Origin of the sequence: Paenibacillus sp. FSL k6-2145, from assembly GCF_037976585.1 — a bacterium.
Lineage (GTDB): Bacteria > Bacillota > Bacilli > Paenibacillales > Paenibacillaceae > Paenibacillus.
This window is the reverse complement of record NZ_CP150267.1, coordinates 3,921,435-3,979,105: the sequence shown is the minus strand read 5'-3', so window position 1 is coordinate 3,979,105 and position 57,671 is coordinate 3,921,435. Positions and strand designations below refer to the sequence as shown.

59 protein-coding genes and 1 riboswitch (2 of these 60 cut by a window edge) are annotated in these 57,671 nt (G+C 46.1%); of the genes, 4 read left to right on the top strand and 55 right to left on the bottom strand.

Features of this window, described 5'->3' with window-relative positions:
- From NZ043_RS17745 to NZ043_RS17730, 4 genes are all read right to left on the bottom strand, one after another.
- A protein-coding gene (locus NZ043_RS17745) for an AraC family transcriptional regulator (protein WP_339309003.1) crosses the window boundary here: on the bottom strand, positions 1-2,001 show its 5' portion. 417 nt of this gene lie to the left of the window's left edge; 2,001 of the gene's 2,418 nt are visible here — the first part of the coding sequence; the start codon lies at positions 1,999-2,001; its stop codon lies beyond the left edge, outside the window.
- Positions 2,002-2,043: 42 nt separating this feature from the next.
- A complete protein-coding gene (locus NZ043_RS17740; protein ID WP_091035055.1) occupies positions 2,044-2,907 on the bottom strand; it encodes a carbohydrate ABC transporter permease in 864 nt (287 codons plus the stop codon).
- A 68-nt stretch (positions 2,908-2,975) separates the two neighbouring features.
- Entirely contained in the window at positions 2,976-3,923 is a 948-nt protein-coding gene (locus NZ043_RS17735; RefSeq protein ID WP_091035058.1) for an ABC transporter permease subunit, read from the bottom strand.
- 44 nt (positions 3,924-3,967) lie between these two features.
- A complete protein-coding gene (locus tag NZ043_RS17730) occupies positions 3,968-5,545 on the bottom strand; it encodes an extracellular solute-binding protein (protein WP_339309002.1) in 1,578 nt (525 codons plus the stop codon).
- 464 nt (positions 5,546-6,009) lie between these two features.
- Here NZ043_RS17730 and NZ043_RS17725 point away from each other — a divergent pair, with 464 nt between their 5' ends.
- Positions 6,010-6,276 (top strand): hypothetical protein, encoded by a 267-nt coding sequence (locus NZ043_RS17725; protein ID WP_339309001.1) that lies wholly within the window; start codon positions 6,010-6,012, stop codon positions 6,274-6,276.
- A 147-nt stretch (positions 6,277-6,423) separates the two neighbouring features.
- Here NZ043_RS17725 and NZ043_RS17720 read toward each other — a convergent pair whose 3' ends face one another.
- From NZ043_RS17720 to NZ043_RS17675, 10 genes are all read right to left on the bottom strand, one after another.
- Positions 6,424-7,386, bottom strand: a complete 963-nt coding sequence (locus NZ043_RS17720) for a glycosyl hydrolase (RefSeq protein ID WP_339309000.1) — start codon at positions 7,384-7,386, stop codon at positions 6,424-6,426.
- Between the two features lie 95 nt (positions 7,387-7,481).
- Complete coding sequence (locus tag NZ043_RS17715; protein ID WP_339308999.1) at positions 7,482-8,492, bottom strand: carbohydrate ABC transporter permease; 1,011 nt, start codon at positions 8,490-8,492, stop codon at positions 7,482-7,484.
- A 28-nt stretch (positions 8,493-8,520) separates the two neighbouring features.
- Positions 8,521-9,420, bottom strand: coding sequence for a sugar ABC transporter permease (locus tag NZ043_RS17710; protein WP_339308998.1), 900 nt, complete (start codon positions 9,418-9,420; stop codon positions 8,521-8,523).
- A complete protein-coding gene (locus NZ043_RS17705; RefSeq protein WP_339308997.1) occupies positions 9,417-12,002 on the bottom strand; it encodes a DUF5696 domain-containing protein in 2,586 nt (861 codons plus the stop codon). Before NZ043_RS17705 ends, NZ043_RS17710 begins: the two co-directional genes overlap by 4 nt.
- Before the next feature lie 14 nt (positions 12,003-12,016).
- A complete protein-coding gene (locus NZ043_RS17700) occupies positions 12,017-12,637 on the bottom strand; it encodes a YIP1 family protein (protein ID WP_133384080.1) in 621 nt (206 codons plus the stop codon).
- Complete coding sequence (locus NZ043_RS17695) at positions 12,618-14,084, bottom strand: NHL repeat-containing protein (RefSeq protein ID WP_339308996.1); 1,467 nt, start codon at positions 14,082-14,084, stop codon at positions 12,618-12,620. The genes NZ043_RS17700 and NZ043_RS17695 overlap by 20 nt, the downstream gene beginning before the upstream one ends.
- An 11-nt stretch (positions 14,085-14,095) precedes the next feature.
- Complete coding sequence (locus tag NZ043_RS17690; protein WP_017689719.1) at positions 14,096-14,959, bottom strand: carbohydrate ABC transporter permease; 864 nt, start codon at positions 14,957-14,959, stop codon at positions 14,096-14,098.
- A gap of 2 nt (positions 14,960-14,961) precedes the next feature.
- Complete coding sequence (locus NZ043_RS17685; protein ID WP_133385912.1) at positions 14,962-15,873, bottom strand: sugar ABC transporter permease; 912 nt, start codon at positions 15,871-15,873, stop codon at positions 14,962-14,964.
- A gap of 75 nt (positions 15,874-15,948) precedes the next feature.
- Complete coding sequence (locus tag NZ043_RS17680; RefSeq protein ID WP_339308995.1) at positions 15,949-18,876, bottom strand: extracellular solute-binding protein; 2,928 nt, start codon at positions 18,874-18,876, stop codon at positions 15,949-15,951.
- A gap of 127 nt (positions 18,877-19,003) precedes the next feature.
- Positions 19,004-20,380, bottom strand: coding sequence for an extracellular solute-binding protein (locus NZ043_RS17675; RefSeq protein WP_339312791.1), 1,377 nt, complete (start codon positions 20,378-20,380; stop codon positions 19,004-19,006).
- 529 nt (positions 20,381-20,909) lie between these two features.
- Here NZ043_RS17675 and NZ043_RS17670 point away from each other — a divergent pair.
- Positions 20,910-21,950: a LacI family DNA-binding transcriptional regulator gene (locus tag NZ043_RS17670; RefSeq protein ID WP_339308994.1), complete on the top strand. Its 1,041-nt coding sequence runs from the start codon at positions 20,910-20,912 to the stop codon at positions 21,948-21,950.
- A 149-nt stretch (positions 21,951-22,099) separates the two neighbouring features.
- Here NZ043_RS17670 and NZ043_RS17665 read toward each other — a convergent pair whose 3' ends face one another.
- The 23 genes from NZ043_RS17665 to NZ043_RS17555 form a co-directional block, all read right to left on the bottom strand.
- Complete coding sequence (locus NZ043_RS17665) at positions 22,100-23,278, bottom strand: DUF4272 domain-containing protein (RefSeq protein WP_339308993.1); 1,179 nt, start codon at positions 23,276-23,278, stop codon at positions 22,100-22,102.
- Between the two features lie 251 nt (positions 23,279-23,529).
- On the bottom strand, positions 23,530-24,750 hold the full coding sequence (locus NZ043_RS17660; protein ID WP_127544562.1) for an RtcB family protein: 1,221 nt from the start codon (positions 24,748-24,750) through the stop codon (positions 23,530-23,532).
- Between the two features lie 177 nt (positions 24,751-24,927).
- Complete coding sequence (locus NZ043_RS17655) at positions 24,928-25,350, bottom strand: hypothetical protein (RefSeq protein WP_243391476.1); 423 nt, start codon at positions 25,348-25,350, stop codon at positions 24,928-24,930.
- 108 nt (positions 25,351-25,458) lie between these two features.
- The gene (locus NZ043_RS17650; RefSeq protein WP_249911320.1) at positions 25,459-25,893 is read right to left on the bottom strand and encodes a GNAT family N-acetyltransferase; all 435 of its coding nucleotides are present in this window, start codon (positions 25,891-25,893) and stop codon (positions 25,459-25,461) included.
- A 40-nt stretch (positions 25,894-25,933) separates the two neighbouring features.
- Positions 25,934-26,359, bottom strand: coding sequence for a GNAT family N-acetyltransferase (locus NZ043_RS17645; RefSeq protein WP_339308992.1), 426 nt, complete (start codon positions 26,357-26,359; stop codon positions 25,934-25,936).
- Between the two features lie 157 nt (positions 26,360-26,516).
- Complete coding sequence (locus tag NZ043_RS17640; RefSeq protein ID WP_339308991.1) at positions 26,517-28,589, bottom strand: S-layer homology domain-containing protein; 2,073 nt, start codon at positions 28,587-28,589, stop codon at positions 26,517-26,519.
- Between the two features lie 136 nt (positions 28,590-28,725).
- Positions 28,726-31,395, bottom strand: coding sequence for a LuxR C-terminal-related transcriptional regulator (locus NZ043_RS17635; protein ID WP_339308990.1), 2,670 nt, complete (start codon positions 31,393-31,395; stop codon positions 28,726-28,728).
- A 192-nt stretch (positions 31,396-31,587) separates the two neighbouring features.
- Positions 31,588-32,127 (bottom strand): CDP-diacylglycerol--glycerol-3-phosphate 3-phosphatidyltransferase, encoded by a 540-nt coding sequence (gene pgsA, locus NZ043_RS17630; protein WP_249911324.1) that lies wholly within the window; start codon positions 32,125-32,127, stop codon positions 31,588-31,590.
- Positions 32,127-32,672, bottom strand: a complete 546-nt coding sequence (locus NZ043_RS17625) for a ClbS/DfsB family four-helix bundle protein (protein WP_339308989.1) — start codon at positions 32,670-32,672, stop codon at positions 32,127-32,129. The genes pgsA and NZ043_RS17625 overlap by 1 nt, the downstream gene beginning before the upstream one ends.
- Before the next feature lie 198 nt (positions 32,673-32,870).
- Positions 32,871-34,796 carry an ABC transporter permease gene (locus NZ043_RS17620; protein ID WP_339308988.1) on the bottom strand — a complete coding sequence of 642 codons (1,926 nt, stop codon included), beginning with the start codon at positions 34,794-34,796 and terminating at the stop codon, positions 32,871-32,873.
- Positions 34,793-35,548: an ABC transporter ATP-binding protein gene (locus NZ043_RS17615; protein ID WP_338592716.1), complete on the bottom strand. Its 756-nt coding sequence runs from the start codon at positions 35,546-35,548 to the stop codon at positions 34,793-34,795. The genes NZ043_RS17620 and NZ043_RS17615 overlap by 4 nt, the downstream gene beginning before the upstream one ends.
- Positions 35,549-35,664: 116 nt before the next feature.
- On the bottom strand, positions 35,665-36,669 hold the full coding sequence (locus tag NZ043_RS17610; protein ID WP_133384070.1) for a sensor histidine kinase: 1,005 nt from the start codon (positions 36,667-36,669) through the stop codon (positions 35,665-35,667).
- Positions 36,666-37,355 (bottom strand): response regulator transcription factor, encoded by a 690-nt coding sequence (locus tag NZ043_RS17605; RefSeq protein ID WP_091033021.1) that lies wholly within the window; start codon positions 37,353-37,355, stop codon positions 36,666-36,668. Before NZ043_RS17605 ends, NZ043_RS17610 begins: the two co-directional genes overlap by 4 nt.
- Positions 37,356-37,540: 185 nt before the next feature.
- Positions 37,541-38,305 (bottom strand): SDR family NAD(P)-dependent oxidoreductase, encoded by a 765-nt coding sequence (locus NZ043_RS17600; protein ID WP_339308987.1) that lies wholly within the window; start codon positions 38,303-38,305, stop codon positions 37,541-37,543.
- A gap of 50 nt (positions 38,306-38,355) precedes the next feature.
- Positions 38,356-39,036 (bottom strand): class I SAM-dependent methyltransferase, encoded by a 681-nt coding sequence (locus tag NZ043_RS17595; RefSeq protein WP_339312789.1) that lies wholly within the window; start codon positions 39,034-39,036, stop codon positions 38,356-38,358.
- 259 nt (positions 39,037-39,295) lie between these two features.
- Positions 39,296-39,679: a VOC family protein gene (locus NZ043_RS17590; protein ID WP_091033028.1), complete on the bottom strand. Its 384-nt coding sequence runs from the start codon at positions 39,677-39,679 to the stop codon at positions 39,296-39,298.
- A 175-nt stretch (positions 39,680-39,854) separates the two neighbouring features.
- Positions 39,855-40,328 carry a GNAT family N-acetyltransferase gene (locus NZ043_RS17585; protein WP_339308986.1) on the bottom strand — a complete coding sequence of 158 codons (474 nt, stop codon included), beginning with the start codon at positions 40,326-40,328 and terminating at the stop codon, positions 39,855-39,857.
- A gap of 11 nt (positions 40,329-40,339) precedes the next feature.
- Complete coding sequence (locus NZ043_RS17580) at positions 40,340-40,618, bottom strand: DJ-1/PfpI family protein (RefSeq protein ID WP_240767958.1); 279 nt, start codon at positions 40,616-40,618, stop codon at positions 40,340-40,342.
- Between the two features lie 51 nt (positions 40,619-40,669).
- Positions 40,670-40,751: riboswitch (ZMP/ZTP riboswitch) on the bottom strand.
- A gap of 55 nt (positions 40,752-40,806) precedes the next feature.
- Entirely contained in the window at positions 40,807-41,322 is a 516-nt protein-coding gene (locus tag NZ043_RS17575) for a GNAT family N-acetyltransferase (RefSeq protein ID WP_339308985.1), read from the bottom strand.
- Positions 41,323-41,356: 34 nt separating this feature from the next.
- On the bottom strand, positions 41,357-41,881 hold the full coding sequence (locus NZ043_RS17570; RefSeq protein WP_133384066.1) for a YfiT family bacillithiol transferase: 525 nt from the start codon (positions 41,879-41,881) through the stop codon (positions 41,357-41,359).
- Positions 41,882-41,928: 47 nt separating this feature from the next.
- On the bottom strand, positions 41,929-42,468 hold the full coding sequence (locus NZ043_RS17565; protein WP_133385909.1) for a GNAT family N-acetyltransferase: 540 nt from the start codon (positions 42,466-42,468) through the stop codon (positions 41,929-41,931).
- Positions 42,469-42,476: 8 nt separating this feature from the next.
- On the bottom strand, positions 42,477-43,016 hold the full coding sequence (locus NZ043_RS17560; protein ID WP_091033043.1) for a hypothetical protein: 540 nt from the start codon (positions 43,014-43,016) through the stop codon (positions 42,477-42,479).
- Between the two features lie 21 nt (positions 43,017-43,037).
- Complete coding sequence (locus NZ043_RS17555) at positions 43,038-43,478, bottom strand: cupin domain-containing protein (RefSeq protein ID WP_339308984.1); 441 nt, start codon at positions 43,476-43,478, stop codon at positions 43,038-43,040.
- Positions 43,479-43,662: 184 nt separating this feature from the next.
- On the opposite strand from NZ043_RS17555, the gene NZ043_RS17550 reads away from it, so the two are divergent.
- On the top strand, positions 43,663-44,436 hold the full coding sequence (locus NZ043_RS17550; protein ID WP_091033048.1) for a sporulation protein: 774 nt from the start codon (positions 43,663-43,665) through the stop codon (positions 44,434-44,436).
- A gap of 95 nt (positions 44,437-44,531) precedes the next feature.
- Here the strand turns inward: NZ043_RS17550 and NZ043_RS17545 are convergent, their stop codons facing one another.
- Complete coding sequence (locus tag NZ043_RS17545; protein WP_339308983.1) at positions 44,532-44,816, bottom strand: hypothetical protein; 285 nt, start codon at positions 44,814-44,816, stop codon at positions 44,532-44,534.
- A gap of 65 nt (positions 44,817-44,881) precedes the next feature.
- Entirely contained in the window at positions 44,882-45,451 is a 570-nt protein-coding gene (locus tag NZ043_RS17540; RefSeq protein WP_249911339.1) for a hypothetical protein, read from the bottom strand.
- Positions 45,452-45,874: 423 nt separating this feature from the next.
- On the opposite strand from NZ043_RS17540, the gene NZ043_RS17535 reads away from it, so the two are divergent.
- Positions 45,875-47,035, top strand: a complete 1,161-nt coding sequence (locus tag NZ043_RS17535; protein ID WP_339308982.1) for a glycosyltransferase family 1 protein — start codon at positions 45,875-45,877, stop codon at positions 47,033-47,035.
- A 297-nt stretch (positions 47,036-47,332) separates the two neighbouring features.
- Here NZ043_RS17535 and NZ043_RS17530 read toward each other — a convergent pair whose 3' ends face one another.
- The 16 genes from NZ043_RS17530 to NZ043_RS17455 all read right to left on the bottom strand — a co-directional run.
- Positions 47,333-48,004 carry a DUF3298 domain-containing protein gene (locus NZ043_RS17530; protein ID WP_339308981.1) on the bottom strand — a complete coding sequence of 224 codons (672 nt, stop codon included), beginning with the start codon at positions 48,002-48,004 and terminating at the stop codon, positions 47,333-47,335.
- Positions 47,991-48,515 (bottom strand): NUDIX domain-containing protein, encoded by a 525-nt coding sequence (locus NZ043_RS17525; protein ID WP_339308980.1) that lies wholly within the window; start codon positions 48,513-48,515, stop codon positions 47,991-47,993. Before NZ043_RS17525 ends, NZ043_RS17530 begins: the two co-directional genes overlap by 14 nt.
- Positions 48,516-48,810: 295 nt before the next feature.
- Entirely contained in the window at positions 48,811-49,473 is a 663-nt protein-coding gene (locus NZ043_RS17520; protein ID WP_339308979.1) for an HAD family hydrolase, read from the bottom strand.
- Entirely contained in the window at positions 49,460-49,921 is a 462-nt protein-coding gene (locus NZ043_RS17515; protein ID WP_339308978.1) for a GNAT family N-acetyltransferase, read from the bottom strand. Before NZ043_RS17515 ends, NZ043_RS17520 begins: the two co-directional genes overlap by 14 nt.
- A gap of 95 nt (positions 49,922-50,016) precedes the next feature.
- Positions 50,017-50,187, bottom strand: coding sequence for a YHYH domain-containing protein (locus NZ043_RS17510; RefSeq protein WP_094030640.1), 171 nt, complete (start codon positions 50,185-50,187; stop codon positions 50,017-50,019).
- Between the two features lie 109 nt (positions 50,188-50,296).
- Positions 50,297-51,073 carry a Cof-type HAD-IIB family hydrolase gene (locus NZ043_RS17505; RefSeq protein WP_091033082.1) on the bottom strand — a complete coding sequence of 259 codons (777 nt, stop codon included), beginning with the start codon at positions 51,071-51,073 and terminating at the stop codon, positions 50,297-50,299.
- 94 nt (positions 51,074-51,167) lie between these two features.
- The gene (locus tag NZ043_RS17500; protein WP_339308977.1) at positions 51,168-52,730 is read right to left on the bottom strand and encodes a PH domain-containing protein; all 1,563 of its coding nucleotides are present in this window, start codon (positions 52,728-52,730) and stop codon (positions 51,168-51,170) included.
- Positions 52,727-53,224 carry a PH domain-containing protein gene (locus NZ043_RS17495; RefSeq protein WP_047842183.1) on the bottom strand — a complete coding sequence of 166 codons (498 nt, stop codon included), beginning with the start codon at positions 53,222-53,224 and terminating at the stop codon, positions 52,727-52,729. Before NZ043_RS17495 ends, NZ043_RS17500 begins: the two co-directional genes overlap by 4 nt.
- Before the next feature lie 352 nt (positions 53,225-53,576).
- Positions 53,577-54,146, bottom strand: a complete 570-nt coding sequence (locus NZ043_RS17490) for a GNAT family N-acetyltransferase (protein ID WP_339308976.1) — start codon at positions 54,144-54,146, stop codon at positions 53,577-53,579.
- Positions 54,147-54,173: 27 nt separating this feature from the next.
- A complete protein-coding gene (locus NZ043_RS17485) occupies positions 54,174-54,596 on the bottom strand; it encodes a hypothetical protein (RefSeq protein WP_339308975.1) in 423 nt (140 codons plus the stop codon).
- Between the two features lie 98 nt (positions 54,597-54,694).
- A complete protein-coding gene (locus tag NZ043_RS17480) occupies positions 54,695-55,375 on the bottom strand; it encodes a zinc dependent phospholipase C family protein (RefSeq protein WP_133384054.1) in 681 nt (226 codons plus the stop codon).
- Positions 55,376-55,512: 137 nt separating this feature from the next.
- A complete protein-coding gene (locus tag NZ043_RS17475) occupies positions 55,513-56,292 on the bottom strand; it encodes a hypothetical protein (protein WP_339308974.1) in 780 nt (259 codons plus the stop codon).
- Positions 56,293-56,400: 108 nt separating this feature from the next.
- Positions 56,401-56,544 (bottom strand): hypothetical protein, encoded by a 144-nt coding sequence (locus NZ043_RS17470; RefSeq protein WP_165790066.1) that lies wholly within the window; start codon positions 56,542-56,544, stop codon positions 56,401-56,403.
- A gap of 178 nt (positions 56,545-56,722) precedes the next feature.
- The gene (locus NZ043_RS17465; protein WP_339308973.1) at positions 56,723-57,052 is read right to left on the bottom strand and encodes an HIT domain-containing protein; all 330 of its coding nucleotides are present in this window, start codon (positions 57,050-57,052) and stop codon (positions 56,723-56,725) included.
- A gap of 19 nt (positions 57,053-57,071) precedes the next feature.
- A complete protein-coding gene (locus tag NZ043_RS17460; RefSeq protein ID WP_133384052.1) occupies positions 57,072-57,524 on the bottom strand; it encodes an NUDIX hydrolase in 453 nt (150 codons plus the stop codon).
- A 46-nt stretch (positions 57,525-57,570) separates the two neighbouring features.
- Positions 57,571-57,671 carry the 3' end of an HD domain-containing protein gene (locus NZ043_RS17455; protein WP_339308972.1) on the bottom strand. 490 nt of this gene lie beyond the right edge of the window, so the window shows 101 of its 591 coding nt (coding positions 491-591); its start codon lies off the right edge, out of view; its stop codon occupies positions 57,571-57,573.

Sequence of the window (57,671 nt, the reverse complement as noted above, 5' to 3'; positions counted from 1 at the left end):
CAGGAACAGTTCATCCAGATCATGCAGTTGCAGCACCTCTTCATACATCCCTACACCAAACAGTTCAACGGGATCTTCCCCTAATTGCAAAAGGGTATGTTGTATGCGTGCCAGCAGTTGGAATAAAGCCTGACGAACATGCTTCTCTGGCGCTTCAGATCGGGCATACGTGCCTATAAATATGCTGAACTGTTCCAGAGCAGTGTCCTGTTCACCACTCCGTAATGCCGAGATGATGGCCTGCTCCAGCTCAAGCGGATATACTCCATGTTCATTCACATCCTGCTCTGCCTCCTCATTCATATCAATGATGGTCATATTGGGAGAGAACTGTCTTTTCCTCAACAAAGACCTTGATTCTCTAACCAGCTGTGGGATATGGGAGGCATCTGATGTAAGTTTGCTGATCGAAACTGTCATGCGAACGTTCCATTCCGACTGCACGGATTCCAGCCAATGCTGGGCCATACGAGATAATTCTTGCCTGAATCCAGGTGTCTCTGGCTGGACCTCTGGAGGGACAGCGAGCAACAGCGCAATGGACATGTCATGGTAATTGATTGTTTCGGCACGGTAAGGAAGTTCCTCCAACTGCCTGTTCAGAATATCGGTTGCGGCAAAACTGATCCACTCCTGAGACTCGCTCCGATTTCGCTCCTTAGCCCCATATAGAAGAACTGCACTCGGACGAATGTTTGCAAAAAGGATGATGAACTGTTCATCCCGAAGAACCCATCCTAGCTGTGCAAGGCGTTCCTTCCATTCATGGTCGGATGACAGTGACAGATGACCTAGAGTAAGCTGAACCAGCAAGCTTTCCCGAGCGAGTGGAAGTTGCTCTTCCAACCGTTGCTGCAACGATTCTCTCTCCTGATTAACGCCAATCCAGCGCTGTTCAATATGCTTGATTTCATCCAGTTGTACAGACTCATTCGAGCGGGTAGCAGCCGCAGACAACACTTTAGGAGTGGATGACACTTCTGGCGCTATAGCGTCGACCGATGCTCCAGCCAGGGTAAACATTTGCAGTAATCTCGTAAACGGTTTATAGAGCTGGAGCGAACCGACCCACGACAGGATCAGAGCTAGTATTAATCCTGATCCGTTGACGAGAAGGACGATTCGGGGTACAGACACAATCGGAGCTACAATTTCATTGAGGGGAACCGCAGACACATAAGTCCAATCGGTACCCAATCTGCGGAAGGTGCCCGATTGAACCGAGTAGGTCAATCCCTCATATTCCATCAGGAATGAAGACAGATTCCCTTTCAGGTTCAACATATGTTCACGGACAGCATGCTGTAATCCACCAAGTTCTTGCGCTTGTGGAAGCATGGGCTTGCCCTGCTCATCCAGCAAAAAAGTCGTCCCTCCATTATACGGAGACAAGGTCTGAAGCATGTTGCTCAATTGTTTGTTATCCAGCGTGACTGTTAGTGCCCCCAGACCATCGTCGCTTCCACCCGGAAGTCGATTCACCATCATCATGGATGTGCCCTCCATGGAGCGTGACCAATATGTTGTCTGGGGCTGATGAGTCAACCGTTCATACTTCTCGATCTCCCCAGCGTCTTTGATAAAATCATACCGTTCAGAATCCATCTTCACGGCCCGGGGTTCCCCCAGATACAATTGAACTTTACCGATCAATGTATTGGAATTCTGAATCATCAGCAGCAATCGGTACAGTTCATGCACCTGTTTATACTTGAATACAAAATCGAGCTCTTTCAGACGATTATCGAAAACCGGATCGAAGGCCCACTGCGAGAAGGTCAATTCAAGCGCATCCAATTGATCGCCAACCCACACGGTACGTTGTTCAAACTGATGCAGATGCGTTTGCTGCAAAATCTTTTCCATTTTGACGGTGACCCAGCCATACAACAGCACACCTGTAATGACTCCCGGAATGCAGGCGATAAACAGAATCATCATCAGGCTGCGTCTGAAATAACGCCCTTTGGGTAATGGGTCTGCTGTGCGCTTGAATATCATCTGTATGCCCTCCTTTCCGGGAATACCCGCCTGAATGCAGATTTACCCTTTGACCGAGCCGATCAGGGCTCCTTTGGCAAAATGCTTTTGTATAAACGGATACACTACCAGCACTGGCAAAATGGCTACAATGATCGCGGCCATCTTCAACATTTCTGTCGGCGGTGTCTCCACCTGCTGTCCAGGCGCAACCAGATCAATGTTGGATGCATTCAGCAGCATATTTTGCAGTAATACTTGAATGGGCCATTTCGCAGAATCGTTCAGATATAACAGTGCCGCGAAGAATTGATTCCAGTACCCTACAGCGAAAAACAATCCAAAGGCAGCAAGCGCAGGCATCGATAAGGGTAACACAATCATGTACCAGGTTCGGATGGCACTACAGCCATCAATGGATGCCGCTTCGCTGATCTCTGCGGGCAGGCTGTCGAAGAAATTTTTCATCAGCAACACCGTCCAGCCATTGGCAAGCGCAGGCAGGATCAGTGCCCAGATATTATTGATCAGCCCCAGTTCCCGTACCAGCAGGTAATTTGGAATGATGCCCGGGCTAAACAAGATGGTTAGTACAATCAGGAACATCAGTATTTTTCTGAATTGGAATCGCTTCTGGGACAGCGCATAAGCCAGAGAGGATGATACAGCCAGGCTGCACACCGTGCCGACGGTTGCCAGAAATGCACTGTTTCCCAGTGAGCGTGCAAAGGCAGGCGTGGATAACAAATACGTATAGGCTTCAACAGACCAGCGTTCCGGGAAGAGTACGATTTTCTTTTGCAAATACTCTCCGGGGTCCGTGAATGAAACGACGAAAACATAATATAGCGGGAAAAACATAACCACAGCCAATAGTCCAAGCGTAACCACATTCAGGGACTGTCCAATCCGCTCACTCCATTTCATGCGATGCATTCGAAACCTCCTCTCCATTGATTAATGGCTGGCCGGGTATGGGTAGGTACCGTAATGAACTAGTAGACGCCTTCCTGACCCATGCGCTTAACCACACGATTTGCGACAACGACCAGCACCAGGCCAATCACGGATTTGAACAGTCCAACCGCTGTACTGTAGCTGAAATCGCCCTGCTCGATCCCTGTGCGGTACACATAGGTGTCGAACACTTCGGCCACTTCAGATACAGCACCGTTGTACATGAGGAAGATTTGCTCAAACCCTACCTCCATGATGTCTCCCAGTCTTAAAATCAGGAGCACGAGGATGACACTGCGGATGGCAGGCAGCGTAATGTGCCAGATCTGGCGCAATCGTCCCGCTCCATCCATGCGTGCCGCCTCATACAGCTGAGTATCCACACTCGCCATGGCAGCCAGGAACACAATCGTGCCCCAACCAGCTTCCTTCCACATCGCTTGCAAGGTGACCATGATCCAGAAGCTGTCCGGATTCGTCAATATATCCACGCGGGGCCATCCCCATAAAGCAAATAACTCGTTAATCAGTCCCGTTCCTTTGGCGAACAGCAGCAGCGTTAGGCCGGCAATGATCACCCAAGAGAGGAAATGCGGCATGTAAATAATCGTTTGAATCAGTCTCTTATACGCCACACTTCGCAGTTCATTAAGTCCCAGGGAGATCAGGATCGGAAAAGGAAAGAATAAAATCAGATTGAGCAGGCTAATCGCCAGCGTATTTCGGAACAACAAGGCGAAGTCCGGATTACCAAAGAGTGCTGTAAAGTGTTGCAAGCCCACCCACTCACTGCCCTGAATCCCCCGAAAGGGCGAGTAATCCTGAAACGCAATAATGATGCCCCACATCGGGATGTATTTGAAAATGAGGAAGAACAATACGCCCGGCAGTGCCAGCAAATATAACGAACGGTCACGCCGAAGTGCGGACAGCAGGTTTAACCCTTTCTTTTTGGTTGAAGTCTGCTTCCCCTTAACCGTACTCATTCGTTGCTCATGGGTGCTCATGGTTTGCAGCCCCTTCCCTCAGATCACTGTCCATTTCTTTTCTTGTAGGCTTCGGTCATCTCATCATTCATCGCCTGGAAATTCGGATCATTCCGCAGGGTCTCTACAAACGCATCCCAAGCTTCAATCGGCTCCCGGCCCAAAATAATTTTTGCTTTTAGATCCTGGATCTTTTTGTTGAGTTCAGGCAGCACCTTCTGCCCGGTCTCGGATTGAAGGCCAGCGGCGAGATCCGCCACGCTCGTTTTGTCTCGCTCTGCCTCCACTTTTTTGAACAGTTCATTGGCCTGTGTCTCTTCATCCGTTTCACCCGTGGTATCCCAAGGCAGGTCGATGACGTTAACGATATGATTGAAATCCGACGCGTTATCCGCCGTCAACTTTTCACTACTCGCTACCTTTTTGCCATCGACCACTTCATAATGTGTACCTTCAATCCCGAACTGCTGGATTTCAAATACTTCCGGATTCATCCAGGTATCGACGAGTTGGAGAATTCGTTTCATCTTCTCTTCCGGCACACTGGCAGGGATCGCCAGAATACCGTTGTATCCCGAACCCTTCGGATTATATCCATTCAGATTGGTCAAAGGATAGAAATCCGTATATTTAAAAGAAGGATCGACCTTCTTCAGGTCATCGGCATAGATTTTGCGCATCGTGCCTGTCTTGTCTACGATAATACCCGCCTGATTGCGCTTGAACAGTTCTCTGGCCTGCGTCAGCTTGAGCGAAAGCAGATCTTCCGGCATCATGCCGCTGTTATAGGCTTTGGTTAGATATTGAAGGGATTCTTTCACCTCAGGCAACAGCTCCCTGTAGACCAGCTTCCCCTGAGACTCATCCCATTTCCAACTGCTATTGGTTCCGATAAAAGAACTCTCAATGGCACCCAGAACGGGGCCCAGATTACCTCCCCAGCCGAGATCATCGGGACTAATATACGCGGCAAGTGCTGTGGTATCTTTGGTTCCGTTACCATCAGGGTCCTGCTCTACAAAAGCCTCCATCACGTTGAACAACTCATCCGTGGTCTCCGGCACCTGCAAATTCAATCGGTCAAGCCAATCCTTGCGGATGATGAAAAAAGAATCTCCAGTGACTGGACGAGGCCGCGGGATACCATAATTGTTGCCGTCTGCTGCCTTGGTTGTATCCCAAGCTATATCGGGAATGCCTCCGCTGAGATTCGGATAGTCCTTGATATAAGGGGTAATGTCCCAGAAAGCACCTTGTTTGACCATCTTGGTGAAAGTACTTCCAAACGGATCATTAATCATGATCAGATCAGGTATATCCCCGGAAGCCAGGGTCAGATTGAGCTTGTCACCATAGATATTGTTGGAGACCCACTGGATGTTCATTTTGGAGTTAGTCGCTTCTTCAATGGCGCGTTTGATTACATTATCATCAGCAGCGGGGACGGCACTCGGCGTGATGGTCATAATACTGACTTCCAACGGATCGTCGGCATTGCCGCTGCTGCCACTTCCCTGTCCTTCCTCTTTACTTCCGCATGCACTGAGCACCACGGACATGACCATGACAACCGATATGATCCAGGTCAGATTACGGGTGTTGCGTTTCCCCACTTTTTGCATAGGCTTTCCCATCCTCCTTAGTCTCTTAAACCTATAGTCTTAATCGGATTAACGGTTAAAAAAGGGGCTTTGACAGGACTTTGAAGAAGATTCTTCTTGACCGGTCAAAGCTTTCACTCACTATAACGAACACCCGTATTTCCTGCAATTGCACTTTTTTGCACCTGTTAGAAACGTTAGAAAATGCGCCCTAAACCTGCTCATCTCAACAATAGGGTCTGACAATGCGCTCATCCCATACTTGTACTTCAATATATCGTTCGGTATCCAGATTCGTTAGTCATAGTGTACATCATGCCAACATTTATGGAAATATCTGTAGCGAAATATTACCCGTAGATAAAGTTACACTTGAGCACTTCAATTGCTCGGGGGAATTTACTATTATTAAGGAAATATTACCCAATAAGTGGTAGACTAATAAAAAGTATTTATCTTCAGCGGGCTTAAAGGGAGGTTGTATTATGTTTGGTGTTAACGTGAAAAAAATAGAAGATCAACTGGTCATCCGTTGGCAGTTCTCCAAAATTGAAATTCCCATCGCACATATCACATCGGTCACCCTGGATGATACGTACGGTGGCAGCGAACCATACGCCATTCGGATCGGTCCAGTCAATGGCACAAGCGAAAGGATTCTGATCCGCACGGTTAATCAATCGTACATTTTATTCACTTCCAGCGTGACTTTACATACCAATATCCAAGCTATGTTGCACCCGTCAAACTAGATTGTTGTTCAACTTCTCATGTTTCAGGGATGAAGCGTTCCATTAACATATGTGCGCTACCAACAAATGAAGCGTTAATATTCGCATGAATTCTTACAGCGAATACTAACGCTTCATTGATTCCAATTCAAGTTGGAAGTGGGGTTCTTATAGCCAACTCCACTTCGGTAACTGATCGAGCGTAATAACCTCTGCGCTATGGTACACTTCCTTCAAAAATGCCACATCATTATGCGTCCCGTCTCTCAGGAATCCACCTGTCCAGGTACAGAACCAACTCCAGTGTACATCCTGCTCCTTCATCAACTTAGGGTCCGGGATGGAGCCGTTCTCGGCCAGAGCAATGATTTTGCTATCCTTCACAAGCTCACTCAGGTTGGTGTAACGCGCAGCCAACGGGCTGTGATCTCCTGCTTCAGGGTATACATCCACACTGACAATATCCACGACATCATCACCGGGATACCATTCCGGTTTTTCCGAGTTCCAAACCCAGATAAGATTGTGCAGCTGATGTTCTTGAACCAATCGATCATACAACAAACGATATAACTGTTTGGCAGGTTCAGGACCTTTCGCTCCCCACCAGAACCAGCCACCCTCCGCTTCATGAAGTGGTCGGAATAATACAGGTACACCCGCATCCTTCAACTCTTGCAAGTGGGCTGCAATCGCATCGATATCCCGAATCAATAACCGATATGCTTCCGATTCAGTATCAGCTAGCGCGGAGGCAATATCATAGGTTGTCGCATCCGTATAGAACCCCCGCCACCACTCTTTACCTGGTTCATCGATCAGATCCGTTGGTGCGTTCCAGTGCCAGCATAGCGTCACGATCCCGCCTTGTTTGTGCCAGTCTATCGCATCCCGAATCTCCTGGGAGACCGCACCACGCTCTGTTCTTGATGGCGAATATTCCATGAGATCAAAGCCAATCACAGCTGGCTTCTGGCCTGTATTTTCATTAATCCAGTTCAGATTGCTGTAGTCCTGCTGACCTGACAACATCCCTTTTCCATAACGCTCAACCAGAAACGTCATTAGTTCTCTCGCTTCAGGTGTCGCTGCTTCATTCACCGGAACACTGCTGATCTCACGCACTGTCATCTCTACACCTCCAATTGGGTTTACCTGTCCCTAGCCCTCTCTCTAAACAAAAAACATGAGATCACAAATATGCCGCGATCCATATAGCAACTGGCTTAACCCACAACACCAGAACGTTCAATACTCTCCACAAAATAACGCTGCACGAATAAGTACAAAATAATCAGCGGTGCAATCGCCAGTAAAATGCCTGTATCCACGATCATGGCCACATAGTTCGGATCGGCCTTAATGCCCGAGTTCGAACCAAATCCCATCAGTTGCGGGATCAACTGGTTCGCCTGAGCAGGCAAGGAAGCCACTTTCAACGAGATCAGTGGACTTTCACTCATGAATAATGCCGAATAGAATGTATCGTTATACTGCCATACAAACGAGAACAGAATGACCGTAATCAGCGGTGAGATCGCATTGGGCAGCATGATTCGAGCAAACGTTTTGAATCCGCCTGCGCCGTCAATCAGGGCAGCCTCCTCGATTTCCTTCGGCATTCCCTTGAAGAACTGGCGGAAAATATAGATGAACAATCCCGCCTTCAGCCCTCCCGCTGTAGCGGCCGTAATCATAGAAGGCCAATACGTATTCAGCAGATTGATGCCATTCTTTCCCGTGAACAACTGGATAATGCCCAGAAAGTCAAAGCTGCGGAAATGCAGATACATCGGCACCATAAGTGTGCTTGTCGGTACCAGAATCGTGAGAATCACCAGCACAAAGAGCACATTGCTACCCGGAAATGAAAACCGGGCGAAGCCGTAGCCGGCAAGCGCACAGGACATGGCTGTCAGAAGTGTTGTGATCGTAACGAACAATAAGGTGTTCGCGAGCAAAGGCAGGTAATCCATCACTTGCGCCGCAAGCCGGATATTATCCAATGTAACGTGCTGAGGAATCATATAGATCGTCGGATTATAGATATCCTGCTTATCCTTGAACGCAACTGACACTTTGAGAAATAAAGGGTACAAAATAATAAATGAAATGCCGATGACCAAAGCATATCTGAATATGGAATAGAGAAGGTCCGATGTTTTGTTTCGCACCCGCTGCATGTGATAATTCTGCTTAGGAACTACTACCATGCGATCTGTCCCTGATGCAGCCATAATCTGAAGCCTCCCTTAATGTTAAACGTCAGTTGTAGTGAACCCGTCGTGACAACACCCAGCCCACTACGATCAGTACAAGACCAATCACAAGTGTGTACAGCCAGGACATCGCCGAGCTTAAGCCAAAGTTCTGGGTTTTGAATGCAGTTTGGTAGATAGCCTGTGTGACTGGACTCCCGGCAAATGAATCAATGATCGTATAGATGACATTTGTCAGAATCAACGGACTGACCATGGGAAATGTAATTTTCCAGAATGATTCATAAGCTGTCGCCCCTTCGATCTTCGCAACCTCATACATCGATCCCGGTACCGATTGCAACGCAGCGAGGAAGATCAGAATCTGGACGCCAGAGCTGCTAATAATCTCATAGATCCGCAAGATGGCTTCTACAATGTAATCCACATAAGCCATCGGCAATCCCACATCCGCCAGCATCCGTACAATGGACACCACATTGAACGAAGCACCGCCATCGGCTGATGCATCCACCGCACTTGCATCCCCCATCAGATTGATTAATCCCGCAGACTCAGCTGCTGCGACTGCACTGGAAGCCAGAATAACCGGCAGGAAAAAGATCGCACGTGCCATCGTTCTGCCTCTGAACTTCTGGTTAAGCAGTGTCGCCGTGAACAGACTGAAGAACAAAATCATCGGCACATTCAGCAGCATCGCTCCAACGGAGTCGACCAGAATCCGGTTGAATGTAGCGTCAACCAGAAGTGCATCCTTGAAATTTTTAAAACCAACGTATTCCAGGACGTATCCGCCCGGAGCAACAGACAGATTACTCAGACTGAATCGAATCGATTGCAGGAGCGGTGTGGCAAAGAGGAAGATGAAGCCGACCAGCCACGGGGAAATAAATGCAAGTCCAAGCAGCGCTCTCCGTGACTTCAGCGATAATCGAATGGTTCTCATCGGTTCGCTCCTCCCACCACATAGTCCGTCCCGCCAACCGTTGTTCCATCCACGGTAACTGCATCCGCATTGTAATTCACAAGGATGGATGTACCGCCAGTATAGGTGATCCGGACCACGCCATCCTGGATGCGTTCATGCTTCAGGATCTGCTCATTCTCCAGTTCTCCCAGCACTTCATTGGCCTGCTTATACAGGGCAACAGCGTCATCCACCCAATAGCTGTACTCCGTTGCGTATGCCGAATCATAATTCGTCAGCTTCAGCCTGGATGATGGTTCATAGGTCCATTGAAAAAATGGAGCTGTCCCAAGCTCCAGGCTGCGCAGCAACTGTTTGCGGAGATCCTGATCCCCAGATGTGTTCATCGGAGATGCCGCATAGTTCATGTATCCATGAATGACCATCGCATAAAACGGAACTTCTTCATCGGTAATATTGAACCGACTCGACCCTGCGGGTACATTCACAACATGTTGTGCACTACCCCAAGCGTAGCTATTTGCGGCAGATATCATCAGGTTCGGATAGGACTGTTCCAACTTGCCAAGTTGCTCCTTCACAATGTTTTTCGCCGTCTCCCGATGAATCACCCGACTATCCCGGTAATCGGAAGTCAGGACCTGCCCGAGATCACGAAGGGATAATCCGCCGAGGTCCAGTTGATTGAAGTTGTCTGCAAACCCACTCACCACATAAGGAAGCTTGGCCGCTGAGAGCAAATAATAGCTGTCCCTACTCTGATCCATGCGATTAAGCGCAGGATTGTATGGATACAGTTCTGCTGTCTCCTTTGTGACAAACCGCGCCGCATCCGAGGAAGGAGCAAAACGCATATCATCGTGATAAATGTGCTGGAAAGCCACATCCGGGAACAAAGCTCCACCCGACTGCTCCAGCTTAGCGGACAACGCCTGAAGTTCGGAACGACTGCCTACTTCACTGTCCAACTTCACCCGGGTTGGCGTATGATGACTGATGCCACCGCCGAACCATCCCTGATAGCGCATTTGAACGCGGTTCACACCTTCTTGCTGTAACTTCGCCGCCATTTCGGTGGCCTGTTCGTACGTCGTCATGGCTAAGGTGGTCCGATAGGGCACGCTTAGGAACGAAGCCTTTTTGTCCACTGCACCAAGCACATCCACATAGAACGGCAACTCTGTCTGTTCTGCGAGTGGTTTCAGTACATCCTGCTTGATCAACTGCTGCTGATACAGGCGGGCCATACCCGAGTAACTGGCATCTTCTCCATGAAGGAAATGATAGCGAACCTGAATGTCTCCACGGAAAGGCTCATCGCTAAGCAGCTGGATCTCCTGCATTTTCTGCGAGGTGTACATCTCCAACTCATCCTCCCCGCGCAGGGAGAAGGTCGCGTGTACATGGTTGTAGCTATTCTGTCTGCCTCCAATATCTGCGGAGATACTGGCAATGCCATCCCCTTTTTCAATGACTGCAAACCAGGCATTTTCCCCGTTCTTCAGACCAAACACAGGCATATACGCGGATTCACTAACCTGAGGACGACTGAGCGAATTATCATTTGGGTCTGTGCCATATACACGCTGTACATACTGCTCTTCCTGGGTTTTTCCGTTGTTCAGATGGATCAGGCTGCCGGAACCGTCAGGTACGAGCATATAGCCCTCGCCCTTTGTATCCGCCGCACCAAAATAAGCGAGCAAATCAATATTCCGAATGCGGTACTGCCCACTTTCTTCTATTTGGCTCAGAGGCACCGTCACAACAAGCGCCCCCTGCTCAAGTCGATATTCCACAGAAATGACAAAGCTGGGCTTATCCGATACGCCTCCGCCTTCGACTCCATTCTCCTGATTGTCAAAAGCCAGATCGTCCGCCGTGTAACCCGCCGTCTCAAAGGCACCCAGCATCTTGTTCAGCACAAGTTGCTTCGAAATCTGTCCATCCAGCCGTTCCAGAATATCCGGATTGTTCTTGGTTGGATAATATCGGGCAGATGTGTACCTTGCGACAGTAGCATCTAGCTTGGAAAGCACTTTCTCATCCAGACGCTGTTTGCTAATCAGTTTAGGCAGCGCGTCAATGCCAAGTGACGTATCACCAAGTGTATAGTTAACCCGAATTCCTTGATCGATCTGACCCACTGTGAATTGTTTGTTGCTTATACTCGAACTGAAATTAGGAAAGTTCTCCAGTGTGCCCATCGAATCCCGGAAAGACACGTTCAACTGGGAGGACAGCACATCTTTTTCATATGCAGAAGCAAGACCATCCTCAGCCCGTTCTTTCGGATTGCTGTACCAGATCTCTCCACTTTTCCCGTCCCGTACTGCAATTTCCGTTGTCTCCTCGTTATAGTACAGGGCCAATCCCTGATCCTCGGCGACTAACTGCATACCAGGCACACCCTGCGAAGAGTCGCTAAGGAACTGCAACGGGTCCTCCGTGACGGGCATGGCCTGGGTTGTTGTCTCCAAATAAGCCGCGGCTTCTACGGCAGGAATTCCCCTGTTGTTTATATACAGCAGCCCGGCTGCAATCATGATTACAGCTGCACCACCAGCCAGCACCGTATATAATCGTTGCCTTTTGTTCACGGATGCCGCCTCCTTTAGGTCCGAAAAATCAACTCGCGGTAAATGTTATAACCGAATTCGTACAGCTGTTGCAACATGCTGAAGACCAGCGCGCCAAGGAATACAATAATGCCCATCACAATGAGTGTCAGCACCATCGTAATGATCGTTCTAATCACCGTGTACTGGTGTACCGTCATCATGCCAATGAACAGAAGCAACACAAACCAGAAAAACGCGATACTATTGAACAGATAATAAAAAGCAGTTTCCTCCTGTACCATAAAACGGCTGATCACGATCATTGGGGCATAGATCAGAATAACCGGAATAAGCGAGTAACCTGTCGCCAGAACGATTTCCCTGAACTTGCCTTCCCCTTCCATCAAGGTTGTTACTGCCCAGTTGGCCATGCACCATAGAAAGAAAGGTACGGCAACCGTGGCGATCTCGATGATGCTGTTAATTGTACGAGGATCGATGTAATTAACGAGGAATCCTGCGTACTGCTTTTGCAAAATCATCATAACAATGGTGAGCGCCAATGCTGCAAAAGCAACAAGCAGCCGTCCCCGGTTATCCGACTTGAGGTCCCAGAATGCATCAATGGGGTGAAAAATGAGATGCAGCGGAAACTTAATGAAATCCTGCTTCACGATCAACCTGCCTCCTCCGTCTCCATTTAACCGCCACCCGGGTCAGGATCAGAATGACAATCAGCGCGATTGCAGCGGTCAGGAATGTACCAAAATGTTCCTTCATCATCTCCCGCCGATGCCTCTTGAACGCCACAGAATAACTCTTGCGATCCATTCCAAGTTCGAAGTAACTTAGCGCTTCCTCGTTTTTCTTCTCCATTAATAAGGACTTGCCGATACCGATATAAGCGATGTCATAGTTGGCATTCAGCTTCAGCACTTCTCTCCATATATTTACGGCCTCCGTGTCCTCGCCCCGATAGTGGAGTGCCACCGCTTCATTCACACGGGCACCAAAACGGGTTGGCTCATAGACGACAAGGTTGTTCTTGCCCCGATCCAGAACCAAGTGATGCTCACCAGATTGTTCAATCGCGACAGGTGTTTTGAGCGTGCCCACCTGATTTCCTTTGCCACCGTATATGTAGAGCAGATGACCTTCATCGTCGTACGTGAACACTCGGTTCTGTGTCGCATCAAGTACACTGTACATGCCGTTGCCCAGCACTTTGACATCAATCAGCTTGGATGGACCCGGATTGTTGCGGAACCGGATATCGCCTTTGACGTCGTAATAACCAAACCGCTTCAGTACATCTTCGCCAGACGGGTTAAGGCGTTTGATCGGTTCATTTGAGCCAGGATCAATATTCGTTGCATACACGAATCCTTTGGGGTCAATATCCGCATTGGAGAACTCCGTTGGAACAAAAAGTACCATCTGTGCGCGCTGAGCTTTGGTTGATAACATGCGCCAGATATATTCGCCGTAGTCCCGCTCCACTTTGTTCGTACCGACGTATCCGATAAATTTCCCACTCTCGTCAAACTGCATAATCCCTTCGTAGACCCCCTGTGCCACAACGTAAACTCGGCCTACATGGTCCACCGTCAGTTTCAAGGGCTGGAACTGGAATTGGGTCGATAGGATATCCGACTCAGGCTTCGTGATGGTTTGTATCAGCGTCCCCTCTCCATCAAGGACAACCACACGACTGTTTCCTGTATCGGCGACATATATGCGTTCTTCTTCATCTACAAACAATCCACCTGGAAGGTTAAAGGTCTCCTTGCTACCATCCATCATGAATCCATCGATTACGCGCAGCAGCTTAAAGTCTGGTTCCAATACGATGATTCGATTGTTGCCGCTATCCAAAATATAGATCAACCCGGAGGGTGAAACGTTCACATCACCGGGGTCTTTGAACTCACTAATGCCGAGGTCACGGCCTGATAGAGTACGCTCGGGCAGATAGGCATCCGGTGAAGGTACAGCCTCTTTCCAGTAGTTGTAGTTATAACTCTCATACGGCGCCGGGGAGGCCGCCGCAGGCACGGCATTCACCAGCAGCAGAGATACTGCTGCCAGGAGAACAAGCCATCTTTTCACTGTGCGTGCCATATCGTTCCCCCTTAATCCTTCATGCCCGAGCTCGCCATCGTCTCAATGATTCGGCTCTGAGAGAAAATAAATAGCGTGATCGGCACACTCATCAAAATCAGTGCTACCGCAGCACCTGCTCCTGCCCGGGATATTCCGCCCTGAATAATCTGACCTGCTGCATAATGCAGGGTCTTGAGCTGCTCGCTGTAGATGTATCCATTGCCATCACTGCCCCATAACATCTGGAACAGTAGAATGATCAATGTAAGCCACGCGGGCTTCACATTGGGCATAACAATGGACCAGAAGATCCGGTATTCACTGGCACCATCAATCTTGGCTGCTTCCAGCAGTGCATCCGGGATCTGCTCCATGAACTGTTTCATCAGATACAACCCGAGTGAATAGGCAAATGCCGGAATAATGACGGCCCAGTACGTGTCGATCCATCCGAGCCATGACATGATCATATAGTTCGGAATGGCCGTCACCGCAGGTGTGAACATCAGTGACAGTACGACCACCTGGAACATGAATACTTTGCCCGGAAACTTGTGTTTGGCAAGCGGGTACGCCGCTGCGGAAGCTAGCAGCACATGGCCTACGATACCGATGCCTGTTATAAATACCGTGTTGAATATATAACGTGAGAACGGCACCCACGAGTCACTCAGCAGATTCAGCAGATCTGTAAAGTTGCTGAACGTCGGATTTTTGACAAACAGCGTTGGTGGAAAGGTGAAAATCTCATCCAATGGTTTGAATGCATTGTTGATTGCATAGATCAGCGGCAGCACCATGAAGGCACCAAATACGAGCAGAAGGGCAAACAGGGAGAGACTTCCCGATAGCGAGCGATTCACCCGCTTTTTGCCTGTCGCAATTGCAGCCATAGCTATTCTCCCACCCTTCGAAGCAGTTTCTGTACCAGCAAGTTGGTGCCCACCATAATCATGAACAGTATGGTGGCAATCGCCGATGCGTAGCCCATCTCAAACCGTGTTGTACCGAAGTCGATCAAGTGGGTGACCACCGTCTCTGCCGCATAGTTCACGCTTGGGAACCCGGCCAGTGCGATCGACACATCGGCCACGGCAAACGAGGTTGTCAGCTGAATGACTGCGCCGAACATCAACTGTGGACGCATCGAAGGCAGGGTAATGTACCATAGTTCCTGCCAGCGATTCTTGATGCCATCCACCGCTCCCGCTTCGTACAATGTCCGGTCCACCGTCTGCAAACCGGCGATAAACGCCAGAAATCCAGTTCCGAGACTCAGCCATAGCTGCACGAGAATGAGAATAGGCATAATATAAGCTTCTGTCTTCAGCCATTGGATCGGCTCCAGCAGAAAACCCCATTTGATCAACAGCCCATTGGCAATACCATAACGATCTCCCGAGAAGATCATCAGCCAGATAAAATACACATTGCCCGAGATGGAGGGCGCGTAGAAGATCAGCGTCATGAACGCTCTCCATTTCGGTGTTAACTCATTAATGATCCACGCGAAGACAAAACAGGCAATATAACTGATCGGTCCGGTAATGATGGCAAACAGCAGCGTATTCTTGATCGCAATCAGGAATACATCATCCTCCAGAAACAGGCGAGTGTAGTTCTGCCAGCCAATAAACCGCGGGAATTCCAGCATGTTAAAGTAGGTGAAGCTGAGTATGATCGAGATGACAACCGGAATCACGGTAAACATGAGGAACAGGAGCATATAAGGTGCAAGCAGAACATAGGAATGTTTGCTGGCCTTCATTTCCTGGAGCTTCCAGCTCCACCACGATTTCATGCCCATCCTTGACGCTTTCTCAGGAGGACTGTTTTGTCCGTCTCGGAGTGATATTTGTGGCACGATTAACCCTCCCTCTGCTTACGGAAGACCAAATTCATTACGTTTGACGCGAATCTCGTCCTGAATATATTGGGTATAATCCATAATGGATTCCCTGGCTTCCACTTGGCCAACAACGGTTTTGTAAAATGCATTGAACAGATGGCGGCCTGTAAAATAACCACCAGGTACTTCAGGAATGCCCTTCACCGTTTCGAATTGTGCCTTGAGATTGGCGTAATCCTCCGCAGGCCACGGCAGGGAATCCAGTGCCTTGATGTTGGCCGTTGGATAACGGGCAGCTGCACCCATCAGTCCTTCCATCTCCCGCCCGAATTCAGCTTGAATCGGTGTACTGGTCCACCACTTCATGAACTCCCACGCCGCATCCTGATCCCTGGCACCCTCCAGCATCATGACTGCGCTGCCTCCACCCGGTACATCCCGATTCAAGGTTCCATCTGCCTGAACGGTTCCTGGTACAGGAACGAATCCCCATAATCCGCGAATCTCCGGTGCAAATACAGACAACTGGTTGTACATGGTGTAATCCGTTAGTCCAATAGGCATCTGTCCTGTCCGGAAACGGTTGGCAAAATCATATTCCCGCTCCAGCTTGTAATCGGTATAGAATTCGGTCCACTGCTTGAAGGTCTCAATTCCGATCCGGGAATCCAGATCCGATTCCTTGTCATCGTTACGATAGAAGGCGCCGCCGTTCTGGAGCAGCATCGTTGCATACTGCGAGTTCGGCGGAATATTGACCCCCTGCATATTAGCCTGGGTCACAACCGGCATACCAAATTCCATATGATTTTTGCTCAGAATCGCGAGTAGAGCCTCGACATCCTCCCAGTTCTGAGGCACTTCAAGCCCAAGTTCTTCGAGCACGTCTTTACGATAAAACAGCATGTTAAAGGTTTGTGTTTCCGGCAGAGCATATACGCCTGAATCATAGGCATATGGCACGATCGCGCTTTCCCTGAACTCCTGTTCCACGGTGCTATAATCACTGAATTGCGTCAGATCTACAGCCGAGTTCCGCATCGCAAAGTTCACCGGTAGATCATTGCCGATCTGCATCGCTACATCCGGACCTTCACCGGACAAGGTCGCTGGCAGCAAGGTCCCCATATTCACCAGCTTCAGATTCACGTTAATGCCACTGTCTGGTGTGAAGGTCTTGTCAATCATCGCTTTCATCGTATTCGCCTGGTCACGTCCGCTACCAATCCAGACAGTTACCGTGCGCTGATCTTCTGAAGTGGCTACATTGCCGATCTGGTTATAATCAATGAAGAACGAATGATAGAATATCTTGGCTTCATGACCAAGCTTCGCGAGTGGTCCCATGCCTGTTCCGGGAATATCACGGTCGATCGAAGTGACGTACAGTGCATCGATCTCAAGGGGTTGCTCTCGTGCCTGCTGCACCCATGTTCCGAGACCACCCGTGTTGGTTTTATAAGCCGCAAGCCGTCTCGGAATGGTATCCGGCTTGTCGATCATCTCGTCTAGTTGCAACGCCATCGTCTTGATCAGTGCTTCCTGATCGCTGGACTGTCCTGACAGAAGACGAAGCTGTGCGGCCACGTCTTTGAGTCGTTTACTTTCCCCGCTGAACACTTCCAGCAGGTTCGGAATCTGTTTCTCCACCCGGTAATCCCGGAATTCATCAGGCTTCGTACCTGTAATCATCAGAATTCGTCGGTACATGGAGTTCAAGTTGTACAGACTGTCCTCCACATTGCGGATAAGGGGTGCAAAGTCACCGAGGCTGTTCTCCAGCCGTAGCACATGTTTTCCTTTTTCCAAGTGAAACTTGTATGCTTCCTTGCCTCCCATGACGTCAATGCGATAGTCGCTTTCGTAACGGAAAGGTGCTTTGGCCATCTCTGCAAACGGAACTTCACCGTCAATGGTCAGTTTGCGTGTAGAATAGATGCCTTTGACGAAATTCTGCTGTGCGGTAAAACCGATATGATAAAGTCCGCTCTCCGGCACATCCACTTCCCATTCGATCCATTGCCCTGGCAAACGCCAGTTAAAGCCACCAATCGTATTGATGCGTACCTGGGAAGCGCTATAAGGAGATACAGCAGAACTTGACCTTTCGCTGGTCGGGTATAACGTAGGTGAAGATTTGGCAATTGCGGCTTCTCCTTCAATGCGAATAAGTACATCCTTCGGCTGCCCGGAAGTATCCGACTGTTGTGCCCCCGCAGTCTCTGCGTAAGGAACGGCTGTCTTCTCATTGAAAAGACGAATGGATCGAATCACCATGGGTTCACGCGATGATTTTAGCGTTAGCGTGTGTTCCCCTTTTTCCAAATAAAACTTGAATGGAGCCTGTTCATACCCGTCTGAGTCCTGAAACGTTTCTTCCATCCAGCGAGGTTCCTCCACTTGTCTCGGGCGAAGGTCGTTACCTTGATTGTCCTGCTCCACGACATCTTTCTCATTCGCCCATACCCGGTCAAATTGCAAATAGGCGGCTTCCGCAAAAGGAAGTTCACCGTCGATGTACAATGCACGCTCAATGGCCGAACTCTTGCCTTCAACGGGATAATAGATGGCGGACAGGTTATACAGCCCGGTCTCCGGCACGTTAATGTTCCAATTGACTTGTCCGGTCTCTCCGGTATGGAGAGATACCCCTTCCATTCCCTCATAATTAGTCAGTTTGCGGACGTCTTCACCTTCGGCTTTTATGTAATCTCCTGCTTCAATGGTGATGTCCACATTCGGCTGCGAAGCCTGATCCGTTCCGGATCGATACTGTTCGTATCCCTTTTTCTGCCGGGTCTGCTGCAAGACTGCATCCACTTCAATGGCAGGCAGATTGCCAGGTGGAATGTCTGCACTCTTCACATCAGCGCCGGAAGTTACATATAGAATGATGCAGGCTGCCGCCACAATGATTAATGTGGACAATATCCATGTCTTACGTTGTAGAATTCCAGCCATCCTACGAGTCCTCCTCATCAAGGCTGATGCCAGCAATGCCGATTTGGTGGTTCAGGAAAAGGGGCTCCGTGCAACCTTGCCGACACGAGCCCCTGCCTGAATCGTTTGCTGGTGATAAGTGTTGTTATTATTTGCCGAGTTTATCAATGGCAGCTTGTGCCTGTGCTTTGTATTTCTCGGCTGTCGCTGTTACGGAAGCGTTGTTTTTGATGATATCGTTCACATAATCCCCGAAAGGGTATCCTGTGTAGGCATCATCCAGCAAGATACGGCCCGTTCCGGCGATGTGCTCGCGAATGATCGCAATATCCTTCTCGTCGGTATAACGACTCTCCAGATAATCTTGACCTGGATACTCTTCAATCTGCGGGATGTCGAAGGTCTCTTCATAGATTTGGTAGACGATCTTTGGATCTTCCACACCTTTTGGAATGAACTTCGCCGATGCCGCGTTGTTTGCATACGTTACCTCTTTGCTACCCTGTGGCCCGTTCGGAATCGGTACAACGCCAACAGCAAAGGTGAGATCGCCCAACTGCCATTCAGCAGCGGTGAACAGAGCTACATCTCCATCTTTGAACGTATTGCTTTCCTCCCAGTTGGTTTTGTCGCCGGTTTTGACCTTCACGACATTCTCCACGTTATACAGGCGTTTGACGAATTCAGCAGCTTCAATCGTTTTCGGATCGGACAATCCTTCTTTGCTATTGGTATCATCCACGATCGTTCCACCATTGGCAGCGGTAAAATGACGAACAACATCAAGCGCCCAGCCAGAAAATCCGTATACGTCAGTTTTGCCGTCGTTATTGGTATCTTTGGTTGCCTGTTTGGCAAGTTCCATGAATTTGTCCCAATCCCATTTGCCTTGGTTATACAGTTCCTGCGGATCAGGCAAAGATAATTTTTTGAACAAGTCACGGTTATAGTGAAGTCCCAGACCAATGCTGGTTGGAGATTCGAAGGCGTATTCGTTGCCTGCAATGGCAGGATATTTTGCAATCAGATTAGCCTCTTGGTTGATGTTATTCTCAGGTGTAGTGAATTCGGAGATGGGCAATAGTTGCCCTTTGAGGATGGCAGGTAGTGCGGATTTGTACTCCATCTGAACGATGTCGGCGAACGGTTCGCCAGCCAGTGCAGACGTTGTGAATTTGTTCATGTATTCTTCAAAAGGTACGTTGACAAACTCCAGTTTTACGTTGTATTTCTTCTCGACCTCTGCAATTTTATCAAGTCTGGCCTTATCGGAGGCCGTCTCTCCCGCCGGTTTCAAGTCCCACCAGGCCGCGACCTTGATGACACGTCCACCCAGATCAGGAACATCAACCACAGCTTCTTCCACTGCGCCTTCTTTTTCTGTTTCAGCGACTTCGGTGCTGTTGCCTGAGTTCGTTGTTCCCTCTGCATCAGTCCCAGTCTGCGTTGTTCCCCCACCACTGCAAGCGGATACAAAAAGAATCACAGCCAATAACATCAGAGGTAGAACATTCCATCTTCTCATCATGATTTTAACAACCTCCCCGAATGTGTATACCAATCATGGTTCACCCTAAATCGTTAACCCCATTCATTAACCAATCGAAAATAAACAACCACCACCATTTGTTATTTTCTTGTTTGTTTTTGACAAACAAAATTTAACACAGCAAAATGTAAGCGTCAACATTTTTGTTGTTAACATTTTCTAATTATTCTGATAAAATGCTGATAAAACTGTAATATACCCGCATTACAGCTTATTCAACATCCTGAACTCTAAGTACACACTTATTAAAACCATGATTCCAACTTTGTTTATTTTGTTATTTTTATAAAATAACAAAATAATAATTCAGCAGACAAAATTCGTCATTCTATCTGAAAATATGCTTATCGTCACGTTGAACGTTCATCCTAAAATACTGTGCATCACTAACATTTTGAATCTTCTGTCCGTTATTAGATTAAGAGAAATACATCATGTTATACTAGGATCAGTTGGATATCGCTCCAAATAAGGAATACGGCAGAACTACGAGTGTAAGGATGGTATGATGAAGACAAAGGTAACAATTCAGGAGATTGCACATTTTACGGGTTTGTCGAAATTCGCGGTGTCAAGAGCTTTGTCTGGAAAATCAGGAGTTAGCGATCAAACGAGGGATGTCATTCTCAAGGCCGCTGGCAAACTTGGATATTTCAAAGATAACAGCATGTTGTCTGGTGAACTGTATAACAACCATGAACTTCAAGAACCGAAGAACACACGTTCAAGCGGTACCATCTTGATTTTGTTTCCCAATGTTCGGTACCAAAATCAAGATTCCGTATACTGGGGACCCGTCTTTAACGGGATTTCTTCCAAGCTGAACCAAAAAGGGATTAATATTCTGACCTTAACGGAACCCTCAGCAGACCAGCTATTTACCCTGCTCAACCCGGATGCCATTCGAGGAATCATTACCGTTGGCTCTATCTCGACCCCGATTCTGCTTGAAATCAAACGTCTCAGTATTCCGGTTGTGATGGTGGATCATCTGGACCCTGTTTTTCACAGTGACAGCATATTCACCGATAACTTTGCATCCATGCGCGAGATCATGCTCTATTTGCTCCGCAAGGGCTTCAAAACCTTCCAGTTCGTTGGCAATATCGGGGATGCTCATAGCTTCTATGAACGCTGGATTGCTTATACTTCTGTGCTCATGGGCCATGGAATGGAGATACACCAGATTCCCGAGCTGAGTAATCAGGCATTGGATGAGTTCCGCCAGACGTTCACTTCAGTGATCAATGAGGTTAACCTGCCTGAAGTGTTTGTATGTGCGAATGATTTCTATGGGCTATACACCATAGAAGCCCTTGAGAATATGGGTATTCGTGTACCCGATCAGTGTGTTGTCACGGGATTTGATAATCTATACGACAATATCCCATTACTTGCCACAGTTAACGTGAACAAGGAGTTGCTTGGTGCGCGTGCAGTGGATCAGATGTTATGGCGCATTGCGAATCCAGAGAGCAACGTCGAGAAAAAATTAATTCTTGCTGACGTCATTATTCGTGAACAGTTTGGCAGGCATAGTGGATAAAAGCATATATGGAATAAAGCTTATGTCCACACAGAACAGCACGCCAAACACCCCTTTAACCGTATTCGTGCGGCTATAGGGGTATTTGCATTGTTGTATGTTGTGTCATGTTTATTGATTATTACATTAGGACGTAACATCATCCAGTTCTACGTGTCTGTACGCACATCATCCCACTCCTGATCCAGATAACAGATCAACCAGTTCAATGCACGGTGACGTTCATAAGCCACTCCACCATTCAGTCCAGCGGGAGGTGTTTTATCATTCACACGACTATCGACACACACCCAGTTATAACGGTATATTAGATCTGCTTCATCCAGAATCTCGCTCTTGTTACGCAGAGATGCATCGGAGAGAAAGTCGGTAAAACTATCCTTCTGTTGCAAATAACCGACATCCTTCCCTACGTTACATAACTCCGCTGGTGCACCCAATTCCTTCACATAACCAAGCGCCCACAACATTACGTGGTACGCTTCATATCCCCAAGAGAAGGAGATGATCTCCTGCTGCTCTGCTCCGTGCTGGTCGATAAACCTCTTCTCTACGGGTGAGAAAAAGGATTCAGCCTCATACTTGTCGATCACTTCCTGAACCAGTGCTGCGGTATCGTCCGCACTTTCGCCTGCTCCCAGACACTCACCCTTAAGCGCGGCAAGACATAGGGCAACCGCACGACGCGCAACTTCCTCTTTACTCCGAATCGTGATGTGCTCGTCTCCGGCCCTTGCGGGCAAGTTCGCATTATACGGAATGCCTTGTTCAGTCAACCGTTGCTCTGAACGCGCTTTACGTTGAATGCCAGACTCCGACTGGGGGCTGTCACCGTCAAGGAAACTGGTGTGCGCTGTCACCGTGTAATCCTCTACCTCAGATTCTCCATTCACATCCAGCAACAACTGGCCTTGTGCGTTCAGCAGAGATCCACCTCCCCAGAAGATAACAGCATCCAGAGCATCAGCCAATCGCAATAACTCGCCGAAGAATTCTTCCGATATGTCCTCTTCCGTCTCAATACCAACCACCATGTTCAATGTGGAACATTTGATCAGTACCTTTTCCTGGAGCGAAGCATTGCGTCCCTCAATCTGACTCAAAAATCCAAGCATCCCCTGAATCATTGTCGTAAATTCCTCAGGATGCGTCTGGCTGGTCATGATATTAAAGCCTTTGGTTTTTTTACTGAACCATTTCTTCTGAGTCACTTGAATATGAGTCTTGTCTTCCCGGCGTTTAATCGTACCCTCAGGATAAATGGATTGAATCCATTCAAACAGCTGATCCAGGTCAAACTGAGAGCTATATATCGCACAATTTCTCATGAAGTTCACCCTCTCTCTCTATATATAGTTCAACTAATGAATATTTACACTGGCACTCCGATGGCAGAATAACTTTCCGATCGCTGTTATCCCCAGATTTTTTTATTCCTTTTTTTGAAAGGGGAAATCGGGTGATAGCGTATGCTTCCGATGTAGCTTTCTTTTAGAAAGCTTTTAGGCGAACGCTCCGCTTCTTCAAGTTATTTCTGCCCTCTCCGTTATCGTGTAAATGTTCAGTTGAACATATATGACTAATCCTTATACGGATCGAATTCATTACCTCCGGCCATGGCGACACCAACGGGACGCAGCACATGGTTGATTTTCAGCGTATTCGCATGTGCGTTCAGCACGTCTTGCAGTTTCTTATACACAAACGGACTTTCGTCTGTGCCCGCTCCCCGCAGCTCAACACCATAGGCACGAATCGCCTCATGCATCTGTGCTTCGCTAATCTCGCCACCCATGCGTGTGCGCAGCTTGTAATTCATTTTGCCAGCCGCCTGGGTTCGGCTCATCGTGCGCCCTGCCCCATGTACGGTGCTGCGGAATGACTCGGTATTCTCCTCGCTGTGGATCCCTTCCACAATTACCGAGATATCCCCCATACTGCCTCCAACAAAACCGAGTTGCCCGGGTGCCAATGGCGTTGCACCTTTGCGGACCACAACTACCTCTTCACCCATGTGTTGTTCCTTCCAGGCAAAGTTGTGATGGTTATGAACGGCATATTCAGCACTTGCCCCGAGAATTCCGAGTACCTGTTCAATGACATAATCACGTCCTGCATAGGCGTATCTGCCCGCCAAAGTCATTCCATCCCAATACATATCACCCATTTCGCTGTTCAGGTCAAACAACGTAGGCGGTTGATCCATCGATTCGCCAGGAGCTTTGCCACTGAACTGACGCCCTGCGGCAAGGTTAAGGAACCCACTCGCCACTTTGTGACCAAACCCGCGGCTGCCAAAATGATTTGCGATCCACACCTTTCCCGTTGCTTCTTCCACAAAAATATCCACGAAATGATTACCACTGCCTACGGTTCCAAGTTGGTTGCGTGCGAGTGTCTTCAGCTTATGTTGTAATCCCGGTTCAATGGTATCAAACAGCTTCCAGCTCGCGTCGTCGAACAGTTCATGATCCACGGGTGTTGGATTGTTACGACCCACGCCGAAAGATATGGTCGAATTGATGTCATCCATAATCGTTACAATCTGATCCCGAATATCTTCCCACATCAGATTTGTGCGCACAGCCTTGTTGCCACAGGCAATATCATATCCGACACCTGACGGACTGATCATATTCCGATAAGCGACAACACCACCGATGGGTTGTGAGTAACCTTTGTGATGGTCGGCCATCAGAGCCACACCCAATACATCTCCATATTGCGAGCAAGTCACCGCCTGACTTACGGCGTTTTCCAGCGGCTCCCCCCAGACTTTAATGTTATCTACGATACGCATAATTGTGTTAACCTCCTATGTATTTTTTTGAATATTTCATCTTAAATTTCTATCTGTTGCTTTCCTTAGTTTAACAAAGATCAGCGTGGCTCGAAACGTTCTCTTCCTTTAGATCACCAATTAGCTACGCATTAAAAAAAGAGAGCTAGGCTCCCTTTTCTCACGGTTGATTCCTATTCACTTCTTGCTAATCTTAAACTTGAACGCCCAAGTCGCTGTGTTACCAGAATATCGGCCTCTGTTCTCGGTCACCACCACGGAAAGTGTCTTGTTGGTTGATTTGGAGAACGAAGATAGTTTGACGTTGGTGCTTTTACTCCCGTAATCGGGAATTTTGTCCTGTTCTTCGGCGATGGCCTCCAGTTTCAACGTACCTGTGGATTTCAGGTTTAAGGTAACTGACGAACCCTCTTCCAGATCTTTGCCGTTCACACTTGCTCCGATGGCCCACTCATTACCGACAGAGTTATTCTCGACAAGCTCTGCGCTCACCAACGTCACGGTTACCTTAACCGTTTTGGCGGCAGCATAGGAGGTTGGGGAACATACGGCGAATACAAGGCTCAGAACCATGAAAACATTAGCCCATTTTTTGAACACGAGAGTGCCTCCCTCTTATTCGTTTCTTTTGTTAAGACTATGCCTTATTCGCCGTGTTCCTTAAGTAATCCTTCCACTTGTGTAAGAAATTTTCACTTGAACTGTCTGTTAAAGATGCTTCCGGTAACCCTGAACCTTCTCATCCTTGAAACCCAACTTCTCATAAAATATATGTGCTTCCTTACGCTGATCGCCAGACACCAGAATCATGTAACCACAACCCAGATCCTTCGCAATCCGCTCAATCTGGAGCATTAACCTCTGCCCAATGCCCTGCCTGCGTACCTGATCCGATACAATCACATTCTCTACAACCATGAACGGTTTGCATGGCCCTACCAGATCCATACACTCAATCCCCATAACGGACCCAACCAGTTTGCCATTGTAAAATGCCCCAAGCACATGATAATGGCCATTCTGCTGTATGTAATGAAACATCTTTTTCATCTGCTGTTCATTGGTAGGCATTCCCATCAACTCATTGTATAGCTGGCTTAGTGCCGGTAAATCTTCAAGTTCGATCCCTTTAATGGTAACCATTATAACCCTCCTGATTTTGTCCTTTTTCGCATGTTTTGTCTTAAGTGAGGTCCTTTTTAAAATAATAATGACTGTGTCCAGTCGGTGCATTCTCGATCGTTGTGATCAATTGGTAGCCATGTTTCTTGTAAAATTCCGGTGCTTGATAGGAGAAAGTGTTCAACATAACAAAATCACAAGATTTCTCTCGCGCAATTCGCTCAACTTCAAGCAACAACTGTGAACCATATCCCCGATGCCGTTGTTCAGAATTCACCCAAAGAATATCAACCTCCAGCCAGTTCCAGCAAAGTGTACTAAGCACACCTGCAACAATCTCGCCCGTCTCATTTTTGATATTGAAATTCAGTTCTTCGTAACGATGCCTTAATTCCTCGCTCACATGCGCAGCATTAAATGCGATAAGTTGCTCGCGAACATACTCTGAATCCTCTGAAGTACTTGGATTAATATTTATTTGGGACATCCTCTTCTCCCCTTATCGTCATTACTCACAGCCTCATTCATTTCTTGCATATTTTAACATAAAGTCATCCCTTACAAAAATAAAAAAACGCACCTTCCATAGAGGAAGGCACGTTGATGTAACTTGCATTAGTTCACATATGCTGTTTTAAAATACGCTACTCTATTTCTCTCAGATCCACGTACACGTGACCTACACCAACTCTGCCCAGAGGGTCCGTAGCCTTCACCTCAATCCGAATAGGCTCACTACTCGTCCCCAGTGCAGTAACGTATAGTTTCTGTCCAACCATTCTGACATCTGCCAATTGTGGATCAGGAGAGTCAGCCAGTAGGATTAGGGTCGACCTGGCGTCATCTTCATCCTCAAACATAAAGGATAGGTCGATCTCAATCTCATCTCCATGAACATAAGCGGTATTACCCGCAGGTGCCTCCACCAGTACAGGGGGAGCATCATCAAAGTCATACATGTCCAAACGTTGCAGCAACGTCTGGTGTAGAGCGAAATCAGGCTCTTCTCTCAGGGGTATGGCATTGTTACTCACATCCAAGTATTGCAGATCAGACAGCCCAACAACTCCAATCGGTAGATGAACAAGCTCATTACTGTTCAGATGTAGTTCTTGCAAGGAGTCTATTCCACTCACATCCAATAAAGGAAGTCGATTATTCGCGAGATTCAGATACTCCAGCTGGTCCAGTCCTGTCACATTAATTTGCGTCAGTTCATTACGGGATAAATCAAGCCAATTCAAACGATCGAATCCAGAGGCATCCGCTTTGCTTATATCGTTTCCGGACAGATCAATTTCGGTTACATTCAATCCTTTGAATATCTCGACTCCTGTCAGATCGGAAATGCCAGCATTTCTCGCATACAATCCTCCATTGGTCTGAATGAGAGCTTCCACCAATTCATCTTTGGTCAGTGGATCATCCACATCCTTTTGCAACCAATAAGCAATCGCTCCAGCTAAATGTGGATCAGGAAATTGGCGACTTATCGTATTGGGCTGTACCTTAACCTTGAGTTGTGCCGTGATACTGGCGCCCTGGACATCAACTGCTTTGATCGTCAGCATTGTTTCTCCAGCAGCCTGTGGAACGAGTCGAATCACTTTTTCTACCACAGTGGAGGAAACAATGGTTTCCTCTCCCGCTATGACACTGAATTGCAATTCATCACCATCTGGATCACTAAAATACGTCGAGACGTTCAAGTCCAATGCGGCATGATCTAGTGTAAGTTCCTGATCAGGCAAACCACCACTAATAACCAGTGGCGCCCTGTTCCCCGTACCTGGATTGGACGGAGTGGAAGGATTCGTCGGAGTAGTTGGCGTAGATCCACCTCCTCCACCGGTGCTGCCATTTCCATTCCCTGGTGTCACACCGGAATTACCGTTTGCGTTTCCTGTACCGTTCCCTGCGTTTTTACCGCCTGAAGATGTACCCTGTACCTCAATTACCTTTCCTGGCTCATCAGGATTGGATTCCGGATTGGTGCCCCCTTGACTCGCAGCTTCATCAAGCGCTTGAATGACTTCAGTTGCGCGTAATGCGATCACGGCCATTTCCTGTCTGGAAGTAGAACGCTTCGGCGCAAAGTTTCCATTGTCCCCTTTCAAGATTCCCAACTTAACAGCCTGTTGTACACTTGGCAAAGCCCAGGCACTGATGTCGGAAGTATCCTTAAATGACAACTCTTTGGTCAAATTTAATGTTTCATCATACCCTTTAGCCTTCAGAGCCCGGATAATCGTTGTTGCCAGCTCTTCCCTTGTTACCAGACCGGCAGGACGAAACGTACCATCCGGATAACCATTCATAATTCCAGCTAATTGAAGTGCACGAATATAGGAACCATGCTCAGCGTTACGATCCAGATCCCTGAATAACTGATCTGGAAGCTGGACGGACGACAGCACGTTCAATTCCAATAGTTGAGCCAGTGTGTACGCAAGATCCCCTCTTGTTAACGTTGCGCTCGGGTTGAAATTCCCTGCTTCGTCCGCCAGAATCATCTGTTGTTCGGCAGCCCTTTCAATCGCTTGTTTGGCCCACGGCGCTGCCTGCTGCAAGTCACGAATGTTTACTGCATCGGACGCTGCATGCACTGTCCCGGACACAGTAATGACGGATAAAGACAGAAGGGCTGCAAGATAAGGCGAGACCTTACGGATCTTATTTTTCGTATGAACTTTTCGTTTGGATATTCGTGTTGACATCTTTTAACGCTACCTCCCACATGAACATAAACCCTGATGTCAGCAAAGACTCGTCAGAGTTATTTAATTATCTTCATTGTAGGAGAGACCTTGGCTTGCAAACAGTCTACAAAAGAGTAGACACTGTTTCACAAAATTATAATAATCCCCGTTGCTCCGCAATTTGAACAGCATGAGTACGACTACTCGCACCCAGCTTCGCGAACACTCGGCGAATGTGTGTATTAACAGTTCCGGGAGAGATGCCAAACTCGGCAGCAATCTGTTTGCTGGTCAGGCCCTCAGCGATGTGACCGAATATTTTTTGCTCCATCGGGCTGAGTCCCACTTCCTTTGTATCCAGCTTTGCCTCCCCTGCAGATGAGGGGCCTCTCAATCGTTTGTCTCTTGCAAAAGCAGATAATAACTGCTTCACATAAGCCATTTTCACACCATCATCGTGTATCGCCTTTGTACGACGCAGATAGAGATAGTGCTGCAGCAACTGTTTCATCTGTTCACCTTCAGCAACAAATGAACGGATATATCCTTCGGGTCCTCCCAGCACCAGAGCACGGGATAACGCCACAACACTGGCATCTGTGAATCCCTGCTTTTGCAGCATGATTGACTCTAACAGAGCACACTCTACCTGTTCAGCAAGCAAGTCCCGTTCTTCAGCCTGTTTACGGCGTCGTCTCAGTTCCTCTCGTGCATAATCATACTGCTCAAGGATGATTATCGCACGTATGCGAACCATGGAACGGAAGAACTGATCACAGCTGATCTCAGCAGCCACATCTCCTTCATTTGTAGGCGTAGCCAGAATGGTGTGGGCTGATTCCACCGGACTCATTTCAATTAAAATACGGTATTGATGTGTTTCCAGTGCTGGCTGCCAGTACTCCATATCCTTCCCAGATAATAAACCTGAGACCTGCTGAAGCAGTTTCAAGCCTTCTTCAGGTCGACTCAGTGTAAGTTCAAGTCTGGCTTTGAGTACATAAGCTGGAACGAGTAACGCAGCCACCTTGATCTGCAAAGCCACTTCAAGCGCTCGGTCCGCATAACTGATCGCTTCTGCAATTTGATCCTGTTCCATTAATATCTCACCATATCCAACACCATAGTAGGACGTTACATAGGCATGTTCAGCATACCAACGTTCCGTAATCGCTCCGAAGCAAGCTTCCCCACGCCTCAAGTAACCATTAACGCCATGGAAGCTGCGCAGGCGCATACTCTCTCTCCGATCATAGTCCATATACTGAAAGGCAATATCATCAGGATAGCCCTGATCAATGTAGGACACCAAATAATGAGCCAGCCCATCCAAATCTCTATTCAAATAGGCCATGTATGCTCGCATCACACATATAACTTGCAACAAATAACCGATGATCTCAGGTTCCAGCTGCCCTTGAAGATGCACCCGGATCACTTGTTCCAGTTCATCCAGCTGCTTTACCATCTGTCCATAAGGCATCTCACGTGCAACAAGGAACAGGTACGACATATATAATTTTGGACGTGATTTAACGATCTCCAGTGGCAAAACATCAAAATATCGCCGGAGCGTCCACCACTCTCCCATAATAAAATGGGCAAACAGCTCTTCCAGCAGTCTCGCTGCATCCTGCATATGTTGTCCGAGAATATAATGATCTAACGCTTCAGCCAGGTATCCTTGTTGCTCATACCACAGTGCAGCAAGAGCATGTAATTCATTTACTTTTTCTGTACCACAACGATCCAGCTCACGCTTTAGGAATGCAGAGAACAAATGATGATAACGATACCAGTGTGCTTCCCGATCAAGTGGAACAAGAAAAAGATGTTCCTTCTCCAATTGCCTTAACAATTGTGGGGCTTCCTGTATATCACTTAATACCTGACATAAACTGCTGTTCATTCTTCTTGTGATCGCTGTTCGGAGCAGAAATTGCTGCATTTCCGGTGACTGACGCTGGAACACCTCTTCAAGCAGGTAATCCGAAATCGTCCTCTCGCCAGTTGGTCCATGATCTTGACGAGACAGAGCTGACGATATCGAATGCATAGGGCTGACCAACGCGTTGCCACCCCATGCGTGAGATAAAGCGAGCAGCTTCAATCCGGCAGCCCACCCCTCCGTCTGCTGTACCCAACCACGCGCATCTCCCCCGGCAATATCCAATTGCATGATCTCTTGGCAAAATTCAATGCCCTCTTCTGGCGTAAATGCCAGTTCCTGAAGCGTAAATTGCTTCAATTCACCTCTCAGGCGCAGCTTTTCAAGCTTGAATGGAGGGTATGTTCGACTAGAAAGGACTAGATGAATGGTAAGGGGAAGGTTTTCAATAAAGTATTGCATCTGTTCATGAATCTCCCGCTGGGTCACTGCATGATAGTCATCCAGAATGAGCAGCGTATGTTGATTGGTCTGGGCAACACGGTTCAACAATAATATCAATGCTGACCTGGGGTCTATCGGGTACCGTTGCAAAAAATGTGGCAGTACATCTCTGCAGAGTTCCTTACTCACTCGATCCAGTGCATGAATAATGTAGAGCCAAAACTGAAGCGGGTCCTGATCTTTATCATCCAGGCAGACACAGGCTGCATGAACAGCTTCACTTCTCACCCAGCTGCCTAACAGTGTTGATTTCCCTGAACCCGCCGGGGCAGTCAACAAAGTGACTTTGGATTGGAACAATTCTTTGTGTTGCAAACTTAGCCGTGGACGGTCCATTGTATCTGCTGGCAAGGGTGGAAGTTCCAGTTTGGTTGTTAAAATCATAAATTGAAGCCAGTCCCCGTGGAGACCAGCGGTATGTTCCTGTTGCATGAGATCCTCCCGAATCAGCACCATGGTGCACTTTTTTCCGATTCATTATATGTACATTCAGATACCCTAAGTATACAAGGAACCATGACTAGGCCCCACATATTTTTGAACAGAAACAAACGATAAATAAACCCTGCACGTTGAATGCAGGGTACCATTTGCGTAGTGAAGCCATGATCCAATCGAAGCTTTCTATCTTCCTGTCTGAAGCAACTTATAGTTTACTACAATATAATTCAATCCCGATAACAGCGTAACTCCTGCCGCCAGCCACAATAAAATTACATCAACCCGCACCTCAGTCAGCAAACTAAACGGAACATTGTTCAACAAAATGGCAATGATCGCTGCCACCTGAAGCACCATTTTGATCTTGCCATATCGATCGGCTGCAAGAGCAATGCCCTGCTCTGTGGCTACCATTCGTAATGCAGTAATGACAATTTCACGTCCTATAATGATTACAGCGATCCATGAACTGATCATATTCTCCTGAACCATCATGACCAGCGCTACCGCAATCAACAGTTTATCCGCCAGTGGATCAAGCAACTTTCCCAGATTCGTGATTTGGTTATATTTCCTCGCCACATATCCATCCAATTTATCCGTACCTGCAGCTACTGCAAATATAATTAGTGCAATCATCACGCTTTGCTGATTGAGAAAACAGATCATAAACAATGGAATCAACGCGATCCTTGCCAACGTAATTTTATTTGCCAGATTCATTAGACATCTTTTCTCCCTTCATCCATGTTGGCTAAGTGACCTTTTTTCCATTTACGTAATCGGGTCCGAAAGGATTTAAAAGGAGCTACCGAATTAATCTGGATCCACTTCACCATAGCCCATCCGGGCTTGGTACCCGTCCACTGTCTCATCCCCTGTACAAATAACTCTTCTTCACTCAGTGAGTCAATCCAGTTCTGCCACTGTTGCTCTGTCTCCCGAAACAAAGAGCGCAGCTCCTCCAGCGTATAATCTGAATATTTTACGTAAAATGATTCATTTAACGGCCCCAATTGGTTCCATTTATACCCTGGTGCAGGCATATGACATTCATTTCCCAACTGCTCTTCTCTTTCCCAATCCATCACCAGGTTCATCCATCCTAACTGGTAGGCGATCATCTGGGCAGGGGTCTTATCCACACCTTCAACCCACTTATCTTTGTCGCTGTTATGGATGTCATTGAATTCAACCTCAAACAATACATAGGTGCGTCGAATCGTCTCACTTAATTCTTTCTTCGAGGCATATAGAACTCTAGGCAAGTTACTCCTCTCCCCTCGTTTCACCGTTATACATGAATCAGAAGCATGGACTCTATCATCATTTCGACTCAATTCCATAATCATCCTTTTTTTCATGAGGCATTATACTTAGAAAAAGAAAAAAGAGCAGTCTGTAATCATTACAGCCGCCCTTTACTCAACCTATTTTGCTATATCAGCATACTCCTAATCCCAATTCTATAAAGCTTCCTTAATCACCCGTTTATAGTACCACACAGACAACAGACCAAAAATCGAATATAACAATGTATAGACAATCATAACAATGACCGTAGGTGTCGCCAGCTCCGTACCAAAGAAGAACCAACCTGATTTCACGGCAAAGTAACTATGACTCAATCCCACCACAAGCGGAATACCGAAGTTAAACAACTGCTTGATCTGAATTCCACGCAACAGATTGCCTTGCGTAAAGCCGAGTTTTCGCAGAATGGTATAATTCCCCTTCTCCTCTTCGCTCTCGTTCATTTGTTTAAAGTACAGGATACATCCCGATGTGATCAAGAACGTCAACCCCAGGAACCCAACAATAAACATAATCAGTCCCATATTATTACGTTGGTTATTTCTGAACTCAATCTGGGAGAAGCTCGGTGCTTCCAACTGCAACTCCTTATATACGGCATATGCCTCTTCAGCCTGCCCCTCGTTCAGAATACGTACACCATAGTAATCAGCCCACTCGGATTTTTGCAGCTTGGGATTGAGATCCTGCCGCAGCTGCTGGTATACCTTCTCATCTACCACCGCTACAGGCGTGCCCCCAGTATAATACGTGGGAAGAACTCCAAGTTTGGTTGTTCCGATCAGTTGTTGTGCCAGCGTATGTTTCAACCCGCTCAAGACGATTGGACCTTTCTCCTGAATGGAAATTAACTGCTGAAGGGCATTTCCATATCCCATGAAGACCACTTCACCCGCTTGCAAATCAATGTTATCTACCATGTTGTCACTCAACACACTACTGAACAGGTACTGTTCCGTCATGGACTCATCCATCACTTTGTGAGCATCAATTTCAATATAAATAGGCTCTCTGTGCTTCTCTTCATATGGTATCTGTTTGTGTTTCAACTCGGCTACAAAGCGATCTTTCACATTTACCTGAGCAAAAGAGAAATCCTCTGGCAAGCTTTCCTTCGCCTGAGCCTCTGCCGAATAATACGAAATGTAACTGAGTGACAGCATGCCAATAGCAAGTGCCGATACGGTTGTAATAATCGTGAGCAGCAATGCATTGGATTTCATGCGGAACATGATTGAAGATAACGATAACACCTCATGAATGGATAGGTAGCCGTTTTTGCTTTTGCGAACCAGATTAAAAATAAAACTTACCGAACCCTTATAGAACAGGTATGTCCCCAGTATGACCGAGAACAGAATCAGGATCATCGTATACATCAACTGCTGCATATCCATTGCCTCACCGCTGAACAGCCGTGCAGACATGTAGTATCCATACACAATCAGAGCAATACCCAAGACGCCGATAATCATCTGTCCGACAGACATCTTCTGCACCTGCTGCTCCGTAGTCGCCGACACCCGAAAGAGCGAGAGAATACTCTGTCTCTTGATAAAAGTGTAGTTCATCAGCATGATAAGCAAATACATTATCGTAAAAACAATCACCGTTTGCATCAGTGCCATCGGAGAGAAATACAATTTCGTAATCGCATCCACACCGAGAATTTTGAACAATATCATCAATACCAGCTTGGACGCAAGAAACCCAATTAACACACCAATAGCCATGGAGCCAAAATAAAGAATACTGTTCTCCGCACTCAAAATACCAAAAATTCTGCCTTTCGTCAGTCCGATCAATTGAAATAATCCGATTTCTTTGCTACGCCGCTTGATAAAGATCGTATTGGCATAGAGCAAAAAGATGCCGACAATGACGATTAACAGTACCGAAGACGCGCCTATAGCCGCCGCACCTTTCGTTGAAGCAGCCACCTCATCCATGGAAGGATCATACTGTAACGTCACAAAGGAAAAATATAAGGCCACACTGAACACAAGCGCAAATACATAGAGATAATAATTCTTTAGATTTTTCCTGAGATTGCGGAAGATAATATAATTCAAGCTCATTGCTGTACACCACCCAATACGCCTTGGGTTTTGATAATATCGTTGAAGAACGATTGCCGTGACTCGTCTCCTTTATTCAGCTGGGTGTAGATCTGACCGTCTCGAATGAAGATCACTCTGCTGCAATAACTTGCGGCAACCGGATCATGGGTAACCATAATAATAGTCGCCTTTCGTGCGCTGTTCATATCACTTAACTTGCCGAGCAGATCCGAAGCGGACTTGGAATCCAACGCTCCTGTCGGCTCATCCGCAAAAATGATACTTGGATCGTGGACAAATGCTCGTGCTGCCGAAGTCCGTTGCTTCTGCCCCCCTGAAATCTCAGATGGATACTTGTCTTTCAATTCGTAGATTCCCAGTTCACGGGCAATCTGTTCAAACTTCCGGTGTGCCTCCTGCTTTGGAATGCTCGTAATCGAGAGCGGTAATAATACATTTTCCTTCACCGTAAGGGTATCCAGCAGATTGTATTCCTGAAAAATAAAGCCCAGATGATGTTTGCGGAACTCAGCCAGCTGTTTCTCCTTCATTCCAGTGAATTCCTTGCCCTCAATATCAATCGTGCCCTGACTCACCCGATCAATGGAGGAAAGTACATTAAGCAGCGTCGTTTTACCCGAACCCGAAGGCCCCATAATACCAACAAACTCTCCCTTACTTACCCCAAGATCAATCCCCTTTAGCACTTCCTGTTTATTCAGTTTATTACCATAGACTTTATGAATTTTTTTGGCTTCCAGTATCCACATATCCCACTCACTCCTCTTAGATCTTCTGCAAAATGCTCATGTCTATATCATAGGCGGAATGTGCAGTGTTATCGTGTGATTCACCGAACAAAACCAAAAAGCATGTGACATTGTTGTCACACGCCTGCAAGATGCACCATGTCGTTTTTTCGCGGAAAAGTAAGTGTGACGATTGTGCCCTCGCCAAGAGAAGATTCTACATGAATGTTCATATGAAGCGTCTGGACCACCTGACGAACCAGATACAGCCCCATCCCGGTAGCCGCTCCATCCATTCTGCCTCGGGTAGACGTAAATCCTTTATCAAATATACGCGGCAGATCTTGAGCCTCAATCCCTCGCCCGTAATCCTGAATTATTAGTATGATGTGTCCATCTTGTTCCCGACTTTCAATGAGGATGTCCGATGAATCACTATATTTCACCGCATTGCTCAACAACTGCCGGAGGATGAAGCCTAACCATTTGCTGTCAGTGAGCACGCGCGATACCATTAAAGACACATCAAAGCCAATGCCTTTGGAAATGCACCACGATTTCAGTGCTCGTATCTCGCTATTCAATACCGGTTCAAGTTCCGTCTCTTCGATGAACAGATCATTATGCATGAACGGAATACGCTTCTGATGAAGCTGTTGATCCAGCAACTGATGAATTCGTAACCATTCATATGTCATTTGGCTCTGCAGCTTGTCATCTGGCAAGCGCTCGATCATCAGTTGCAACGCAGTCAGTGGGGTCTTCACCTCATGAATCCAGGACAACATCTCGTCCTTCTCCTGTTCCAGAGCGATAAAATGATGTGACGACTCCTTACGGTACCGCTGTGTCTGGGAACTGACGGCCTCATGTACAATCTGCTCATATGGACTTTCGGCGATCTCGAGTTCTCTCAGATCATAGGTATGATCCCAGGTGCTCAATTTTTTATAGAAACGGGTCTCTTTCAGGTATCTCGCCCATATAAAAACAAGACATACCACCACATTCAGTCCTACGATATACACCACAGATTGGAATGGAATGGACGAGTCCAGGTAGGCCACCAGTAAAATAATAAGTTGCATGCTTACCAGTAGCCATAACCAACTTGCCCTTTCTCGTATGTACTTTCCGATCATGCTTCTGCCTCTTCCGTTGCCATGTACCCCTGCCCTACTTTGGTTTCAATGTAACGCTCCAAGCCGATGGGTTCAAGCTTCTTCCGTAACCGATTAACGTTAACCGTTAGCGTGTTGTCACTCACGAAATGCTCGTGATCCCACAAGCTCCGGATGAGGTCCTCACGGGTAACAATCTGATTTTTGTGCTCGACCAGCACTTTAAGGATGAACATCTCATTTTTGGTTAACAGAACAGATTCATCCCCGCAGGTCAACGTATTTTTCACATATTCAATAGCAGCACCACGCCAGGTTCGAAGTTCAATATGCTCTGTATTATAGTTGTACACCCTCCGCAAAGTCGCTTGAATCTTGGCAATCAATACATCGAAGTGAAAAGGCTTCTGGATAAAATCATCTGCACCCAAATGCATGGACATAACCATATCCGCAGGATGATCCCGTGAGGACAAAAAGATAATCGGCACATTTGAGTGCGAACGAATTATCCGGCACCAGTGGAACCCGTCATATTGGGGTAACTGAATATCAATAATGACCAGTTGCGGCTGAATTACGCTGTATTCCTGCAATACCTTTCCAAAATCCTGCACACCATACACATCATACGACCATTGGGACAAACGTTCCTTGATTTCATTGAATAATGATTCGTCGTCTTCAATGAGCATAATTTTAAACAAGAGACTTCACCACGTTTCTGATCTTCTAAGGTTGAATAAGGTGATCAGACTCCGTTGTTGCAGGATCACCTTTACCGTTACGAATCGTTCTTCCAATCGCTGATTCCAGTGTACAGGGAAGTTGGGATTATATCAAAAGGTATCCTTACTTCGTAAAGAAGACAAGCCGAAATACATATATCATATTAGCTCTCAATACTGTGTATAACATGGTTTGCATCAAGGTGTTCGTCCATCCGCTTGATCAACTGCATCGCCACATCTCGTGGCGATCTTAATTGGCCTGCTTCATATACTTGATTGAACATACCTGCAAGAGCGAACTCCTCTGTACTTTTGCCTCGTGCAGCAGCCTGCAATTCCGTATCAACCATCCCCGGATCAAAAGCAACAATCTCAACAGGGTTCTGTTGGCCCGTTTGCTCCAGAGATACGCATTGGGTGAACATGTTCATGCCTGCCTTGGATGTACAGTACACTGCCATTGAAGGCGCGGGATAACTTCCCGAACCCGATGAGAGATTAACTATTTTACGTCTGGCGGACAGGTGATTTGTTTGTTGAATAAAAGATGAACTCAATATCATTGGCGCTGTAAGACTGATGTTAAGACTCTGACTTATCTCTGCCGCACTGCATTGATCTATAGGTTTTAAAGGCTCTAGCATCGCTGCGTTATTAATAAGTCCAATCAATTCAGCTTCCTGAGAAGGTATTTGGTCCAATATACGTGTAATCAAATCATCGATCCCATTCAGGTCGGCAAGGTCATACTGAACATGGCGGTAACGCCCGCTCCATTCCTCGCCTGATTCCAACAGATCCGAACCCCCGCGTGAAATACCGTAAACGTAGTCTCCCTTAGCCAATAATAACTCTGCAAGTTGTAAACCGATCCCTTTGGATGTGCCTGTAATGATAAAGTGTCTTCTTCCTGTTTCTGTTCCCATTTCGATACCACTCCTCCTCTATTTTCAATCGATCATATCCCCATATAAGCTTATGAATCTTTCTTTCTCCACAACGTGGCCCACAGAAAAGGTACACCAAAACACGGTTCATGCTGCTCCATCACCTTCATTGCACGGAACTCCACACATTCAAAGCCATCTTCCAGCATGTAGCGAAGCTTCTCCTCCGTGAATGCAAGACCACCTCGCATCGACTTCTCTTGATACACCTGCCAATCATTCATAACGATCTCAGGTCCACCAATATCGCCAAAACCAGGAGCAAAACAAGTCATTCCAAAGTATCCTCCAGGCCGGAGTGCATTGTGGACCATCTCTATGTAGGGAATGCGCTGATGTGGTAACAGATGATGTAGACAACCCGAGTCGTAGACAAGATCATATTCTTGCTCTGGGGACAATTCGAACACAGAGCGACATTCAAAGTGCACGTCCAGTTGCTCTTCTGCCGCCCTCTCTTTAGCCCAGGCAATCGCTGTCTCGGAAAGATCATAAGCATCTACCTGATATCCTTGGCGGGTTAGATACAGCGCATTTCTGCCCGGGCCACACCCCAGTTCCAGTGCCTTGCCACCGCTTAGCTCACCTTCGTTCACATGTGCTACCAGATTCTCATCCGGTTTGTTTGGGAAAAAGGGGATTGGTCTGTTCCGATCCTCATAGAAAGGTTCCCAAAATTGCTTGGCAGATCTGAAGTCCGCATCGAGCATATCATATAGATCCTGTACACTTTTAATCGTCTTTTCCACAACCACATTCCTCCTTCAATGCTCCATCCAAACCTTCATTTCCGACTATCCATTCCTCGTCATTTTCAATGAATTATCCACACTCTATTATAACATTTTTACCCAGTAGTTCTCTATTTTTCTTGTGCTTTTCTACTTAAAAACAGAAGCTTTTTCCCAACAAAAAAACGACCGACATGAATGTCGATCGCTTACAATCGTAGAGGTTTTGAGTTGTAACTTACTTCGCCCGTTCCAAGACTGCAAAGTAATTTCCTTCATTATCAGCAAAGTTGAAAACACGCCCCGTTGGCATCTCAACAATCTCTCCAACCGTTACATGTTTACCAGCCAAGTCGGCATATAATTTATCCAGATTTTCAGTGAAGAACATTAACGAAGGTGTTCCCAGGTTTACACCCGCCGACATCCGTTCGACGAACTCTTTGTCATGGAGAATAATACTCGTCTGCGAATCTGGAGTAGGCGCGATCTCAATCCATCTCATGCCCTCGTCAAGGTTTACTTCATCCACAATGTGGAATCCTGCGACTTCGGTCCAAAAAGCCAGTGATTCATCTTGATTATTGACATACAACATAATTTGGCCGACTTTGCTAAACATGGATCAATCACTCCTCTGATCATCTAATCTCTCAACATCCTGCTTATCATTCCTCAAATTCCAATAGAGTATAACATGCAGGACAGCTTTTTTATCATCTTTCTTTGCAAGTACATGCAACTTAAACTGAAGTACAATTTTTATGCTTCCACTACAATTAGTTTTTTGAAGTTACTTATAGTGTTTTAACAAGTGAAAGTCTATGAAACCCCGAGGTATAATAATTCATATCGATACTTTCCTTTTGAAAATTCATTCGTTCATAAAATACAAGCGCTGCTTCATTTTCTTCATGATCAAGTGTGTAAAGCATGACATCACTACAGCCAAATTCAGCTATTTTAATGCATATTTTAGTAATAAGTGCACGTGCTACTCCCTGTCGAAGGTGTGATTTGCTTGTAACAACGCCAACGATTTCATACCGGTTAACAGTAGGCTGAAAGATATAACCAGCATGACCTATGACAACATCTGCTTCGTCAACCATGACATAATAAGCACTGATACGTTCATCCGTCATTTTTAAAAATGAATCCCAGCGCGTAGGATACTGATCGCGTATAAACGAAGGAAATTGAAAATCATGATCCGTCATCATTTTCAGCACTGCTGGCTGATCAATCGCTTGAAAAAGGCGAATAGTCATCTTTTTATCCCCTACCTCTTAGTGTGCATGTAGACATCTTTTAAGTTACCGGCTTCATAATATGGATACTCCAGTTTTTGCTGAACTTGAAGGACGATCTCCGTAGACGTTAACATTTCGACCAAGTATAGTCCCAGGTCAATAGAAGCCGTAACCCCCGCACCCGTTACCGTATTACCATCACGCACTACACGCGCTGAAATTACTTCTGCACAATAAGGATTCAATAAATCATAAGCAGATGAGTTGGTAGTAGCCCTTTTTCCTTTTAGGAAACCTGCTGCCGCCACCTGTCCTTTCGTTCCCTGAATAATAAATAAAGTGTTTGATCAAAAGATCAAACACTTTGCCCAGGCGTACGGCATATAATATATGTGCTTCCTCGTGGTTCACTCCACGTTTACGCCAGTCACACACAACAGATATTTAACAACTAGTATACATGACATCTTTCATCACTGTATATATATGATGAAAATTATTGCGCGTCTTTTAACTTCTTCGTAAGATAAAGTACAACATCGTCGTCCATAATCGTTTCTTCACCCGGCTGAATGTAATGATCATGTTTGTGTACACCGTGACCGTCTGGTATGTACCCGCGATGGGCATATAGAACTTGCGCTTTGCCATAATCGGAAAACACACCTACACCAATGCCTGCTACATCCGTTCGTTCCAGAATAACTTCCTCTGCTCGGTCCATCAACCGTGAACCAATACCTTGGCGCTGGAACTTCATCAGCACATTAAAATCGTTAATTTCGGGAATGCCTTGTTCCCTGAAAGACGGGTAGCTGGAATACCACAATACATTCACGTATCCGGCAAATTCTCCATTTAACTCGGCTACCAAGGTTACGCGCTCCCCATTATGTTGTTCAGCCAAGTAACGAAGATACTGCTCAGCGAATCTCCCCCAACCCTGCTCCTGAAACGCCTTTGATATGATTACAGGATCGCTCTCATTTAATAGTCTGATATGTACACTCAATGATGAATCCTCCCTAAAAAGATATTTCTCCTTGCTATATTCCCAGTCTCTCCCGAAGCGATGTGATGTGAGCAACATGGTGTTTGCCATGCCAAGCATACATGCCCAGATTATAATCCAGTCTTGTCGTTTCTTCCGATGAGGGATGATAAAATTGTTTGGCATAATCTGCATCTGTCAGCGCGTTTAACAGAAACACCCAACGACGATGGAGCGCATCCAGAATCTGAAGCGAGAATTCGACATCCAGGTCCCTTGAATCACTCAATTCAGCCCAGCGCTCTTCATAATAAGGCCGAATCGTTGGTGTATCCTCTGTCAGTGCCAACTTGAAACGAATCATACTGTTCATATGGCTGTCTGCCATATGGTGAATGACCTGTTTGAGCATCCATCCACCTTCTCGATACGGCAGACTTAATTGATCTTCACTCAATCCCTTTACCGCTTCTCGTGCGCGTTCAGGCAACTCAGCAATGTCCTGAATCCACTTCTCCCGCTGTGCCAAAGTAACTTCACCCGTGTGTACAAATGGTCCTATCGGAAATCTTTCATCCATCCATTATTCCTCCTTGTTTCTATGATTCAAATAACTTTTAACATTATCTAAGGAGCATATTCCATAAGCCAACAGTCTCTCATCTGTCCTTCATGCTGCTCATGTTTCTCCAACAGTTTAATCTTTTGGAAACCACATTTCTCGTAACAGGATATCGCTCGCAAGTTCCAGGATTGAGGGTCCATAACCACTTTACGGGCTTGTCTTTCATTAATCAGATAAGCCAGCATGGATTGCATCAACTGTGTACCAATGCCTTTATTCCAGTAGTCTACCTCACCAATAAACTGATCCGTTCCATAGATGATTTCATCCGTATCTCCATAACCATACTCCGTTCGTTCTTCTTCCTCAAGCTCATAGAACTGAATGTATCCAATCGGATGTCCTCCATACTCAACGATACAACGAGTAGCATCATCTTTCTGATTGTAAAAATGTTCTCTCACTTGCTCCAAATCATGCGGCCGATCACGCCCTTCATAGTATTGAAGAACTTCCGGGTCTGACAGCCACTTCACCAGATGTCGTTCATCTTCTGTGTCCAAGAAACGTACGGTGATTTCATTCGATTCATATACATTCATCATTCTGATTACTCCTTATTGATCTCCAGATTCTCACCCGTAACCCAACTTAGATCCTTCCCTAACAAATGTTCGTTGTGAACATAATACACCATGGGATTCTCAAGCGGCTGAGTCGTTCCATCCAAAGATCTGAGCGTTAACCGCAACTTGTAACTCCCTATCTCATCAGGTATCGCAAATCCTATCAGATTATCAGCTGATTTCATGGTTTTCCCCTGCGCCTTCAGATACTTTTCCAGAATGACTTGATCAAAATAGGAGCTGCCGACAGACGAAGGCATGTACCACGCATCATCTTGTTCTTCAGTAAATGTGACCCCTTCCCATCCTGGGACAACGGGATACACCATATGTTGATCCTTATCTTCTCTTTTTCGCGTTATCTCTAACTCTATCTCAACTGCATCCGTATCAATCTGCCTGATTGTGCCTGCCATCACAACATCCTGTGCACTCACACTTGGAATTACATAGCTGTATATGAGCAGAGTCACCAAGAGAATTATCGCTATTCCCGTAATCCAAAATATTGTACTTTTACGCATCTGTCTGATCCTCCCCTCTGGTTAATCATACTTCTGGAGTAGCTTCTTCTCTGTTAAAGATTGAGTTAACCTATCCAACTCAGGTGATGCCATCCAATCACTGGAGGTGTTCAATCCATGCTTAATGGTATGTATCGCGCTATGTGCAGACATGTATATATTATGGTGGACTCCAGGTTGGACAATGATGTGCTCTCCTGCACGCATCACTCGAATCGAAAACATCTGATCGTCTCCATAACTGGCATAAGCAATCCATCCCGATTGCACCACATAAAACTCCGTTAGATGGATATGTACATGACTGTTTTGCCATGCTCCGTGGGAAGAAGCAACGGTTCTACAATAATAACTGCCATCTTCTGCGATCATTTTATATTTCTGTTCCCCGTTCGCCATCTGCTCGAAGCTGGTTTTGACACCCGTTTCACCATATTCCTGTTCTGAAAATTCTGTGTTCACTCGGCTACGCCTCCTGACAAAAAATCCCTTTATTTAAACATTCGACATGGGTAAGTCGATTCTCCTGTTTGGATATGCGATATATCTTTGCTAAAATATGAAACGCTTCTCTTCCAGCTTCCGTATTAAGGTCGAAGCCGTATGTATCCCATATAATAAACCATCTGATCTGGAGGTTGAGCGCATGTCATTTTTCAAGAAAATGTTAGCCAGTGTAGGTGTTGGAGCAGCCAAAGTAAATACGGAATTGCATACACCAGAGGTCACGCCTGGAGGAATCATCTCGGGGGTTGTGTACATTGAAGGTGGAGATGTGGAACAGAATGTAGATCGAATCTATCTTTCAATTAAAACCCATTACATACGGGAGCGCGATGATCGCAAAGTAAAAGAAACAGCCGTTATAGCCAAATATTTGCTCACCGAAGGTTTCACATTACAGCCCGGAGCCAAATTGGAGAAAGACTTCTCATTTGACCTGCCAGAAAATCTGCCGATTACACTGCATCGTGCAGAGGTATGGGTAGAGACGGGCCTCGATATTTCAAGTGCTGTAGACCCCTCAGACCGGGACAGACTGCATGTTGTTCCTAGTAAAGACATGAACACCGTGCTCGATGCAATTGATATCCTTGGTTTCAAACTGCGTGAAGTAACCAATGACTACGCACCAAAGCTGGGCGGCAATCTGCCATTTGTACAGGAATTTGAATTTGTACCAACAAACAAATTCCGTGGGCATCTGGATGAGTTGGAAGTGCTGTTCTATCCGATGGGCGATTCGCTGGAGCTGCTATTACAGATCGATCGCCGGTCTCGTGGGCTCAGTGGAATATTCTCCGAAGCCATGGGTACGGATGAGAGCTTTGTCCGCCTGCATCTGTATGAAAGACATCTGGCGCGAGGGGCGCATTCTGTCGCTCAAGGACTGGAAGAAATCATTTCCAAACATATCTAATCTATAGTTTGTGTTAACGAATAAAAACCGTCCTCTATCAGACAAATCTGATGAAGGACGGTTTTTTGGTTGGTTCAGTTTCACAAGACAATACTTCAAGAACGCTGTGTCCAACGCTGCATTCCTGATCGAAGCCCGTAATATGCTGCGGCAAGCAAAACGAATCCGGCAACAACCATGATCATGGATGTTGTATCCCACCGAACAATAGTTCCAAAAGCAACCTTGGATTGCAATGGGTTACCGTAAGTAGCGGTGTTTGTCAGATCAGGTACGTAATTCATAGTCATGATCATGCCTTGAACGACATTCCAAACTGCAAAACCGATGATGAATAACAGGGTAACCAGAACGGATTCCATCGCTAATCGTTTGTTCATGCTTGTCATTTTGCCTCCTCAATTATGGTTATGAAGGATTACTTTTATACGAAGTCTCTTCCCATTTAATTAGACAAGATGTGCTGCATCTCCTGTTTGAGACGCTCTTTGTTCGCATCCACATACTGATACAGCAGGTCAAAGCTTTCTTCGTTATCCGATTGCATGCTCAAATTCGCGGCTTCCAGTTCAATCTGTTGTAATACCTCATGGATCTGTTCCCCGTGTGTTTGCAGGCTTGTCGTGATGTCATCTTCGGACAGGCCATTCACATTATCTCGTAATTGCCCGTGCGTTACGCCGCTTTCAGACAACATCTGCTCTATCTTCTTCAAGATCACGGCATCTGCATCATTGCCGATCCGCTCCATAGCTGTTATCGTCTCACCCAGGTACTGCCCGCTGGCATTCTCAAGGAAACCGGTCATCCCGTTCATGGACAGCTCGGTATCCAGATCGATGATCAAAATGATATCTCGCAATACTTGCGGAAGTCCCTGCCCACTTTCTCGAATTGTCGCAAATTCAGCCCGGTAAAGGTCCATGGCAACACTCCCCACAACTTCTTCACCTGACATCTCTTCAAGCTGATCGAGTGGTAACAACTCCTGCAATTCTTCTTGTAACTTGTTCATCTTTCTCTGCCTCCTGTATCTCTCTGTCTGAATAGTTTGAACGAATGTTACACTGGACCACTACGCGGTCAGAATAAACTTCCGATCGCTGTTATCCCCAGATTTTTTCACTCCCTTTATTAAATGGGAAAATCCGTTGATAAAGGCGAAGTGTATGCTTCCGAAGCAGCTTTCTTGCAGAAAGCTTTTAGCTCCGCTTCTTCAGTTTTTTTCTGCCCTCTCCGTTTCGTGTAAATTTCAAGTTCAACTACGCCGACACGTTATTACATCATAGCAGAATACGCTATACAAGTTGAACTTATGGAAGTTTACATGTTCGTACCGAAGTCATTTTACAGGGAATATCGTCAAGTTAACGTGCACTTGACCTCTGGAAAATGTTCCGCTGTTATGATCTTGGCATCACGAGTCTTGGGAGGGGTAATGATGCGCCTGGCCTTGTTCACAGACACCTATCTTCCGGAAACCAATGGTGTTGCTGGCACGCTCCACCGCTTGAGTAACCATCTGAACCGCAGAAGAATTGAACATCTGCTATTTACTCCGAACTCCGTCATTGAAGGAAGCCATGAGACTCAAGTCAGATCGGTTGCCAACATCCCTTTTTTTCTGTATCCCGAATGCCGCATCGCTCTACCCAACAGAGCAGACATGCACAAGCAGCTACAAACCTTTCAACCCGATCTGCTGCACATCGCTACGCCTTTTAATATGGGGCTGCTTGGCCTGAGGTATGCACTCAAACACCATCTTCCGCATGTTGTCTCCTACCATACCCACTTCGATCGTTATCTCGAATACTACCGGTTGAAAAGCATGATTCCGCTCTACTGGAAATATATCCAATGGTTCCACCACGCCTGTGATGCAACCCTAACTCCATCGCAGGAAACGTTAAACACCCTGCAAACCCAAGGCATTCAGCGTCTGAAACTTTGGTCTCGCGGGATTGATTGTAACCTGTACTCCCCTGATAAACGCAGCTCGGATATCCGTGAACGATACCACATCACCGCTCCCCTTATTCTACTCTACGTTGGTCGCATTGCCCCGGAAAAAGACATCGCTACGCTCACAACTACCATGCAGCTGTTGCCCCAGGAAATGCAGTCCCGTGTACACTGGATTATCGTTGGCGACGGCCCATCTCTTCCCAAAATGCGTCTGCAATCCCCACCCAATGTCACCTTTACAGGATATATGCATGGCGAAGAACTTGCTGTTATGTATGCTTCGGCAGATCTGTTTGTGTTTCCTTCCTCTACGGAGACATTTGGCAATGTAGTGCTGGAAGCGATGGCTTCCGGACTTCCTGTGGTGGCGGCCAATGCCGGAGGTGTAAAGGATCTGGTATCCCACCACCGTAATGGTGTATTATTCGAGCCAGGTCAGGCTGATGCACTGATTCGGGAGATATGTCTCTGGGGAAATCACGGGAACCAATTACGGATGATGGGACTGGAAGGCAGAAAGCTGGCTGAGCAACGGTCGTGGGAGCACATTTTTGACACACTGATCGGGGATTATGAGGAAGCTATAGAACATCGGAACAGAAAAACAAAAGATCGAATTATTACAGCATAGTCTGATGAAATCATCTTCTTCCAATAACCCATAACTACCGCCTCTGCCCTATGCAAAGTTATACCGGTGCGTTCGTTCAGGCTGCCGCAGCATGTGCACGCTGCTACGGTCGGCCTGAAACATGTTCCCAATACGTTTCATAACAAAACCTCCTTCTTGGAATGGGTTAAGCTATTCACAGGTATGTAGACATATAGAAGCAGAAGTTATTGGGATTATTTAGAGTATTTTGAATGATTGTATATAGAAAAAAACATGATCTCATTGAACTGGATCATGCCTTTTATTGCATACCATCTATGTGTTGATTTTACTAAACGGGACTTTGATATCTACAAACCCTTTAGCGTAGGGTGCAACCTCATAAGGATGGAATCGGATGACGATTCCTTTGTCATATAAAAAGAATTGAGATGTTTGATCAAGCTCAAAATCATATATATTTTCTTCAAAAATAGAATCTCCTGCATTATACATGGCTAATAGACTGTTTGAAATTGATTTCTCTACCTTCTCCATCTGAATATCATCTTTAACATACTCACTTAGCTTCAGTTCTTTCCCCGTTCTTAAATCATAGTTATATGATTTTGTCGCATCCATTCCATGTGCTCCGCCAGCGTACACATGATCTTCATATACCACAGATAACTTTTCTTTTGCATTGTATTTTACACTGGCCATGGTAATGTAGAAATAATTTTTGTTTAATTTCTTTTCTTCTTTGTCCAGGCGAGCTGCTTTCACTGCGTGGAGTTTAAATGTCTTGTTCAGCTTATCCGTCACAGATTTATTTCCACCTGTTAGATGTATGTATGGCTGTCCTTTGTAATATTGGACCTTCGTTTTCACTGTAATCGTGCTGCCTGCCTCTACATGACTACTCGGAAGAATGATAGCAATCAGTACAGTGATCAACAGGTAATTAATCCATCTCCATTTTTTTCTTTCCATTCTATAATTCAACATTATTGATAACCCCCTTTGGCTCAAATGATATCGTTTCTTGCATTCTGTTCCATATTACCTGTGGAGTGCCCTTTAGGTCTGTTCCATTCTGAACGTTGCCAATCCAGATGTCTTCTGCTCCCGGATGTTGTAAATAATGCCTGAGCGTTGCTTTGATCAGAATAGACGAATGTAAGTCCAATACCTCATCCAGCGGTATCCAGAATAACTCGCCTTCATCCGAGGGCACAAAATGTCGATGCGTGGTCTCTCCGAAATATACAAACTGCTGCCAAATCTCACCACCGTTAACCTCCAACAGAATATATCGAAGCCGAAAGTGTTCGACATCCTCTTGCGTGAACCCGGTCTCTTCTTCAATCTCCCGATAGCTGGCGCTCATGGGTATGTTCAGTTCCCCTTGTTCCAGATGCCCGCCAATGCCACCCCAAAATTCAAAATCAAATAGTCTGCTACCCGCCTTCTTCATCATCAGCATGTCTGAGCCATTGCTCAAAAACGCTGTAGCCATCTGTCTAATCTCCATATGTTCCTCGCTTTCCAGACTGTGATTATAGTAGTCTTTATCTACATAAACTGAACTAAAGAATATCTACACTAGCCACTCCGATGACAGAACAACCTTCCGATCGCTGTTACCCCCAGATTTTTTTGATTCCTTTCCTAAAGGGTAAATCCGGGGATAAAGGCGAGGTGTATGCTTCCGAAGCAGCTTTCTTTCAGAAAGCTTTTAGCTCCGCTTCTTCAGGTTATTTCTGTCCTCTCCGTTTTCTGTAAATGTTATATTCAATTTATATAACCGTCTTCTACAGCAATTCCGTTAGCTCACTTAGATGTTTAATCGTATGTAAAGGACCCGATGTAATGCTGTCCTGCCACGGCTGGTTGACCTTCATCCAGATGGTGCTCATGCCTACGCTTGCTGCTCCTTCAATATCGTTCACCGGATGATCGCCAATGTAGATGCATTGCTCTGGGCTTAGACCGAAATGATCCAGCGCAAGCTGAAATATGCGTGGATCGGGCTTTTTGACTCCTGCCTCTTCTGAAACAATAATATGGTCGTAATCATCCCGAATACCGAGTTGATCGATTTTTCCATACTGGATATCGGTCTGCCCATTGGTAATTAACCCGGTTTGATATTTCCCCCGCAGATGCTGAACGACTTCTCGCGCCTGTTCCATCAGAACTGAACTTCGCACATACTCTCTGCCATAGAACTCCATTAGTTCGACATGTGGCGGATGTTCTGCCCAAGGCAGTTCATGCAACAACTCGTTGAACAAGAGGGGTTTGTCCTTATAACCATCCTGGTCGAGTTCAATAATTCGTTTACTTATATCTTCGGTTGACTCAAGGTGACCAAAATATGTCTTGATTAAACGCTGCGTGAAGCCGTCAAAGGTCATCGTTCTGTTCAGAATCGTATTATCCAAATCAAAAATAACCGCTTTAATATGATCCATCTTCCTTCTCCCCCAATTCCAGTACATGCGTTATCTTCTCCATACTCGTCACTTCTCTAAATCCCAAGTTGTGATAAAAAGATCCAGCAACCGGTTGATCCGTGTACAGAACCAGTCGAGCGTAATGATTTTCCGCTTTTTGAATAACCGCATCCATCAGCCTGCGCCCAACCCCATGTCTTCGAAATTCTCTCATCACATAAAGTCTGCGAATTCTTCCGGTATCAATCATTTCAGAATAAGGATCTCTGTTCAAACCGCAGATCCCAACCACCTTATTGTGCATTCTGCATTCATAAAGCGCTTCATCTTCTTGCTCAAATGTATTGATTCCTGTCTCATATTCATGGATTAATCGCTCGATATGTCTGAACCCCTCACTGGAGCTTTCGGCCAGCACCGGCACTAATTCGTCATGATTCCATACCGATATCTCCTGAATCCGCATGGTGTAACCGCCTCCAACATGTTAAATCAATGGTACACATGCAAAACCCAACCATACATTGAATGATGGCCGGGTTTATTTTGTACAGCTCATTCTCATTTTTTCTTTTTGTGATAGTGATAACCCGTGCACAGACCCTTTTGCTTGGATTTGGCTGAACAGTTATGTCCACCGTTCTTGTCCAGTCTGCCTGGATGAGCATAAGCGGAAGAAGATACACCAACAAGTACAACAAGAGACAGGATTACGATAACAACCTTTTTCATAAGTCACCCTTCGATCAACACCCTATGCTTTAGGGCTTAATACATGCTATATCATTCTACATGAAAATCCACATTTTGGATATCCTTCATCTTTTTAGCCGATCCATTCTCATAAAATCTTATATTGCTTCAATGCATAGGTGACCCCATCTTCACTTGCCCGCAGGGTGACATAATCGGCGCTTTGTTTAATTCGTTCTCCGCCATTTCCCATCCCAATTCCGATTCCCGCATAATCTAGCAGATCCACATCATTCTCCCCATCGCCAAAGGCCATTGTATCCTCTCTGGATATCTTCAGGTAGTCGAGAACTTTCTCTGCGGCTATAGATTTGCTGACTTCGCTCGCTTCCAGCACATTCACTACATACGGATGGAATCTCACGAATCGTAAGAAAGGAAATCTGGACTGGAATTTATCCGTCTCCGCCTCATCCGCATATAAGCAAATACAATATACGTCCTGTTCCAACGTGCTAATTTTCTGCGGAAAATCCATGAGTCCAAGCGTATCTCTTAAGGCCTCAGAAACACGACCATCTGCTGTACACAACCCGTTCGTCTCAAATGACTCTGTAAAATATGAAATACTATGCCCTTGCAACTCGGCAAACTCACTGAATGCTCTAACCATCTGTGCTGAAAGTACAGACTTATGTATCACTTCATCACCTGCTTTGATCAATGCCCCATTAGCCGAAATGATCGTATCGATTCCGAGGTTTCTGAATTCTTCGCATAAATTATACGGCCTGCCTGTGACAAGTACGACTTGAACGCCTTTACGAATCAATTCCCGGATCGACTCTGCTGTACGCGGTGATAAACTCCGATCTATCTCGCTCAGCAATGTACCGTCTACATCAAAGAACACAGCTTTCATCAAAATGACCTTCCTCCTCTAATCTGCTTCCTGGGACTTCAAGTAAAAAGAGCAAGTACAGAATAACCTAATGTGGTCTTCCTGCCTTGCTCTTGCGTTAACGGGTCTGAACATCTTGGGTACGTCCCATGTACCATGATTGAAATGATTCCGCCGTATTCAGGGGAATGTCATGTGCCTGATGATGCAGAACAGGTTTGGCACGGTTTACCGTATGAATGGAAGCCACACCGAACCAACGCTGTAACACATTACGGGTGATCTGCACTTCGATGACTTTCTCACGTTTGGAGATGAAGAGTGTTGAAGTGAGCGCACCGGTTCGAAGTTGAATGAAATTCTGATGCAGAATGTATCGGGTATGGAAAAAGTCCATCACTCTGCATGTTGCAATCCATACGAGGAGAATCGCAGAAATCATCCACCAGGCATGTTTCTGCCCAAACACCAATGGTCTGAAATACCACAATAAACCCGTGATCATGATCCACCCCCAACTTGGTTTGAGCAGGCGCAGCCATAGCGATATTCGTGGAAGTTTTTCCATCTCCTGCGTAACCCGATAGGATGGTAGAATCTCCTCAATCAGGGTATATGCTTGCTTCACAGGCAGGAAAGGATATAGTGAGTTGACCTCCTGCTCGGACTCCCCCAGACTACCCGCAGTGGTTAGTTCTACTTCCGCCAGTCCAAGCAGCCTTTTCATCGGTGACTGTGTAATTTTGACGGCCTGAACGCGCTCTTTCAGGATTGAAAATGACGTTTGCTCCATCATGCCCTTCGAGATATAGATCCGCTTGGAATCCGAGGTGATCTGGAAATTGCCATACTTTACGAAGGTTCTGACTATGCCCAGAGCAATAGATATGATCAACAAAACCAAAATCATCAAACTGGCAATCCACCAGGAATCAAGCCAGGTTAATAATATACTTTCCGTTACTTCTTCATCGGGGAAGAAATCCTTCACCCAGGAATAGAGCGTAGCCAGGACCGGAATCAGTACGAGAAAACTAAGCGAGGTAAAGGATGCTTTGAATATGTCCTTGCGGGTAGAATGATAATGAACAATCCGTTCCTGTTTTTCTTTTGCAGGTAGAGACATGGCTTCATCAGTTATAACAGGGGCGGATTGCGTCTCTCCCTCTTCCATATCCTGAACTGCATCCAACGTATCACGTTCCTCTGTTGCTCCTACTGTTTCTGCATCTTCTGCCAGATAACCCGCTACAATCTTCTCCAACTGCTCCGCTTCGGAAAGTGAAACAACGTGTAACTGGAAGGTAGCATCTTCTCCCTTGATTCCGGTCTCGAATCGAATCGACGTCACGCGGAACAACCGATGAAACAGCGTCGTATGTCGGTTCACGTTCTGGACCTTGGTATACGGTATCGTTCTTCGAGTACGGTTGAACACACCACTGTAGATGTGAAAGGCCTTATCGTCTGCTGTATAACGAGAAGTGAACCACTTCCAGATGATCGACACGATGCCGATGGAAATCCCTGCATAAAAGGCGATTCTTCCATAGAAGAGCCATTGGGACTCTGAGCCCTGACGGAAGACAAACAAAAACAGGATGATGGCGAACGAATTCTTCACCAGTTTCCACAGACTCCACAGCATGGTTAATGGATGATGTCGCTTCATATCGATCATTCATCCACCTCATTAATCCGCGCATAGGACGCAATCTGATGACGAAGTGCAAGCGCAACTTCCTCTGGCAAGGCGGGGATTTCATGTGATGAACCCATCGTGCCAACCGATACGGAATAGAGTCCATATTTTCGCATCAAAGGTCCCTGATTTGTTGTAACCGATTGCACTTTCGCCATGGGGATGATCTGGTGTACCTTGGTTAGCGCCCCACGCTTCAATTGCAGGAACTCCTCATTCACATCATAGTACCAATGCTTGTATAACCATGACGGCTGGATGAAAATATCCCACACCGCATATAGTACAGATATGGCCGTGACGCCCCACAAAATCCAACCAATCCACGTCTTCCATCCATAGATGGAGTCGAGTATTAACAGTACGGCAAGAATTAGAAAGCCTATCACATTCCATATGATGGCGCTAATTCTCCACAAGTTTACCGCATGAGGGGACAGCCGTTGCTCGGGTGTATTCCACTGGATTGACATATGTTCACTCCTTTTTTCCTCGGGTACATAAAAACACACATGGTACACTGTACGAACAATCGTTCACGATCGATGCAAAAAGATAAAGAGATGACCCCTATACAATACAGGTCGTCATCTCTTTTGTACGTTTCATTTTACTTTAGTGCATGTTCAAAAAGACCGGTTTTCAGTACCGAGAAGATGGGATGAAGCTAGAAATGGAGTAGCGGAGCGTAGGGAAAACTACGTGAGCAACTACAATGTTTCCTCAGGAAACATACTTCGTAAGCCTCCCGCTTATTTCGGCTGAATTCCATATTCGACGCTGATGATGCCACTAGGCATCCTTCGTAATCAAAAGCGGGCTTTTTTAAACAACCTCTTCTACTATAAAATCCTGTACTTCACACAGCCAAACCATATGATCTGTTCCTTCGCTCCAGTAGTTCTTTGCCACGACATAGGGTTCACCGAATTTGCTTTGCCACTTCTTCTGTGCGATTTGGTAACCACTATCCAGGCAGAATTGCTGAATTCCCAGCCGCTGCAGTTCGGTAACCAGTGCAAGAATGAGCGCCGAGCCAATCCCCTGACCTTGAACCTCGGGCAACACATACAGGCTACCCAGTTCTCCGATCTCGTTCAGCCGACCCTCTGTACATTCTCGAATCTCCTCACCACAAGGTCCATACGAGATTGTGCCTACAATAACCTCTCCCCTTTTGGCGACGAGGAAAAATACATTTGCTTCTATGTTGTCCTTTGCTTGCAATGCCGTGTGAATCATCGCTTTTTTGTGTGTTATTTCATCCTGAATATCATCCAGAAGCGAGCCTATTCCCTCCTGATCAAATGCTGCAGGAATGGTTGTCTCGAACACCTGATACGCTCCATCTGCATCTGATTGCGTTAAAGGTTCAATGGTAATTTTGTCATCCACAGGTTCTTCTCCGTTCCATATACCTTCTTAATCAGTACGTCGCTGGATCAGTCTTCTTAGTTGATTCGAATCCTCAAGGGATATGCTATATCCAGTGTTCGTGTCTTCATGGTTGACTAACAGGCCTTGCATCTTGGGATCCATTCCTAATGAAAAATCATACCGTGTTATCGAGCTGTCCGCATTTGTTATGCTCATGTCGTACTGTGTACCATAATCAAGAATGCCGGGCAAACGCTCAGCCTTATGTATGGCCTCCATCATGATCCGTATCTCATCAGATCGATCAAACTCAACATCTTGGCATGGTTCCATGGTGAGGTTTGGATTACAGGTTAAGGTGATCAGCACAGGAAGCCCCTCTTCAGCGTTCGATTCATTCGGTTTGCTGCACCCTGCAATGAAAGTGACAATGACAAATACGAGCAACACTCCTGCATATTTCACCATACTGCATGCCTCCCTAACTTATTATTAAATAGACAAGTAATGAGTAGAGAAGTAATAAATACAGCATCTAGTGACTCAATTTCACTAACTATCTATATTCATATCAAGTTACGTAACTCCGGGTCCCATGAAGACAACATAGCGATCAGTCGCTCTACGGTCTCTTCCACAAATACCTGAACTCTCTCACCCGTGATGAACTCAGGAGTAATTCCCGGTTCTTCCCCATTAAGAAAAGAAAACGTGTGGTCCCGCCAGCGTACAATCTCATCAGCAGTTAAACGATCCGTCATGTCATAACCCGGTGAACTGTTGAGCACCTGCCATACCTCTTCGCTCCAACTTGAACCTTGATAGAGATTAAAATCGATCTGGTCCGTCTCCTGGTAATATAAACGCGCTAGTTCATCCTTCGATCTGCTACTGCCTGTATATTGATCTACCTTGTTGACCCGTTCGACGAATTCAGGATGCACACTACGAAACCAGTAATAGTCTGTCAGCACATGCATAAAGTATCCTCGCACAAACCACTTCCATCCTTCATCGGTAAGTTGTTGCATATAGCTTGAGTAGATATCCTTCAGTTCACCAACGTAATCTCCATGATCTTTCGGGTTAAAATGGGTGTATTCCTTATCATCTCTAGTTGTACCTTCGCGCATATGTATGGAATCCGGGGCGATATTCCCCAGATAGAATGAACCTCGATCAGCCTGCATTTGCAGCGAGTCTGCAATCAGATTAGCAATATTGAGATGAACCATAGGTAACGGCATAGAGTTGATCTCCTTTTATCCGGGAAGTATTCTACTATACTTAGGAAAAGAAACGATATAACCTACTAGTGCAACGTACAGATCACTGGAATAGTGAGACTTCGATGTTCCACCTTTTTTTCACCGTAGATGCGTGATTAACCCTGAATTCTCTCCACTTGCATGCGGTCAAACAGCTGCTCCAGATCCGTATGGTACTCCGGGTGCTCCTTCACAAGCAGACTAATATATTCCGACCCACACTCATAGAATACTAGACGATTAAACGGAGCTGTATCTCCAAAATGATTGCTCTCCTGCCCGAATTTTGCCCGAATCAGATTCTCAATATAACGCGCGTAACCCTCGTTCCACTCCAACCAGCTCCAGTACTCGGCTTGTTCTTCATTTAATGAGCTAAACAACGCCTTTCTAGCTGTGTGTACTAGTGTCAGGTCTTTACTCTTCAAAGCAGACAACAATGAGTTAATCCGCTCCATAACGATTTCATCTTCATACGGAAACTCATAATCCAGTTCCCATGTCACACGCTTCAGTTGGTCCATTTTATGTTTAATCTTGAGACGGTTGACGATCCGTTCATCATATTTCTCATATACATAACAATGAACATATTCGTGGAACAGATAAACTTTCTGTTCCAGATCTTTGAACGCTGTATCCGTTACGATCGCACACATTCGTCCGTTCATATGATGCACCGGCATAGCAGCAAGGCATTCATCTGGAATATATAAATCGTCCGGAACCGTCTTCACCCACTCATATTGCTGCGTTTTGGACGAATAATCATAGATATATAATAAAGCTTCATAGGCTACAACCACTGGATAATGTTCTGCAAACAAAGGATGTAGGCTAACCAAGTCCTTCTGAAGCTCGTTTAACTCGTTAATTTGCTCTAAAAAAGCATCCATGTCATTAACCCTCTCTTTACTGGATTGATGCGTTAATCATACTAGATTAGGAAAGATAAAACACTGAGAGAAAAATGATAATTCTGTTCGAGTGTGAAATGGTGAACGTTAGAACCGCTCTCCGCGTTTCTCATACAGGTAGATATCCAGTGCCTGAATCCCACGCCGGGCAAGCTTAATAAACAGGATCAGTGCATACACACCCAGTCCGTATAACAACACATTAATCAACATTAGAAATATAGTAATCATAATTGTTATTCCTCCTATGAATCTATTAAACTACCACTCCCTATTCTAGCATATTTTTCCTCAGTTAACTTTTATGGTGGATGTAAAAGTCATTCGGTGTACTTATTGATTCAAAACGAAAAAAACTTCCACATCCGTAAGTGAACGGTGGAAGTTTGTTAATCCGGTATACAGTTTTCTAAGTTCGTTCACCACTGACTATATGCCAATGCTGATGCTTCGAGTCTTGATAACTGCCCAAGTTAGTTACAATCTTCGATGAGCCTGTCTGAGCTAACAAGTCAGCAGCTACTTTTTTAATGACCTGCATCATTTCTAAGAGCAGCTCATCATTATTCTCTTCCTCTTCTGAAATGAAGGACTGAATATGAATCTTGGGAATTACAACAATGTGATGCTTGTAGTATGGCCGAGTGTGATGATAAGCCATAACGTTATTTGTTTCCATGACAACTTTGACTTGCGTTCTACCACTCAGCACCTCATCACAATAGAAGTCCTGTGTCATAATATCCCCCCTCTTACTATTAAGTTCTGATATATCCTGCCTTCTTCAACACATATTCCGTAAACGGATTGATCTCAGGGATCGGCTGATTCAGATTAAAATATCGGAGTTCCAGACCTTCATCATCCATAATGGTTGGGCTGCCCTTGATGCCTGCAGCTTCATAAACAGCCATGACGTTGTATACTTCATCACCGTGTGGATACTGATAGTACATGTCCTCACCTGAAAAAATGCTAATGAGTTTGAACGATTCCGCTCTCAGTCCGGCCTCTTCATACAATTCCCGCGCAGCTGTTTCCTCCAAAGACTCCCCGGGTTCCATGGATCCCCCAAGTGTCCCCCAATCCAAGCTATCTGTACGTTTTTGTAGCAGCAGGTGACCTTCCTCATTGAACACGAGTACACATGAGCCCGCCATAATTAGAGGACGCGAACCCACCAGTTTTCTTAGCTCCATGATATATCCCATCCATGCTTCTCCCCCATCTTCAAAGTGCATACGTGAAAACGCATCCTTATGATTTGGTCAAGATTCCCTGATCCACGGATTTCTGAATAAGCTGCTGCGCATACTCCCACAATGTTTCGGAACCGTTTACAATCTCACGGTTTCTGT

Coding starts and splice junctions, on each gene's coding strand:
- NZ043_RS17740 (WP_091035055.1), bottom strand. CDS start 2,907: ATGAAATGGAGTGAGCGGATTGGACAGTCCCTGAATGTGGTTACGCTT.
- NZ043_RS17735 (WP_091035058.1), bottom strand. CDS start 3,923: ATGAGTACGGTTAAGGGGAAGCAGACTTCAACCAAAAAGAAAGGGTTA.
- NZ043_RS17730 (WP_339309002.1), bottom strand. CDS start 5,545: ATGCAAAAAGTGGGGAAACGCAACACCCGTAATCTGACCTGGATCATA.
- NZ043_RS17725 (WP_339309001.1), top strand. CDS start 6,010: ATGTTTGGTGTTAACGTGAAAAAAATAGAAGATCAACTGGTCATCCGT.
- NZ043_RS17720 (WP_339309000.1), bottom strand. CDS start 7,386: ATGACAGTGCGTGAGATCAGCAGTGTTCCGGTGAATGAAGCAGCGACA.
- NZ043_RS17715 (WP_339308999.1), bottom strand. CDS start 8,492: ATGGCTGCATCAGGGACAGATCGCATGGTAGTAGTTCCTAAGCAGAAT.
- NZ043_RS17710 (WP_339308998.1), bottom strand. CDS start 9,420: ATGAGAACCATTCGATTATCGCTGAAGTCACGGAGAGCGCTGCTTGGA.
- NZ043_RS17695 (WP_339308996.1), bottom strand. CDS start 14,084: ATGGCACGCACAGTGAAAAGATGGCTTGTTCTCCTGGCAGCAGTATCT.
- NZ043_RS17690 (WP_017689719.1), bottom strand. CDS start 14,959: ATGGCTGCAATTGCGACAGGCAAAAAGCGGGTGAATCGCTCGCTATCG.
- NZ043_RS17685 (WP_133385912.1), bottom strand. CDS start 15,873: ATGGGCATGAAATCGTGGTGGAGCTGGAAGCTCCAGGAAATGAAGGCC.
- NZ043_RS17680 (WP_339308995.1), bottom strand. CDS start 18,876: ATGGCTGGAATTCTACAACGTAAGACATGGATATTGTCCACATTAATC.
- NZ043_RS17675 (WP_339312791.1), bottom strand. CDS start 20,380: ATGAGAAGATGGAATGTTCTACCTCTGATGTTATTGGCTGTGATTCTT.
- NZ043_RS17670 (WP_339308994.1), top strand. CDS start 20,910: ATGATGAAGACAAAGGTAACAATTCAGGAGATTGCACATTTTACGGGT.
- NZ043_RS17665 (WP_339308993.1), bottom strand. CDS start 23,278: ATGAGAAATTGTGCGATATATAGCTCTCAGTTTGACCTGGATCAGCTG.
- NZ043_RS17660 (WP_127544562.1), bottom strand. CDS start 24,750: ATGCGTATCGTAGATAACATTAAAGTCTGGGGGGAGCCGCTGGAAAAC.
- NZ043_RS17650 (WP_249911320.1), bottom strand. CDS start 25,893: ATGGTTACCATTAAAGGGATCGAACTTGAAGATTTACCGGCACTAAGC.
- NZ043_RS17645 (WP_339308992.1), bottom strand. CDS start 26,359: ATGTCCCAAATAAATATTAATCCAAGTACTTCAGAGGATTCAGAGTAT.
- NZ043_RS17640 (WP_339308991.1), bottom strand. CDS start 28,589: ATGTCAACACGAATATCCAAACGAAAAGTTCATACGAAAAATAAGATC.
- NZ043_RS17635 (WP_339308990.1), bottom strand. CDS start 31,395: ATGCAACAGGAACATACCGCTGGTCTCCACGGGGACTGGCTTCAATTT.
- pgsA (WP_249911324.1), bottom strand. CDS start 32,127: ATGAATCTGGCAAATAAAATTACGTTGGCAAGGATCGCGTTGATTCCA.
- NZ043_RS17620 (WP_339308988.1), bottom strand. CDS start 34,796: ATGAGCTTGAATTATATTATCTTCCGCAATCTCAGGAAAAATCTAAAG.
- NZ043_RS17615 (WP_338592716.1), bottom strand. CDS start 35,548: ATGTGGATACTGGAAGCCAAAAAAATTCATAAAGTCTATGGTAATAAA.
- NZ043_RS17610 (WP_133384070.1), bottom strand. CDS start 36,669: ATGATCGGAAAGTACATACGAGAAAGGGCAAGTTGGTTATGGCTACTG.
- NZ043_RS17600 (WP_339308987.1), bottom strand. CDS start 38,305: ATGGGAACAGAAACAGGAAGAAGACACTTTATCATTACAGGCACATCC.
- NZ043_RS17595 (WP_339312789.1), bottom strand. CDS start 39,036: ATGCTCGATGCGGACTTCAGATCTGCCAAGCAATTTTGGGAACCTTTC.
- NZ043_RS17590 (WP_091033028.1), bottom strand. CDS start 39,679: ATGTTTAGCAAAGTCGGCCAAATTATGTTGTATGTCAATAATCAAGAT.
- NZ043_RS17585 (WP_339308986.1), bottom strand. CDS start 40,328: ATGACTATTCGCCTTTTTCAAGCGATTGATCAGCCAGCAGTGCTGAAA.
- NZ043_RS17570 (WP_133384066.1), bottom strand. CDS start 41,881: ATGGATGAAAGATTTCCGATAGGACCATTTGTACACACGGGTGAAGTT.
- NZ043_RS17565 (WP_133385909.1), bottom strand. CDS start 42,468: ATGAATGTATATGAATCGAATGAAATCACCGTACGTTTCTTGGACACA.
- NZ043_RS17560 (WP_091033043.1), bottom strand. CDS start 43,016: ATGCGTAAAAGTACAATATTTTGGATTACGGGAATAGCGATAATTCTC.
- NZ043_RS17550 (WP_091033048.1), top strand. CDS start 43,663: ATGTCATTTTTCAAGAAAATGTTAGCCAGTGTAGGTGTTGGAGCAGCC.
- NZ043_RS17545 (WP_339308983.1), bottom strand. CDS start 44,816: ATGAACAAACGATTAGCGATGGAATCCGTTCTGGTTACCCTGTTATTC.
- NZ043_RS17540 (WP_249911339.1), bottom strand. CDS start 45,451: ATGAACAAGTTACAAGAAGAATTGCAGGAGTTGTTACCACTCGATCAG.
- NZ043_RS17535 (WP_339308982.1), top strand. CDS start 45,875: ATGATGCGCCTGGCCTTGTTCACAGACACCTATCTTCCGGAAACCAAT.
- NZ043_RS17530 (WP_339308981.1), bottom strand. CDS start 48,004: ATGTTGAATTATAGAATGGAAAGAAAAAAATGGAGATGGATTAATTAC.
- NZ043_RS17525 (WP_339308980.1), bottom strand. CDS start 48,515: ATGGCTACAGCGTTTTTGAGCAATGGCTCAGACATGCTGATGATGAAG.
- NZ043_RS17520 (WP_339308979.1), bottom strand. CDS start 49,473: ATGGATCATATTAAAGCGGTTATTTTTGATTTGGATAATACGATTCTG.
- NZ043_RS17515 (WP_339308978.1), bottom strand. CDS start 49,921: ATGCGGATTCAGGAGATATCGGTATGGAATCATGACGAATTAGTGCCG.
- NZ043_RS17510 (WP_094030640.1), bottom strand. CDS start 50,187: ATGAAAAAGGTTGTTATCGTAATCCTGTCTCTTGTTGTACTTGTTGGT.
- NZ043_RS17500 (WP_339308977.1), bottom strand. CDS start 52,730: ATGATCGATATGAAGCGACATCATCCATTAACCATGCTGTGGAGTCTG.
- NZ043_RS17495 (WP_047842183.1), bottom strand. CDS start 53,224: ATGTCAATCCAGTGGAATACACCCGAGCAACGGCTGTCCCCTCATGCG.
- NZ043_RS17485 (WP_339308975.1), bottom strand. CDS start 54,596: ATGGTGAAATATGCAGGAGTGTTGCTCGTATTTGTCATTGTCACTTTC.
- NZ043_RS17480 (WP_133384054.1), bottom strand. CDS start 55,375: ATGCCGTTACCTATGGTTCATCTCAATATTGCTAATCTGATTGCAGAC.
- NZ043_RS17475 (WP_339308974.1), bottom strand. CDS start 56,292: ATGGATGCTTTTTTAGAGCAAATTAACGAGTTAAACGAGCTTCAGAAG.
- NZ043_RS17470 (WP_165790066.1), bottom strand. CDS start 56,544: ATGATTACTATATTTCTAATGTTGATTAATGTGTTGTTATACGGACTG.
- NZ043_RS17465 (WP_339308973.1), bottom strand. CDS start 57,052: ATGACACAGGACTTCTATTGTGATGAGGTGCTGAGTGGTAGAACGCAA.
- NZ043_RS17460 (WP_133384052.1), bottom strand. CDS start 57,524: ATGGGATATATCATGGAGCTAAGAAAACTGGTGGGTTCGCGTCCTCTA.